At 73.6% G+C, this 50,255-nt stretch carries 46 protein-coding genes, 1 tRNA gene and 1 riboswitch; of the genes, 31 read left to right on the top strand and 16 right to left on the bottom strand.

All coding sequences use genetic code 11. The annotated features are described in order from the left end of the window. The 6 genes from ACZDWJ_RS16645 to ACZDWJ_RS16670 form a co-directional block, all read left to right on the top strand. Positions 1-1,287 (top strand): ABC transporter substrate-binding protein (locus tag ACZDWJ_RS16645; protein ID WP_463522722.1); only part of this gene is annotated, 1,287 nt, incomplete at its 5' end. Between the two features lies 1 nt (position 1,288). After that, positions 1,289-3,325, top strand: a complete 2,037-nt coding sequence (locus tag ACZDWJ_RS16650) for a branched-chain amino acid ABC transporter permease (protein WP_463522724.1) — start codon at positions 1,289-1,291, stop codon at positions 3,323-3,325. After that, complete coding sequence (locus ACZDWJ_RS16655; RefSeq protein WP_463522726.1) at positions 3,306-4,184, top strand: ABC transporter ATP-binding protein; 879 nt, start codon at positions 3,306-3,308, stop codon at positions 4,182-4,184. The genes ACZDWJ_RS16650 and ACZDWJ_RS16655 overlap by 20 nt, the downstream gene beginning before the upstream one ends. Further along, the gene (locus ACZDWJ_RS16660) at positions 4,181-4,888 is read left to right on the top strand and encodes an ABC transporter ATP-binding protein (RefSeq protein ID WP_463522728.1); all 708 of its coding nucleotides are present in this window, start codon (positions 4,181-4,183) and stop codon (positions 4,886-4,888) included. The genes ACZDWJ_RS16655 and ACZDWJ_RS16660 overlap by 4 nt, the downstream gene beginning before the upstream one ends. Next, the gene (locus tag ACZDWJ_RS16665; protein ID WP_463522730.1) at positions 4,885-6,618 is read left to right on the top strand and encodes a hypothetical protein; all 1,734 of its coding nucleotides are present in this window, start codon (positions 4,885-4,887) and stop codon (positions 6,616-6,618) included. Before ACZDWJ_RS16660 ends, ACZDWJ_RS16665 begins: the two co-directional genes overlap by 4 nt. Positions 6,619-6,661: 43 nt before the next feature. Next, positions 6,662-7,231: a hypothetical protein gene (locus tag ACZDWJ_RS16670; protein ID WP_463522732.1), complete on the top strand. Its 570-nt coding sequence runs from the start codon at positions 6,662-6,664 to the stop codon at positions 7,229-7,231. A 34-nt stretch (positions 7,232-7,265) separates the two neighbouring features. On the opposite strand, the gene ACZDWJ_RS16675 is transcribed toward ACZDWJ_RS16670, so the two are convergent. From ACZDWJ_RS16675 to ACZDWJ_RS16685, 3 genes are all read right to left on the bottom strand, one after another. Further along, positions 7,266-8,513 (bottom strand): DUF4032 domain-containing protein, encoded by a 1,248-nt coding sequence (locus tag ACZDWJ_RS16675; RefSeq protein ID WP_463522734.1) that lies wholly within the window; start codon positions 8,511-8,513, stop codon positions 7,266-7,268. 31 nt (positions 8,514-8,544) lie between these two features. Then, positions 8,545-9,990, bottom strand: a complete 1,446-nt coding sequence (locus tag ACZDWJ_RS16680; protein WP_463522736.1) for an FAD-binding oxidoreductase — start codon at positions 9,988-9,990, stop codon at positions 8,545-8,547. Between the two features lie 130 nt (positions 9,991-10,120). Continuing rightward, positions 10,121-11,971 carry a glycoside hydrolase family 13 protein gene (locus ACZDWJ_RS16685; RefSeq protein WP_463522738.1) on the bottom strand — a complete coding sequence of 617 codons (1,851 nt, stop codon included), beginning with the start codon at positions 11,969-11,971 and terminating at the stop codon, positions 10,121-10,123. A gap of 75 nt (positions 11,972-12,046) precedes the next feature. Between ACZDWJ_RS16685 and ACZDWJ_RS16690 the strand changes: the two genes are divergently transcribed. Both ACZDWJ_RS16690 and ACZDWJ_RS16695 read left to right on the top strand, forming a co-directional pair. Then, positions 12,047-12,754, top strand: coding sequence for an SDR family NAD(P)-dependent oxidoreductase (locus ACZDWJ_RS16690; RefSeq protein WP_463522740.1), 708 nt, complete (start codon positions 12,047-12,049; stop codon positions 12,752-12,754). A 160-nt stretch (positions 12,755-12,914) separates the two neighbouring features. Continuing rightward, positions 12,915-14,327: a dicarboxylate/amino acid:cation symporter gene (locus ACZDWJ_RS16695; RefSeq protein WP_463522742.1), complete on the top strand. Its 1,413-nt coding sequence runs from the start codon at positions 12,915-12,917 to the stop codon at positions 14,325-14,327. 37 nt (positions 14,328-14,364) lie between these two features. On the opposite strand, the gene ACZDWJ_RS16700 is transcribed toward ACZDWJ_RS16695, so the two are convergent. The 3 genes from ACZDWJ_RS16700 to ACZDWJ_RS16710 are packed head-to-tail and all read right to left on the bottom strand — an operon-like array spanning position 14,365 to position 16,857. After that, positions 14,365-15,147: a MerR family transcriptional regulator gene (locus ACZDWJ_RS16700; protein ID WP_463522744.1), complete on the bottom strand. Its 783-nt coding sequence runs from the start codon at positions 15,145-15,147 to the stop codon at positions 14,365-14,367. 49 nt (positions 15,148-15,196) lie between these two features. Further along, entirely contained in the window at positions 15,197-16,030 is an 834-nt protein-coding gene (locus ACZDWJ_RS16705) for an ABC transporter permease (RefSeq protein ID WP_463522746.1), read from the bottom strand. Continuing rightward, positions 16,030-16,857: an ABC transporter ATP-binding protein gene (locus ACZDWJ_RS16710; RefSeq protein WP_463522748.1), complete on the bottom strand. Its 828-nt coding sequence runs from the start codon at positions 16,855-16,857 to the stop codon at positions 16,030-16,032. The genes ACZDWJ_RS16705 and ACZDWJ_RS16710 overlap by 1 nt, the downstream gene beginning before the upstream one ends. Positions 16,858-16,969: 112 nt before the next feature. Between ACZDWJ_RS16710 and ACZDWJ_RS16715 the strand changes: the two genes are divergently transcribed. After that, positions 16,970-17,042, top strand: a tRNA-Thr gene (locus tag ACZDWJ_RS16715). A gap of 466 nt (positions 17,043-17,508) precedes the next feature. Here ACZDWJ_RS16715 and ACZDWJ_RS16720 read toward each other — a convergent pair. Then, on the bottom strand, positions 17,509-17,718 hold the full coding sequence (locus ACZDWJ_RS16720; protein ID WP_463522750.1) for a hypothetical protein: 210 nt from the start codon (positions 17,716-17,718) through the stop codon (positions 17,509-17,511). Beyond that, complete coding sequence (gene pdxY, locus ACZDWJ_RS16725; RefSeq protein ID WP_463522752.1) at positions 17,718-18,593, bottom strand: pyridoxal kinase PdxY; 876 nt, start codon at positions 18,591-18,593, stop codon at positions 17,718-17,720. Before pdxY ends, ACZDWJ_RS16720 begins: the two co-directional genes overlap by 1 nt. A 178-nt stretch (positions 18,594-18,771) precedes the next feature. Between pdxY and ACZDWJ_RS16730 the strand changes: the two genes are divergently transcribed. Further along, positions 18,772-20,400 carry a GMC family oxidoreductase gene (locus ACZDWJ_RS16730; protein WP_463522754.1) on the top strand — a complete coding sequence of 543 codons (1,629 nt, stop codon included), beginning with the start codon at positions 18,772-18,774 and terminating at the stop codon, positions 20,398-20,400. Beyond that, the gene (locus ACZDWJ_RS16735; protein WP_463522756.1) at positions 20,397-21,974 is read left to right on the top strand and encodes a succinic semialdehyde dehydrogenase; all 1,578 of its coding nucleotides are present in this window, start codon (positions 20,397-20,399) and stop codon (positions 21,972-21,974) included. The genes ACZDWJ_RS16730 and ACZDWJ_RS16735 overlap by 4 nt, the downstream gene beginning before the upstream one ends. A 133-nt stretch (positions 21,975-22,107) precedes the next feature. On the opposite strand, the gene ACZDWJ_RS16740 is transcribed toward ACZDWJ_RS16735, so the two are convergent. From ACZDWJ_RS16740 to ACZDWJ_RS16760, 5 genes are read right to left on the bottom strand one after another with little or no spacing between them, the layout of a single operon-like run. Beyond that, a complete protein-coding gene (locus ACZDWJ_RS16740; protein ID WP_463522758.1) occupies positions 22,108-22,893 on the bottom strand; it encodes a dioxygenase family protein in 786 nt (261 codons plus the stop codon). Positions 22,894-22,922: 29 nt separating this feature from the next. After that, entirely contained in the window at positions 22,923-23,615 is a 693-nt protein-coding gene (locus ACZDWJ_RS16745) for a uracil-DNA glycosylase (RefSeq protein WP_463522760.1), read from the bottom strand. Beyond that, positions 23,612-25,120: an SDR family NAD(P)-dependent oxidoreductase gene (locus ACZDWJ_RS16750; protein WP_463522762.1), complete on the bottom strand. Its 1,509-nt coding sequence runs from the start codon at positions 25,118-25,120 to the stop codon at positions 23,612-23,614. Before ACZDWJ_RS16750 ends, ACZDWJ_RS16745 begins: the two co-directional genes overlap by 4 nt. A gap of 22 nt (positions 25,121-25,142) precedes the next feature. Beyond that, positions 25,143-26,210, bottom strand: coding sequence for an SMP-30/gluconolactonase/LRE family protein (locus ACZDWJ_RS16755; protein WP_463522764.1), 1,068 nt, complete (start codon positions 26,208-26,210; stop codon positions 25,143-25,145). Continuing rightward, positions 26,207-27,769: a flavin monoamine oxidase family protein gene (locus ACZDWJ_RS16760; protein WP_463522766.1), complete on the bottom strand. Its 1,563-nt coding sequence runs from the start codon at positions 27,767-27,769 to the stop codon at positions 26,207-26,209. Before ACZDWJ_RS16760 ends, ACZDWJ_RS16755 begins: the two co-directional genes overlap by 4 nt. A gap of 80 nt (positions 27,770-27,849) precedes the next feature. Here ACZDWJ_RS16760 and ACZDWJ_RS16765 point away from each other — a divergent pair, with 80 nt between their 5' ends. The 4 genes from ACZDWJ_RS16765 to ACZDWJ_RS16780 are packed head-to-tail and all read left to right on the top strand — an operon-like array spanning position 27,850 to position 31,391. Continuing rightward, positions 27,850-28,560 (top strand): TetR/AcrR family transcriptional regulator, encoded by a 711-nt coding sequence (locus ACZDWJ_RS16765; RefSeq protein ID WP_463522768.1) that lies wholly within the window; start codon positions 27,850-27,852, stop codon positions 28,558-28,560. After that, positions 28,557-29,279: a class II aldolase/adducin family protein gene (locus ACZDWJ_RS16770; RefSeq protein WP_463522770.1), complete on the top strand. Its 723-nt coding sequence runs from the start codon at positions 28,557-28,559 to the stop codon at positions 29,277-29,279. Before ACZDWJ_RS16765 ends, ACZDWJ_RS16770 begins: the two co-directional genes overlap by 4 nt. Continuing rightward, positions 29,276-30,199 (top strand): carbohydrate kinase family protein, encoded by a 924-nt coding sequence (locus ACZDWJ_RS16775; protein ID WP_463522772.1) that lies wholly within the window; start codon positions 29,276-29,278, stop codon positions 30,197-30,199. Before ACZDWJ_RS16770 ends, ACZDWJ_RS16775 begins: the two co-directional genes overlap by 4 nt. Positions 30,200-30,224: 25 nt before the next feature. Beyond that, a complete protein-coding gene (locus ACZDWJ_RS16780; protein ID WP_463522774.1) occupies positions 30,225-31,391 on the top strand; it encodes a zinc-binding dehydrogenase in 1,167 nt (388 codons plus the stop codon). A gap of 287 nt (positions 31,392-31,678) precedes the next feature. Here ACZDWJ_RS16780 and ACZDWJ_RS16785 read toward each other — a convergent pair whose 3' ends face one another. From ACZDWJ_RS16785 to ACZDWJ_RS16795, 3 genes are all read right to left on the bottom strand, one after another. After that, positions 31,679-32,875, bottom strand: coding sequence for an alpha/beta fold hydrolase (locus tag ACZDWJ_RS16785; RefSeq protein WP_463522776.1), 1,197 nt, complete (start codon positions 32,873-32,875; stop codon positions 31,679-31,681). Positions 32,876-32,978: 103 nt separating this feature from the next. Further along, entirely contained in the window at positions 32,979-34,412 is a 1,434-nt protein-coding gene (locus ACZDWJ_RS16790) for an alpha,alpha-trehalose-phosphate synthase (UDP-forming) (protein WP_463522778.1), read from the bottom strand. An 81-nt stretch (positions 34,413-34,493) separates the two neighbouring features. Further along, complete coding sequence (locus tag ACZDWJ_RS16795; RefSeq protein WP_463522780.1) at positions 34,494-35,588, bottom strand: Gfo/Idh/MocA family protein; 1,095 nt, start codon at positions 35,586-35,588, stop codon at positions 34,494-34,496. A gap of 104 nt (positions 35,589-35,692) precedes the next feature. On the opposite strand from ACZDWJ_RS16795, the gene ACZDWJ_RS16800 reads away from it, so the two are divergent. The 16 genes from ACZDWJ_RS16800 to ACZDWJ_RS16875 all read left to right on the top strand — a co-directional run bounded on the left by ACZDWJ_RS16800 (position 35,693) and on the right by ACZDWJ_RS16875 (position 50,072). After that, on the top strand, positions 35,693-35,980 hold the full coding sequence (locus ACZDWJ_RS16800) for a DUF3263 domain-containing protein (protein WP_463522782.1): 288 nt from the start codon (positions 35,693-35,695) through the stop codon (positions 35,978-35,980). Positions 35,981-35,982: 2 nt separating this feature from the next. Then, a complete protein-coding gene (locus tag ACZDWJ_RS16805) occupies positions 35,983-36,498 on the top strand; it encodes a LytR C-terminal domain-containing protein (RefSeq protein WP_463522784.1) in 516 nt (171 codons plus the stop codon). A 107-nt stretch (positions 36,499-36,605) separates the two neighbouring features. Then, the gene (gene otsB / locus ACZDWJ_RS16810; RefSeq protein ID WP_463522786.1) at positions 36,606-37,469 is read left to right on the top strand and encodes a trehalose-phosphatase; all 864 of its coding nucleotides are present in this window, start codon (positions 36,606-36,608) and stop codon (positions 37,467-37,469) included. 73 nt (positions 37,470-37,542) lie between these two features. Continuing rightward, positions 37,543-37,690: riboswitch (SAM riboswitch) on the top strand. Between the two features lie 9 nt (positions 37,691-37,699). Then, positions 37,700-38,980, top strand: a complete 1,281-nt coding sequence (thrC, locus tag ACZDWJ_RS16815) for a threonine synthase (RefSeq protein ID WP_463522788.1) — start codon at positions 37,700-37,702, stop codon at positions 38,978-38,980. Positions 38,981-39,057: 77 nt separating this feature from the next. Then, positions 39,058-39,894, top strand: coding sequence for an SGNH/GDSL hydrolase family protein (locus ACZDWJ_RS16820; RefSeq protein ID WP_463522790.1), 837 nt, complete (start codon positions 39,058-39,060; stop codon positions 39,892-39,894). Positions 39,895-39,961: 67 nt separating this feature from the next. Next, complete coding sequence (locus ACZDWJ_RS16825; protein ID WP_463522792.1) at positions 39,962-41,500, top strand: APC family permease; 1,539 nt, start codon at positions 39,962-39,964, stop codon at positions 41,498-41,500. After that, positions 41,497-42,366 (top strand): ATP-grasp domain-containing protein, encoded by an 870-nt coding sequence (locus ACZDWJ_RS16830; protein WP_463522794.1) that lies wholly within the window; start codon positions 41,497-41,499, stop codon positions 42,364-42,366. The genes ACZDWJ_RS16825 and ACZDWJ_RS16830 overlap by 4 nt, the downstream gene beginning before the upstream one ends. A 218-nt stretch (positions 42,367-42,584) precedes the next feature. Next, positions 42,585-44,210, top strand: coding sequence for a chaperonin GroEL (gene groL / locus ACZDWJ_RS16835; RefSeq protein WP_463522796.1), 1,626 nt, complete (start codon positions 42,585-42,587; stop codon positions 44,208-44,210). Positions 44,211-44,322: 112 nt separating this feature from the next. Further along, complete coding sequence (locus tag ACZDWJ_RS16840; RefSeq protein WP_463522798.1) at positions 44,323-44,880, top strand: RNA polymerase sigma factor; 558 nt, start codon at positions 44,323-44,325, stop codon at positions 44,878-44,880. After that, the gene (locus ACZDWJ_RS16845) at positions 44,873-45,541 is read left to right on the top strand and encodes a hypothetical protein (RefSeq protein ID WP_463522800.1); all 669 of its coding nucleotides are present in this window, start codon (positions 44,873-44,875) and stop codon (positions 45,539-45,541) included. The genes ACZDWJ_RS16840 and ACZDWJ_RS16845 overlap by 8 nt, the downstream gene beginning before the upstream one ends. A gap of 4 nt (positions 45,542-45,545) precedes the next feature. Further along, positions 45,546-46,091 (top strand): nucleotidyltransferase family protein, encoded by a 546-nt coding sequence (locus ACZDWJ_RS16850; RefSeq protein ID WP_463522802.1) that lies wholly within the window; start codon positions 45,546-45,548, stop codon positions 46,089-46,091. Next, positions 46,088-47,056 (top strand): aminoglycoside phosphotransferase family protein, encoded by a 969-nt coding sequence (locus ACZDWJ_RS16855; RefSeq protein ID WP_463522804.1) that lies wholly within the window; start codon positions 46,088-46,090, stop codon positions 47,054-47,056. The genes ACZDWJ_RS16850 and ACZDWJ_RS16855 overlap by 4 nt, the downstream gene beginning before the upstream one ends. Before the next feature lie 40 nt (positions 47,057-47,096). Continuing rightward, positions 47,097-47,474, top strand: coding sequence for a lycopene cyclase domain-containing protein (locus ACZDWJ_RS16860; protein ID WP_463522806.1), 378 nt, complete (start codon positions 47,097-47,099; stop codon positions 47,472-47,474). Beyond that, positions 47,474-47,788: a lycopene cyclase domain-containing protein gene (locus ACZDWJ_RS16865; protein WP_463522808.1), complete on the top strand. Its 315-nt coding sequence runs from the start codon at positions 47,474-47,476 to the stop codon at positions 47,786-47,788. The genes ACZDWJ_RS16860 and ACZDWJ_RS16865 overlap by 1 nt, the downstream gene beginning before the upstream one ends. Next, positions 47,785-48,537 (top strand): class I SAM-dependent methyltransferase, encoded by a 753-nt coding sequence (locus ACZDWJ_RS16870; protein WP_463522810.1) that lies wholly within the window; start codon positions 47,785-47,787, stop codon positions 48,535-48,537. The genes ACZDWJ_RS16865 and ACZDWJ_RS16870 overlap by 4 nt, the downstream gene beginning before the upstream one ends. Further along, complete coding sequence (locus tag ACZDWJ_RS16875; protein ID WP_463522812.1) at positions 48,534-50,072, top strand: FAD-dependent oxidoreductase; 1,539 nt, start codon at positions 48,534-48,536, stop codon at positions 50,070-50,072. The genes ACZDWJ_RS16870 and ACZDWJ_RS16875 overlap by 4 nt, the downstream gene beginning before the upstream one ends. The last annotated feature ends 183 nt before the right edge of the window (positions 50,073-50,255 follow it).

Consider the following 50,255-nt stretch of genomic DNA (forward strand, 5'->3'; position numbering starts at 1 on the left):
CGGCTCCAGGCCGACGACCGCCTGCGCAAGGTGAGCTTCACCGGCTCCACCGGCAGCGCCGCGGGCTCCGGCAGCGGATCGGGCAACGGCGCAGCGGCGGGCGGCACCGCCGCCAACGGCGCCACCGGCGGCAAGGCGGCCGGCGACTGCACGGGCTTCAAGAACGGCCCCGGCATCACCGACTCGACGATCACCATCGGCAACTCCAGTGACATCTCCGGTCCCGTGCCCGGTCTCTTCGAGGCATCTCAGGATGCGGTCAAGGCCTACGTCGCCTACTTCAATGCCACCAACCCCAAGGGCATCTGCGGGCGCAAGCTCGCGCTGAAGGCCTACGACACCCGCACCGACGCCGGCGCCGACCAGGCCAACTACGCCGACGGCTGCACGAACGTCTTCGCGATGGTCGGCTCGCAGTCGGCCTTCGACTCCGGTGGCGCGGCCACCTCCGACAAGTGCGGCCTGCCCGACATCCGCACGGGATCGGTGACGGCCGCACGTGTCAACAGCAAGACGGCGTACGGAGCGCAGTCGACGGTGCCGAACCAGTTCGAGAACGCCGTGCCCGACTACGTGAAGAAGAACTTCCCCCAGGCCGCGAAGAAGGCCGCGATGCTCTACGTCAACGCAGGGGCGGCCGCCGAGAACGGCAAGATCCAGGCCAAGGCGATGAACGCGCGCGGCATGAACTTCGTCTACGTGCAGGGCATCGAGGTCTCGGAGTTCAACTACTCGCCGTTCGTCCAGCAGCTGAAGGACAAGGGCGTGCAGTACGTGCAGATGATCGCCGCCACGCCGCAGTTCGTGCGGCTGGCCCAGGCGATGAAGCAGCAGAACTACAAGCCGCAGGTGCTGATGTTCGACCCCACGGCCTACACGCCCGACTTCATCTCCAGTGGCGGTGCGGCCGTCGAGGGCGCCACGGTGTTCCTCAACTTCACCCCCTTCGAGGAGGCGAGCAAGAACGCGGAGCTGGCCACGTACCTCAAGTGGCTCAACCAGGTGAAGCCCGGCGCGAAGCCCACCTTCTTCGGCGTCTTCGCCTGGTCCGCGGCGCGGCTGTTCGTCGAGCAGTCGATCGCGCTGGGCGGCAAGCTCAACCGGGCCAGCCTGCTGGCGTCGGTCGGCAAGGTCACCAACTGGACCGCCAACAACCTGCACTCCAAGCAGTACGTCGGCCCGCGGCGCACCGGCGACGGCTGGCGCTTCATCCAGGTCAAGGGCGGCAAGTGGGTGCCGGTGGGCGGCACCGCCTACAACTACGCCGGCGTCACCACGGTGCGCTGAGATGACCAGCTTCATCGCGTTCACGATCTTCGGGCTCTTCAGCGGCGCGGCCTACGCCATCGTCGCCTCCGGCCTGACGCTGACCTACACGACCACACGGGTGTTCAACATCGCCCACGGCGCGCTCGGCATGCTCATGTCGTTCGTGTTCTGGGACGTCTCGGTGCGCCAGGGGCTGCCGGCGTTCCCCGCGCTGCTGGTGGTGGTGCTCGTGATCGCGCCGGCGCTGGGCTGGTTCATCCAGCGCTTCATCGCCCGCGGCCTGGGAGACGCCCCGGTGTCGGTGTCGCTCGTGGTCACCGTCGCGCTGCTGGTGGCCTGCATCGGCTTCGCGCAGCAGTTCTGGCCGGCCGAGGACCCCCGCACCGTCGCGCCCTTCCTGCCGGAGGTCTCCATCACGGTGGCCGGCACGATCATCTCCGCGCACCAGATCATCACGGTGCTGCTCTCCGTCGCCGTCGCGGGCGGCCTCTTCGTGCTCCTGACGCGCACCCGCGTCGGCACCGCCATGCGGGCGTCGGTGGACAACCCCGAGCTCCTCAAGCTCTTCGGCGGCAATCCCGAGACCGTCGCCGCGCTGTCGTGGGCGATCGGCACCTCGCTGGCGGCGCTCGGCGGCATCCTGCTGGCCTCCCAGGTCGGCCTCGACTACTACCAGCTGACCCTGCTGGTCATCAGCGCGTTCGCCGCGGCCGTCTTCGGCCGGCTGAAGTCGCTGCCGCTGACCTTCGCCGGCGGCATGGCGCTGGGCCTGGCCGAGGCGTACGCCAAGGGCTACCTGCCCACCGACGGCCTGATCAGCAAGGTCGGCGGCGTCATCGCCCCGCTGTTCCTCTTCGCCGTCGTCATCGCGATGCCCCAGACCCAGCTGCGCATCGGCCAGGTCAAGGGCATCGTCACCGTGCCGGTGCCCTCCCTGGGTCGCTCCGCCGCCTGGGCGGGGGCCCTGCTGCTCGTCGTCGCGCTGTTCACCGCCGGGATGAGCGAGTCGAATCTGCTGCTGGTCGGCTACGCCGCCACCTACGCGATCGTGATGCTCTCGCTCGTGCTGCTCACCGGCTACGGCGGTCACGTGTCGCTGGGCCAGTTCACCTTCGCCGGGGTCGGGGCCCTCACCTACGCCAAGATCGACGAGCCCAACCTGGGCGGTCTCCTGATCTCCGCCCTGGTCGCCGGAGCCGTCGGAGCGCTGGTGGCGCTGCCGGTCATCCGGCTCACCGGCCTGTACCTGGCGCTGGCGACCCTGGCCTTCGCGGTGCTGATGGACAAGCTGGTCTTCCAGGCCGACTTCGCCTTCGGCTTCGGCGGGGCGCTGACCGCTGAGCGCCTCTCGCTGCTGGGCACGCAGGTGGAGTCGACGCAGGCCTACGTGCTGGTGATGGTGGTCTTCTTCGCCCTCACCGCCATCGCGCTGCTCGCGCTGCGCCGCGGCGTCCTCGGCCGGCTGCTCATCGCGCTGCGCGACAGCCCGGCCGCCTGCGGCACCCTGGGCCTGGACGCCCGCTGGTTCCGCGTCGGCCTCTTCGCGCTCTCGGCGACCATCGCCGGGCTGGCCGGCGGCCTGTTCGCCGGGTTGCGCGGCACCATCGGCGCCAACGACTTCCAGTTCTTCTCCAGCCTGACGCTGCTGCTCTTCGCCGTGGTCTTCGGCGTCACGTCGGTCACCGGCGCCCTGCTCGGCGGCATCGGGCTGATGGAGCTGCCGGTGCAGCAGTCGGAGAACCCCGGCATCGCCGGCCTGCTGTTCATGGCGATCGCGATCGCCGCGATCCTGCTGGCCCGCAACCCCAACGGCATCGCCTCGTTCCTCTTCCGGCTCGGACACCTGCTCGAGCAGCGCTACGGCACCCGGGTGCGCGCCCGCATCCCGATTCTGCCCACCCTCAACCAGCAGAGCCGGATCGACGGCGAGCCAGGCGAAAGCACCACGGAGATGAGTGACCTGCTTCATAGTGGACCGCTGGAGGGTCACCTGCACGACCAGGCCGACGATCGCGACGGAGAGGGGAGAGGAACCCATGTCCCTGCTCGAGGTTGACCACGTGGTCGTCCAGTTCGGCGGCGTCACGGCCGTCAACGAGGCGTGCTTCAGCGCCGACGCTGGACGCGTCACGGGCCTGATCGGCCCCAACGGCGCCGGCAAGACGACCTGCTTCAACGTGATCTCCGGGCTGCAGAAGCCCACGCGCGGGAAGGTCTGGTACGACGGGAGGAACGTGTCGCGGCTGCCGGTGCACCGCCGCTCCAAGCGGGGCGTGGGGCGCACCTTCCAGCGGCTCGAGGCGTTCGGCTCGCTGACGGTGCGCGAGAACGTGCGCGTCGCCTACGACATCGCCACCGGCGCCAGGGGCCTGGCGCGCCGCTCGACCGCCGACGTCGACTTCCTGCTCGAGCGGGTCGGCATCGCCGCCTACGCCGAGGAGCGCGCCGACTCCATCCCCACCGGCACCGCGCGGCTCCTGGAACTGGCGCGCTGCCTGGCGGGCTCGCCCCGGCTGCTGCTGCTCGACGAGCCGTCCTCGGGGCTGGATGAGACCGAGACCGACGCGTTCGGCGAGCTGCTGCGCGACCTCGCCGCCGACGGCGTCGGGATTCTCATGGTCGAGCACGACATGGATCTGGTGATGGGCGTGTGCGACGAGATCCACGTCTTGGACTTCGGGTCGGTGATCGCGTCGGGCGAGCCGGCGGCGATCCGCACCGATCCGCTGGTGCAGAGGGCCTACCTCGGCTACTCCGACGTCGACGACCCCGCCTTCGACTCCGGCCTCGACCCGGCCGTCGCGCACGCGGGGGAGACCACCCTCACCGACATCCCGGCCTACGGCATGGACGACGACACCACCGTCATCTCCGCCGTCGGCGAGCCCTGGACCCCGCGCGGAGGTGCGCTGTGAGCGTCCCGATCCTGGAGGTCGTCGACCTCCACGCCGCCTACGGCCGCATCGAGGTGTTGCGCGGAGTGGACCTCGCGGTGCCGCGCGGTGCGGTCATGGCGCTGCTGGGCCCCAACGGCGCCGGCAAGTCGACGCTGGTCAAGGTGATCTCGGGGCAGAAGAAGCAGACCTCGGGCGACATCCACCTCGCCGGCGTCCACGTGCGCGGCGCGGCCACCGAGGACCTCGCGCGGCTCGGGCTGTGCACGGTGCCGGAGGGCCGCTCGGTGTTCCCGAACCTCACGGTGCAGGAGAACCTGACGCTGATGTCGTACGCGGGGGTCTCGGCGGAGGCCGTCCTGGAGACCGCGTTCGCCTACTTCCCGCGGCTGCTGGAGCGGCGCGGTCAGCTGGCCGGGACGATGTCGGGTGGTGAGCAGCAGATGCTGGCGATGTCGCGGGCGCTGGCCTCCGACCCCGCGCTGCTGCTGCTCGACGAGCTCTCGATGGGCCTGGCGCCGCTGATCGTGGAGGAGCTCTACGAGACGGTCGGGCGGATCGCCGCCTCGGGCGTCTCGATCCTGTGCATCGAGCAGTTCGCGCGCACCGCGCTCAAGGTGGCCGACTACGCCGCCGTCATGTCGGGCGGGCGCGTGGTCGCCACGGGAGAGCCCGGCGAGATCCTCGAGACCATGTCCGACGTCATCCTGGGAGGGGCGGCATGACGCACATCCACCACGGGGGCGCTCGGCGCCTGCGACGCGGGGCCGCCGCGCTCGGCGCCTGCGCGCTGCTCGGCGCCACCCTGCCGCTGGGCGGGGCCGCGAGCGCGGCCGCCCGCTCCGCCGACGGCGACACCCCCGCCGGGCCGGGCTTCTCCGGGTTCTCCTCCTCCACGGTCGCCGCGCCGATCAAGGTCGAGATCTTCGAGCCGACCATCCCGATCCCGGCCAGCCCGCAGGCGGAGTTCAGCCTCGGGTACTCCAAGGTGCTCGCGGACTCCTCGGGCTCGAAGGGACGCGCGAGCTTCCTGTGGCCCGGCGACGCCGTGGGCGAGGGCCTCAAGACGATCCTCGAGCAGCTCGGCCTCCCGCAGGCGCTGATCGGCCCGATCGCCGCTCAGGGCTACCCCGTGCAGGTCAACTCGGGCTTCCCCTCCGGCGACGCCGAGCAGACCAACGAGCGGCTGCCCGGCTCGGTGATGCGCACCAAGGCCACGCAGTACACCACCTTCGCCAAGACCGGCTTCTCCACCGACTGCGACGTGCAGGACCCCACCGGCTCCGCGGGCGACGACACCGCGAAGGGCTCAGGCGGCTCGGGCGGCTCGGGCGGCTCCGGCAGCCCGCTCGACGGCCTCACCTCGCTCGTCGGCGGGCTCTTCGGTCCGACGACCCCGGCCCCCGCGAGCGGCGACGGCAAGGACGACGCCGGCAAGGACACCACCGCCTGCCAGCTGCCCGCGCAGCTGGCGGCGATCGTCGACCTCGGCGGATACGTCGCCTCGTCCCAGACCACCAGCTCCACCGGCGTCGGCGCCCAGGTGAAGGCGATCTCGCGGGCCTCGCTCGGCGACATCAGCGTCCTGGGCGGCCTCGTGACGCTCTCCGGCCTGACCTCCACCGCGGTCGCCACCGGCGACGGCGGCAAGCCGGTGGCCGGTGGCCACGCCAGCTACGGGATCCTGACGATCGCCGGCCTCCGGTTCCGCATCGGCCCCGACGGCCTCGAGGCCGCCGGCCAGCAGCAGAAGGTGCCCGGGCTGCCGTCGGCGCCGACGGCGTTGCTGAAGGCCTTGGGCATCACCCTCGAGACCCCCGGTCGCGTCGAGACGCGCGACGGCGGAAAGCTCACGGTGACGTCCGAGGCGCTGCGGCTGACCCTCGACACCGCGCCGCTCCTGAAGGTCCTGAAGCTCCTGCCGCTCTCGACGATCCTCAACCCGATCGCCAACAGCCTGCCCACGCAGGCCGGCCCGCTGAAGTCGCTGCTGCTCTCCATCCCCGAGCTCGCGCCGAAGATCGTGCTCCACCTCGGCTACGCCACCTCGACCCTGGAGACCGTGCAGGGCGTCGACATCCCCGGCGTCGACCCGGGCGCGGGCGGCGGCACCGGCACCTCGAGCGGCGGCGTCACCGGCGGCACCGGCACCGGCACCACCGACGGCCCGACGGCCGGCGGCGGCACCGGCTCCACCGACGTCCCGGCCACCACCGACCCCGGCTCCACCTCCGCCGGTGGCGGCGGCGACGTCCCCGGCGAGCTGCCGCCCACCGTCGAGGCGGCCGGCCTCCCGAAGCTGTTCTCGATCCCGGGCCTGCTGATGGCCGGCGCGCTCCTCGGCGCCTTCGTCATCGGCAGCGTCGTGCGGCGCATGGGCCTGGCCGTCCTCGGCGGCGGTGGCGCCTGCGCCCACGGCCTCGAGAGCGGCGTCCCCGACCTCCGCAGGGCCTGAGCCCCCGACCCCGACGACCACCCCCCTCACCGAAGGGCCCGCCATGACCGCGATCCAGAACCCCGTCCCCGCCAGCGGCTCCCGCCTGGGCGCCGGCGCCGGCGCCCCGCTGCCCCGCGCGGGCGAGCGTGCCGGCAACGGCGTCGCGCCGCTGCGCAACAACAACGTCCAGCTGCTGCAGGTCGTGCTGTTCTGGGCCGGGGCGATCCTGCTGCCCCTCGGCCTGGTGGTCATCGTGCTCGGCTGGTACGGCGCGGCCAACACGCCCTACCAGTACGACCAGCTCTCCTACCTGGTCTCCGGCGGCCTGCTCGGGCTCGGCCTGACCTTCGCCGGCGGGTTCCTCTACTTCGGCGCCTGGCTGGCCCGGATCGCCGACGACAACCGGGAGTCCTCCAAGCGGCTGGCCGACACCCTCCTGGTGCTCGCCGACATCACCTCGCGCAACGCCTCGCTCAACGACGCCGGGGTCGACGTCGGCGCCCTGCCGGTCGTGGCCGGCGACAACACCACCGTGCACCGCCGCGACTGCGCGCTCATCGCGCACCGCGAGGACCTCCACCCCGCCGGCGACGCCCCCGGCCTGGTGGCCTGCCGCGTCTGCCGTCCCTGACGCCTGCCGGTCAGCCGGTCAGCCGGTCAGCCGATCAGTCGGGGGTGCCGGTCTCGGGCGCGGCGAGCACCTCGACCGGGCGGTCGGCGAGGTGCCGGGCCACGTAGTCGCGGGCGGTCTCGAACAGGTCGACCTCGCGTCCGGCCCGCTCGGAGAGGTACCACCGGTGCACCAGCACCTCGTGGAAGAGCTCGGCCGGCTCGAGGCGTCCCTGCGCCTGCGGGGGCACGAGCGCGGCGAGGCGGTCGTAGACCTCCCGACGCCACCGCTCGGCGACGACGCGCCGGTCGAGGCCGCCGAGGTCGAAGGTGGCGGTGAAGGCGGCGATGTCGTTGAGCAGCCGCCGCGCCTGGCCGTCCTCGACCATCAGGCCGGTGAGGGCCTGCAGCTCGCGGGCGTGGTGGCCCAGCTCGACGACGCGGGGACGGATGCGCACGGCGTCGCCGTCGAGGTCGGTGACGATGTCGAGCTCCTCGACGTCGAAGCCGAGGTCGTTGAGCCGCTCGATGCGCTGCTCGATGCGCCACATCTCGTCGGTGGAGAACTCCTCGGCGTCGGTGAGCTCGGCCCACAGCTCGCGATAGCGACGCTGCAGCAGCTCGACCAGCTCCGTGCCGTCGACGTCCTCGCCCACGGCGCCGCTGGCCTGGAGGTCCATCAGCTCGGCGAAGACGTTCTCGCAGCCGAGGTCGACGTCGTAGGCGCGCAGCGGATCGGAGAGCGCCTCCTTCAGCTCGCTGGTCTCGGCGTCGACGAGGTAGGCGGCGAAGGCGCCGGCGTCGCGCCGGAAGAGCACGTTCGAGAGCGAGACGTCGCCCCAGAAGAGGTCGGCCAGGTGCACCCGCACCAGCAGCACCACCAGGGCGTCGACGAGCAGGGGCAGCTGGGCGGCGGTGCCGCCGTGGGTGAAGACGGTGCGGTAGGGCAGCGAGTAGCGCAGGTGCTCGGTGACCAGCGCCGCGGGGAGCGGCTCGCCCTCGCGCGTCGTGCGTCCGGTGACGACGGCCTGCGGCAGCACCGCCGGCAGGCCGAGGCGGTGGACGTCGCGCAGCACGCGGTACTCCCGCTCGGCGTTGATCGCGGTGGTCTCCTTGACCGCGTAGACGGCCTCGCCGAGTCGCACGATGCGCACGACGTGGCGCGAGAGGCCGCGCGGCAGGGGCACGACGACGCGCTCGTCCCACTCCTCCAGCGGCACGTGCCAGGGCAGCGTCAGCAGGCGCGGGTCGGGCCGGTGGGCCTGCACCCGCAGTCCGGTGCGCTCCTCGCCGCCGCTGGTCATGTGCGGAGCGTAGGGCTCCGCGGGGCCGGTGTCAGGGGTGGTCCTGTCCGGGCCGGCCCGGGGGCTGGCTCGGGGGCCGGCTCGGGGGAGCGGGCAGCGACGAGCCGGGGTTCATGATCCCGAGCGGGTCGAAGGCCTCGCGCACCCGCTGCATCATCCGCAGCGCGACCGGATCGAGCTCGCGGTGCAGGTAGGGCAGCTTGAGGCGGCCGATGCCGTGCTCGCCCGACAGCGTGCCGCCCAGCGCGAGGGTCTCCTCGACGACGGCGTCGAACGCCGCCTGCGCCGCGGCGCGGGCGGCCTCGGCGTCCTCGCGCACCAGCACCACCGGATGCAGGTTGCCGTCGCCGGCGTGGCCGAAGGTGCCGATGGTGACGTCGTGGCGCCGGGCGACGTCGGCGATGGCCGCGATCAGGGCTGGCAGCCGCGAGACGTCGACCGCGACGTCCTCGAGCAGCGGCAGGCCCTGACGCTCGAAGGCCTCGTAGGCCAGGCGGCGAGCCTGCAGCAGCGCGGTGCCCTCGGCGGGGTCGGTGGTGGCGAAGCAGGCGCTGGCGCCCGCGGCCGTGCAGACGCCCTCGACCGCCGCCGCGTCGGCCTCCAGGGCGCCGTCGTCGGGCACCTGGACGAGCACGAGCGCGGCGGCGTCGAGGTCCAGGCCCATCGGCGCGAGCGCCTCGACCGCGCGCAGGGTGGCGGCGTCCATGATCTCCAGCAGGGTGGGCGGCGCGGGCCGGTCGCGCAGGGCGACGACGGCCTCGCCGGCCGCCGCGAGGTCGTCGAAGTAGGCGACGACCGTGGCCACGCGCGTCGGCGCGCTGGTGAGCGCGAGGGTGGCGCGGGTGACGACCCCGAGGACGCCCTCGGAGCCCACGATCAGCCGCGTGAGGTCGAGGCCGGCGACGCTCTTGGGCGCGCTGTGGCCGGTGCGCATCACCTCGCCGCCGGGCAGCACGACCTCGAGCTCGCGCACCCAGTCGCGGGTGACGCCGTAGCGGATGCAGCACAGGCCGCCGGCGTTGGTGGCGATGTTGCCGCCGATGCTGCAGAACGCCGAGCTGGCGGGGTCGGGCGGGTAGAGCAGCCCGGCGTCGGCCGCCTGCTGCTTCACCTCGCCGTTGAGGATGCCGGCGCCGACCCGCATCAGCCGGTCGGCCCGCTCCAGCACCGGCTCGGGACGCAGCCGGTGCGTCGAGAGCACCAGCGCCCCGTCGACGGCGTTCGCCGCGCCCGTCAGCCCCGACCCCGCGCCCCTCGGCACCACCGGCGTCCGGTGCTCGGCCGCGAGCTCGAGCACGTGCCGCACCCCGTCGACGTGATCGGGCGCCACCATCGCCAGCGGCGTCCCGTGCGGCACCCACGGCGCGCGGTCGTGGCTGTAGGCCGCCAGCACGTCGGCGTCGGTGACCAGCGGGATGTCCTCGCCCAGGCGTCCGCGCAGGGCCGTCACGAGCGGGTGGGTCGTCGTGGTGGTCATGAGGTCGATCATGGCGCGGGGGTGGGGGCGGCCGGGGTGAAGGTTTCAGCGGCTGACCGCCGAACCTTCCGGTTGGCGTTCGAACCTTCGAACGCCAACCGTGCGTTTCAGCGGTTGGCCGCCGAATCCTTCACGCCTCGCCCGCCGACCCCAGCCGCCAGATCTCGACGCCGACGCCCCCGGCGGGCAGCGTGAGGACGCCGTCGCGGGCCACGAGGTCGGCGGGGGAGTGCTCGGTGCCGAGGACGGCGGTGGCCCCGCCGGCCCCGAGGAGCCCGGCGGGCAGGTCGACGGCGTCGCCGGGAGCCCGGCGAGCGAGGACGAGCAGCGTGCCGGTGGGGTGCTCGCGCAGGAACGCGACGGCGTCGTCGTCGGCGAGCACCCAGCGCAGCCCGCCCCAGACGAGCGCGGGGTGCTCGCGGCGGGCGGCGGTGAGGGCGGCGTAGGCCGCGAGGGTGTCGGTCTCCCAGGTCTCGGGCCGGTCCCAGGGCATGGGACGTCGGGAGTCCTCGCCGAGCACCCCCTGCAGGCCGATCTCGTCGCCGGCGAAGACCATCGGGACGCCGGGGAGGGTGAACTGCAGGCCCGCGGCGACGCGCTGGCGCTCGGGGCTGCCGGCCAGCGTGCGGATGCGGGCGGAGTCGTGGGAGCCGAGGATGTTCCACGACTGCGCGGCGGCGCGGAAGCCGTAGCGGGCGGCCCACTCGCGCAGGGTCCGCACCACCAGTCCGCCCGGGCGCACGGCCACCGGCAGCGGGCGTCCGAAGGCGCGGGCGGGGGAGTCGGGGTCGCGCAGCCACGACCACACCGGCCAGGAGAAGCCGGAGTAGTTCATGGTGCCGTGCCAGCCGTCGCCGTCGATGTCGCCGGAGGCGTCGTGGTTGTGCTCGCCGATCACCCAGGCGTCGGGACGCTCGGCCGTGGCGGTGGCGCGGACGGCGCGGGCGGTGTCGTGGTTGACGTCGAGGGCGCCGAGGCGGCCGGTCATGTTGGCGACGTCGATGCGCCAGCCGTCGACCTCGAAGGGCGGGCGCAGCCAGCGCGCCACCACCGACTCATGGCCCTCGACCATCGCCGCGCGCAGCCCGGGGTCGGCGAGGTTGAGCTTGGGCAAGGTGTGGTGGCCCATCCAGGTCTCGTAGCCGCCGTCCTCGCGCAGGTGGTACCAGGTGCGCGTCGGGCCGCCCTCGCGCGCGGTGCGGAACCACTCGTGGGTGTCGCCGGTGTGGTTGGTGGTGAGGTCGCCCAGCAGCCGCCAGCCGCGCGCGTGGACGGCGTGGGCGAGCCGGGCGTAGGCCTCGTCGCCGCCGAGCAGCGGGTCGACGCCGTCGAAGGTCGAGGCGTTGTAGCGGTGGTTGGACTCCCCGGGGAAGACCGGCGTCGTGTAGAGCACCGAGACGCCCACGCGGGCGAGATGGTCGAGGTGCGCGACGACGCCGTCGAGGTCGCCGCCGAAGTACTGCAGCGGCGTGCGCGGGTCGGAGCCCTCGAAGACCACCTCGTCGTCCCAGGCCGCGGGCACCGCCCAGGCCGGGGTCGGCCGCGCGTCGGCCGCCGCGGACCGAGCGAAGCGGTCGGGGAAGATCTGGTAGACGACCGCCTCGCGTCCCCAGGTCGGAGCCGGGGCGTGGGTGGTGACGACGAAGTCGTGCGCGTCGGGCACGTCGTGCTCGGCGACGCCGGCCGCGGTGAGCCAGCGCTGCTCGGCGCCGTGGGCGAGCAGGAAGCGGTAGTGCGTGACGGGGTTGTGCACCGGGAGCGTGGCCTCCCACCAGACGACGTGGGCGTCGCGCGAGGCCACGCGGGCCTCGTGGAAGACCGGCTCGGCGTCGTAGGCGGTGCGCAGCCACACGGCGTCCGGCTCGGCCAGGGCCGAGGTGCGCACCCGCACGGTGACGACGTCGTCGAGCGCGGGCGCGTCGTCGGAGAGGTAGAGGGGCGAGCCGTCGTGATGCGGATCGTGGAGCAGGTGCGCGGGCATGGCGTCACTGTGCCCGATGCAGGTCTCGCTCCGGTTTCGTTGTGCCGGAGTTAGAACGTGTTCTACATTCGCGCGGTGACCCGCATCGTCGTCGTCACCGGTGCCGCCTCCGGCATCGGTCACGCCACCGCAGCCCTGTTCCGCGACCTCGGCGAGACCGTCTTCGGCCTCGACATCGCCCCCACCGTCCCCGAGGGCGTGACCTACGTGGAGTGCAACGTCGGCTCCCGGGCCTCCGTCGACGCCGCCATCGCCCGGTGCGCCGAGGGCGGACGCATCGACGTGCTCGCCAACGTCGCCGGCATCGTGCAGTTCGGCCACTTCGCCGAGATCACCGACGAGGAGTGGGACCGCGTCCACGCCGTCGACCTCAAGGGCCCGTTCATGCTCATCCAGGCCGCGCTGCCCCACCTGCGCGCGGCCGGCGGCAACGTCGTCAACGTCTCCAGCGTCGCCGGCAACAAGCCCCAGCCCTACGCCGCCGCCTACTCCGCGGCCAAGGGCGGCCTGACGATGCTCACCCGCTCGCTGGCCCTCGAGCTCTCCCCGCTGGGCATCCGCGTCAACGCCGTGTGCCCGGGCACCGTCGACACCCCGATCGTCTCCCAGGTGGCCGAGATCTTCCCGCCCGACCTCGACCACCGCGTCGCGGACCGGCTGATGATGATGCTGCCCGGTCCCGCGATCAGCCCCGCCGAGATCGGCTCCTCGATCGTCTACCTCGCCTCCGAGGAGGCCCGGATGATCACCGGCACGGTGCTCGCCTTCGACGGCGGCATGTGACCGGCTGCTGATCAGCTGCTGATCGGCGCCGCCGATCGCGGTCGATCGGCGGTCCCGCGCACGGGTGCCCCGCATCACGGAATCCCGACGGGCCGGGGCCGGTTGTCGCCAGGTGGCCCTGACTAGACCAGTCGGGGCGCCTGATCGAGGAGGATCCCGCGTGAGCTCACCCCACTCCGCATCCGACGCGGCACCGGACGCAGCACCCGACGCCGCGACCACCGAGGCGACCCGCCACGGACGCCGCCGCCTGCCCCGCGTCCCGTTCTGGGCGCAGATCCTCGGCGGCCTGGTGATCGGCGTCGTGCTCGGCGCCGTCGTCCGCGCCTACGACGTCGGCTGGCTGGGGGAGACCCTCTCGACCGTCGGCGACACCTTCGTCTCGCTGCTGCGCACCGTCGTCGTCCCGCTGGTGTTCTTCGCGATCGTGGTGAGCATCGCCCGCCTGCGCGAGGTCTCCAACGCCGCCCGCCTGGCCGCGCAGACCCTGCTGTGGTTCGCCATCACCGCCGCCATCGCGGTGACGATCGGCATCGTCCTGGGCCTGCTCACCGACCCCGGCCTGCACACCAGCGTGTCCCGCGACGCCGCGGCGGCCCCGAGCGGCTCCGGCTCCTGGACCGACTTCCTGAACGGCCTGGTTCCCGACAACTTCCTCGGCCTCTCCGCCAGCCCCGACGGCGCCGGCGGCGTCTCGGTCGACTTCAACGTCCTGCAGATCGTCGTCGTCGCGCTCCTCATCGGCGCCGCGATCCTCAAGACCGGCGCGAAGGCCGAGCCGTTCCTGGCGATCTCGGAGTCCTTCCTCGCCGTCATCCAGACCGTGCTGTGGTGGATCATCCGCCTCTCGCCGCTGGGCACCCTCGGCCTGATCGGCAACGCCGTGGCCACCTACGGCTTCGACGCCATCGGCCCGCTGGCGGTCTTCACCGTCGACGTCTACGTCGGCTGCGCGATCGTCCTGCTCGTGGTCTACCCGGTGCTGCTGCGCGCCCACGGCCTCAACCCGCTGCGCTTCTTCGCCGGCGCCTGGCCCGCGCTGCAGCTGGCCTTCGTCTCGCGCTCCTCGGTGGGCACGATGCCGGTCACCCAGTACGTCACCACCCGCAACCTCGGCGTCCCGCGCGAGTACGCCTCCTTCGCCGTGCCGCTCGGCTCGACCACCAAGATGGACGGCTGCGCGGCGATCTACCCGGCGCTCGCGGCGATCTTCGTGGCGCAGTTCTTCGGCGTCGACCTCGGCTTCTCCGACTACCTGCTCATCGCGTTCGTCTCGGTCGTCGGCTCCGCGGCCACCGCGGGCCTCACCGGCGCCGTCGTCATGCTGACGCTGACGCTCACCACCCTGGGCCTGCCGCTGGCGGGCGTCGGCCTCCTGCTGGCCGTCGATCCGATCCTCGACATGATGCGCACGATGACGAACGTCGCCGGCCAGGCGCTCGTCCCGACGATCGTGGCGGCCCGCGAGGGCATCCTCGACCGCGAGGTCTACGACAGCCAGCAGGTGGGCGACCCCGTGGCCGACGCCGCCCACGGCGCCGACGACCGCGAGCTCGCCCCCGCCGGGGCCTGAGCCCGGCCGACCGACCCCGAGGCCCCCTGACCCACGGTCAGGGGGCCTCGGCGCGCTCGATCATCGTCCAGCCCCGCCAGCCGCGCTCCTCGAGCAGCTCGATCAGCCGCCGGGCCGAGGGCATCGACTCCAGGAAGACGGTGTCGAGCAGCCGGACGAGTGCGGGGTCGAGCTCCGCGAGCTCGGGGTCGGCGGTGTCGGCCTCGAGGTAGGCAGCCTCGATGCCGGCGGAGATCCGGTCGGCGACGGTCGTCAGGCGGGGGTCGTCGGGCTCGGCGTCGATGATCTCGTCGAAGTCGAGGTAGAGCCCGCGCAGCACCCCGTCGTCGAACTGCTGGTGCTTGGTGCGCATCATCGCGTCGACCAGCCGCGGCTCGATCTGCGCGGCGATCATGATCCAGGAGTCCCGCTCGACCTCGACGAGCCGTTCGCTGAAGCCCTCCTGCCGCAGCCGCTCCAGGTAGGAGATGACGCTCTCGGGCAGCGCCAGGCTCTCCCCGGCCGCGAGCCGGGCGATGCGCCGGCGGTGCTGCTGCAGCGTGCGCACCTCGCGGCGCAGGCGGCGGTCGATCTCCTCGACCGCCGCCGCGAACTCCTCGGGGGAGGCCCGCAGCAGCTCCTCGACGCGCGCCAGCGGGACGCCGGCCTCGGCGAGGGTGCGGATGCGGATCAGGTCGGCCACGGCCACCGCGTCGTAGCGGCGGTAGCCGGAGTGGTCGCGCTCGGGCTCTGGCAGCAGGCCCGTCGCGTGGTAGTGCCGTACCGCGCGGACGGTGACCCCCGCGTGCCGGGCGAGCTGGCTGATGGTCAGCGCGGGCATGGGCCCACGCTAGACCTCGCCGAGCCTCCCGCCCGGCCGCTCGGGCCGCTCACGCGAGCCGTCGCCGGTAGACGCGCAGGGCCAGCGCGACGGCCACCACCAGCAGGCCGGCGCACCAGGCGAGGGCGACCCAGGCCTGGTCGCCCACCGGCGTCCCGGCGAGCAGCGCGCGGATCGCGTCGGCCAGCGACGTCACCGGCTGGTGCTCGGCGAACGCGGCCACCGGCCCGGGCATGGAGTCGGTGGGCACGAACGCCGAGCTGAGGAAGGGCAGCAGCAGGAGCGGGTAGGCGAAGCCGCTGGCGCCGTCGGGCGTGGAGGCGGTGAGGCCGGGGATGACGGCGAGCCAGGTCAGCGCGAGCGTGAAGAGCGCCAGCAGGCCGACGACGGCCAGCCACGCGAGCACGCCCGCGCCGGAGCGGAAGCCCATGAGCAGGGCGACGCCCACCACCAGCACCAGCGAGATCGCGTTGGCCACCAGCGAGGTCAGCACGTGGGCCCACAGGATCGCCGAGCGCGGCACCGGGAAGGTCCAGGTGCGCTCGACGACGCCGCGCTGCACGTCGAGGAAGAGCCGGAACGCGGTGTAGGAGATGCCCGAGACCACGGTGATCAGCAGGATCCCCGGCAGCAGGTAGTCGACGTACTCGCCGGTGTCGGCACCGGCCTGGATGGCGCTGCCGAAGACGTAGACGAACAGCAGCAGCATCGCCACCGGCATCAGCGCGGTGGTGATGATCGTGTCGGGGCTGCGGGTGACGTGGCGCAGGGATCGGCCGAGCAGCACCCGGACGCCGTGCACGGACTCGGCAAGGCTGATCCGGTCGAGGTCGGCGTCGCGGTCGGCGTCGGGGCGGTTCTCGGTGTGAGCAGTGGTGGTCATCAGGACTCCTGCGTGGTGAGCGAGGTCGTGAGCGAGGCGGTGAGGGAGGTGCGGCCGCCCACGACGGCCAGGAAGACGTCCTCGAGGGAGGGCTGACGCTCGACGCGCTCGACCTGCGCCGGGGGCAGCAGGGCGCGCAGGTCGGCGAGGGTGCCCTCGACGATGATCCGGCCGCCGTGGAGGATCGAGATCCGGTCGGCCAGGCGCTCGGCCTCCTCGAGGTACTGGGTGGTGAGCAGCACCGTCGTGCCGCCGGCGGCCAGGCGCTCGACGGTGCGCCACACCTCCTGCCGCGCCTCGGGGTCCAGCCCGGTGGTGGGCTCGTCGAGGAAGAGCACCGCCGGCTCGCCGATGAGGCTCATCGCGATGTCGAGGCGGCGCCGCATGCCGCCGGAGTAGGTGGACGCCGCCCGGTCGGCGGCGTCGACGAGGTCGAACCGCTCGAGCAGCGCGGTGGCGACGCCGCGGGCGTCCGGCTCGCGCCGCAGCCGGGCGACGAGCTGGAGGTTCTCCCGGCCGGTGAGGATCTCGTCGACCGCGGCGAACTGGCCGGTGAGGCTGATCGTGCGCCGCACGGCGACGGGGCGCTGCACGACGTCGAGGCCCTCGACGAGCGCGGTGCCGGCGTCGGGGCGCAGGAGGGTGGCGAGGATGCGCACGAGCGTGGTCTTGCCGGCGCCGTTGGAGCCGAGCAGGGCGTGGACGCTGCCGCGTCGGACGGTGAGGTCGACGCCGTCGAGCACGCGGTTCTCCCCGAAGGATCGGGTGAGGCCGCGCACCTCGAGGGCGGGCCCGGTGTGGGATGTGGTGTCGGGGGTGGTGGTCATGTCGACCAGCGTCGAGGGCTGACGCTGCGTCAAGGTCAAGCCGGATCCGGCGCCGGTGCGTCGCGGCGGTGCTTCTACGATGAGCGCGCCCGGCGCGCAGGCGCGGGGCGTCGCCGCGTTAGCTCAGTTGGCAGAGCATCCGCCTTGTAAGCGGAATGTCGGGAGTTCGATCCTCCCACGCGGCTCCGTGTCGTCGGCCCGCCGGGATGTCGGCGGCGTGCGAGATGGTCGTGGCATGGCGATCTGCGAGGCCTGTGGTGCTGAGCTGCGACGACGGCATCAGGTGCGTTGCTGCAGCAACGCCTGCCAGGCGCGAGCTCGGCAGGCGCATCTGGTCCGAGCCTGGCTCGAGACTGGCGAGGCCTGGGTCGACAGCAAGGCGGGCCACGACGTCCGGCGGCACATCGCAGACGAGCAGGCTGGCCTCTGTGCGATCTGCGGTCGCGACATGTCCTGGGAGGGCAAGCCTCTGGTCTTCATCCTCGACCATGTGAGTGGAGACGCAGAGGACAACCGTCGGGCGAACCTTCGTCTGATCTGTCCGAACTGCGACTCGCAGCTGCCTAGCTACAAGGCCCGCAATCGCGGACGAGGGCGGGCTTCTCGCCGCGCACGCGCGGCGAGTGAGGCGACGGCTGGCCAAGCCTGGTCTCAGCCCCGGTGGCGACGTGCCCCGCCGTCGTAGGTCCACCCGACGTCGTAGGGCGCGTAGACCAGGGCGGGGAAGTCGCGCGGCACGTGCGCGTCGACGAAGGCGCGGGCCTCGTCCTCGCTGCCGAGCACCGCGACGACCGGCTCGGGGGCGTCCTCGGCGTCGTCGAGGACGAGCCACACCTGCGTCGAGCGGCTGCGGGCGCGCATCAGCGCACCTGGCGCGGCTCGACGGTGCGCGGCGGGTCGGCGAGGGCGTCCTGGGCCTCGATGAGGCGGATCTCGCGGGTGCCGGCGGCGATGGTGGCCTCGAGCACGGCGAAGACCGACGCCGTCGTGCGGGCCAGGGCCTCGGCCGGCGAGCCGGTGCTGCGCAGGTGCGCGAGGTAGAGCGCGGCGGTGACGTCGCCGCAGCCGTTGGGGGCGATCGGCAGCAGCGGCGTCGTGACCGCCCAGGCGCCGGCGTCGGAGACCGCGAGCACCTCGAGGTGGCCCTCGGGCACCTCGTCGTGCAGGACGGAGGTGACCAGCACGTCGCGCGGACCCCGCGCCCGCACGGCGTCGACGGCCTCGAGCACCTCCGCGCGGGTGCGGCTGCCGCCCTCGCCGTCGGGTCCGCGGTGGCGTCCGGCGAGGAAGTCGAGCTCGAAGTGGTTCGGGGTGACGACGTCGGCCTGCGGCACCACGACGTCGCGCAGGAACTCCGGGATGCCGGGCCGCACGAACATGCCTCGGCCGACGTCGCCCATGACGGGGTCGCAGCAGTAGACGGCGTCGGGGTTGAGCGCCTTGACCCGCGCCACGGCGTCGACGACGACCTGTCCCACCGCGGGGTCGCCCTGGTAGCCCGACAGCACGGCGTCCGCGGTGCCGAGCACGCCGCGGTCCTCGATGCCGGCGATCACCTCGCGCACGTCGGCCGGGTCGAGCACCGGCCCGCGCCAGGCTCCGTACCCGGTGTGGTTGGAGAAGTGCACCGTCAGCACCGGCCACACCTCGTGGCCCAGCCGCTGCAGCGGGAAGACCGCCGCCGAGTTGCCGACGTGGCCGTAGGCCACCGAGGACTGGATCGAGAGGATGCGCACCAGGTCATTCTCGGGGCTGTGGGTGGTTCGTGGCGCGGGGGTGGGGGCGGCGGGCCGCGCAGTTTCATCGGTCAGCCGATGAAACTTCCCGAGCCCCTCCGCTCGAAAACTAGAACCTGTTCCACCAATGCCCTACTGTGGTCCCCGACACATTCCGCGGGTATGCAAGAGGTTCGCCATGGCCACCACCCAGTCCAGCGAGGCCGACTACGTCGTCGTCGGCTCCGGCAGCTCCGGCGCGACGATCGCAGGCCGGCTCGCCGAGTCCGGCGCCAGCGTGATCGTGCTGGAGGCCGGCAAGAGCGACGAGCAGTTCCTCGTCAAGAAGCCCGGCATGATCGGCCCGATGCACGCGGTGCCGCAGCTCAAGCGCACCGTCGACTGGGGCTACTACTCGGTGCCCCAGAAGCACATCCTCGACCGCAAGATGCCCGTGCCGCGCGGCAAGGTGCTCGGCGGCTCGAGCTCGATCAACGGCATGGTCTACGTCCGCGGCAACCGCGCGAACTTCGACTCCTGGGCCGCGGAGGGCAACGAGGGCTGGGACGCCGACTCCGTCAACGCCGCCTACCGGCGCCTGGAGGACTACGAGGGCGGCGCTGATGAGTACCGCGGCGAGGGCGGCCCCATCCGCGTCACGATCAACCAGACGCCGCAGGAGGGCTCGCTGCAGTTCCTGCAGGCCACCTCCGAGGTCACCGGCTGCCGGATCCTCGACGACTACAACGGCGCCTCCCAGGAGGGCGTGGGCCGGATGCAGCAGAACGCCGCCGGGGGCCTGCGCTACTCCGCCTCGCGCGGGTTCATCCACCACCTCGCGCCGCCGACGCTGGAGGTGCAGACCGAGGTCCAGGCGCTCAAGGTCGTCATCGAGGGCGGCCGCGCGGTCGGCGTCCTGGTGCGCGACAAGAAGGGCGGGACGCGCGTCGTGCGTGCGGGCAAGGAGGTCGTCCTGTCGGCCGGCTTCGTCGGCTCCGCACAGCTGCTGATGCTCTCGGGCATCGGCCACGCCCAGCACCTCAAGGACCACGGCATCGACGTCGTCGCCGACCTGCCGGTGGGCGACAACCTCCACGACCACCTCTTCCACGCGCTGACGTTCCACACCACCGCCTCGAAGAACAAGGGCACCGCGCCCTACTTCGCCAAGGGCGTGGCCAAGGAGGTGCTGCGGCCGGGCTCGACGTTCCTGGCCAACTCCGTCTTCGAGGTGCTGGCCTTCCTGCAGACCTCCCAGGCGCAGGCCGGCGTCCCCGACCTGCAGCTGCACCTGCTGCCGTGGGCCTACCCGGCGGGCAACCAGGACGAGCCGATCCGCCACGAGGTCGACAAGGTCCCCTCGCTGACGGTGCTCACCACGCTCATCTACCCGCGCAGTCGGGGGACGCTGCGGCTGGCCTCGGCGGATCCGCTGCAGGCGCCGCTCATCGACCCGCAGTACCTCGCGGAGCCCGAGGACCTCCAGCTGCTGGAGGAGGGCACCGGCCTGGTGCGCGAGATCTTCGCCAGCCCGGCGTTCAAGGGCTCGATCCTACGCGAGGCCCACCCCGGGCCGGCCGTCACCGGCGACGCCCTGCGTCAGACCATCCTGAACCGCGCGACGTCGGTCTACCACGGCGTCGGCACCTGCCGGATGGGCGTCGACGAGCTCGCCGTCGTCGACCCGCAGCTGCGGGTGCGTGGCGTCGAGGGACTGCGCGTGTGCGACGCCTCGATCATGCCGTCGATCACCGGCGGCAACACCAACGCGCCCGCGTACATGATCGGCGAGCGCGGCGCCGACCTCGTCCTGGGGAGGACCCGATGACCCTCGCCCCGCAGCGCCTCAACCGGCCCGCCAGCGTCACCCCCGAGCTGCTCGAGCGGCTCGTCGCCAAGGTGGCCTCCGACGGCTCGCGCACGCCCTGGCCGCTGACGGAGGTCTACAGCGGCGAGGTGCTCGTCGAGCTGCCGCAGTCGACGCCGGCCGACATCGAGCGCGCCTTCGCCGAGGCCCGGGCGGCCCAGCGCCTGTGGGCCGCGACCCCGGTCAAGGACCGGCTCGCGGTCTTCAAGCGCGCCCACACCCTGCTCATCGACCACGCCCACCAGACCGCCGACCTCATCCAGGTCGAGAGCGGCAAGAACCGGCGGATGGCGATCGAGGAGACCTGCGACCCGCCGATGGTGATGAGCCACTACCTCAAGCGGGCCGAGAGGCTGCTCGCGCCGGTCAAGCGCGGCGGCCCCGTCCCGCTGGTGAGCTCCTCCACCGAGATCCGCGTGCCCAAGGGCGTCGTCGGCATCATCGCGCCCTGGAACTTCCCCTTCGCCACGGGTCTCTCCGACGCGATCCCCGCCCTCATGGCCGGCAACGCCGTCGTCGTGAAGCCCGACAACAAGACCGCGCTCTCCCCGCTGTTCGGCATCTCCCTGCTCGAGCAGGCCGGGCTGCCGCGTGGGCTGTTCCAGGTGGTCTGCGGCGAGGGCCCCGACGTCGGCCCGACGCTCATCGACGAGGCCGACTACGTCATGTTCACCGGCTCCAGCGCCACCGGCCGCGTCATCGGCGAGCGCGCCGGGCGCAACCTGATCGGCTGCTGCCTCGAGCTCGGCGGCAAGAACCCGATGATCGTGCTCGACGACGTCGACGCCGAGGAGTGGGTGCGCGGCGCGCTGTTCGGCGTCTTCGGCAACACCGGCCAGATCTGCATGCACATCGAGCGGATCTACCTGCCCGACTCCCGCTACGACGAGCTCAAGGCCGCCTTCGTCGCGGCCACCGAGGCCCTCGACATCCGCGCCTCCTACGACTTCGGCCCCGATCTCGGCTCTCTGGTCTCGCCCGACCACATGGCGCGCGTGGCCTCCCACGTCGAGGACGCCGTCGCGAAGGGGGCCACCGTCGTCACCGGCGGACGTCCGCGCCCCGACCTCGGGCCGGCGTTCTTCGAGCCGACCATCCTCGAGGGCGTCACCACCGAGATGCAGTGCGGCGTCGTCGAGACCTTCGGCCCCGTCGTCGCCCTGCACCGCTACCGCACGGTCGACGAGGCCGTCGCCCTGGCCAACGACACCGAGTACGGCCTCAACGCCTCGGTGTGGGGCCGCGACGTCGACCGCGCCGTGGCCGTCGCCGGCCGCATCGAGGCCGGCAACGTCAACGTCAACGACTCCCTCGCCACGGCCTTCGCCTCCAAGGGCACGCCCTCGGGCGGGGTGAAGACCTCCGGCGTCGGCGCCCGCCACGGCGACCAGGGCCTGCTGAAGTACACCGACGTGCAGAACCTCGCGGTGCTGAAGAAGCAGGTCATGGGCGCCCGCCCCGGGCAGGACTACGAGGACTACGTGAGGTCGATGCTCTCGGGGCTGAAGATGATGCGGCGGCTCGGGATCCGCTGAGGCGGCCGTGAGCCAGAAGTTCCCCGGCTGACCGGGGAACTTCTGCGAGATGCGTGCATCTGACACTGCTTTCCACAGAAGTTCCCCTGACCAATCGGCCCGTCGTCCCCAGGGACGACGGGCCGCGTCGGGCTCAGGCCACCTGCAGGGACCGCTTCGAGAGCCCCATCCAGAAGCCGTCGATGCGCTGCTCGCCGGGCTCGTCGGGGGCGGTGGCCGCGCCGAGGGTGACGAACAGCGGCGTGTAGTGCTCGACGGTGGGGTGCGCGTAGGGCAGGCCCGGCGCGAGCTCGCGGTAGTTGGCCAGGGCGTCGACGTCGCCGGCCGCCAGGGCCTCGGCGGCCCAGGCGTCGAAGTCGCTCGACCAGCCGGGCGCGGGGGCGTCGATGCGGAACTCGCGCAGGAACGGCAGACCGTGGGTGAGGAAGCCCGAGCCGATGATGAGCACGCCCTCGTCGCGCAGCGGACGCAGGCGCGCGCCGAGCTGCAGCAGGCGGCCGGGGTCGTGGGTGGGCAGCGACATCTGCAGGACGGGGATGTCGGCGTCGGGGTACATGATCCGCAGGGGCACCCACGCGCCGTGGTCCAGGCCGCGCGAGGCGTGCTGGTGCACCGGCTCGCCCGCGGGCATCATCGCGGCGATCCGCTGCGCGAGCGCGGTGGCGTCGGGCGTCTCGTAGGTCATCCGGTAGTACTTCGCGTCGAAGCCGCCGAAGTCGTAGACCAGCGGGGCGCCGCTGGCGGTCAGGCTCACGGGCGCGGACTCCCAGTGCGCGCTGACGATGAGGATCGCCGTCGGGCGGGGGAGGTCCTGCGCCCAGGCCGCGAGCTGGCCCGACCACAGCGGGTCGTCGAGCAGCGGCGGCGCGCCGTGGCCGATGTAGAGGGCGGGCATCCGGCCCGTGACGTCCTGGGTCATGATCACTCCAACTGGTTGAAGGTTGAAGTTTATTCCAGGGGGAGGTCCCATGTCAGCGGTTCGGCGCCCTGCTCGACCAGGAGGGCGTTGACGCGGCTGAAGGGCCGCGATCCCAGGAAGCCGCGGTGCGCCGAGAGCGGCGAGGGATGGGCCGAGGCGACGTGCGGCACCGCGCCCAGCATCGGCGCCAGCGACTGCGCGTCGCGGCCCCACAGGATGGCCGCCAGCGGCCCGCCGCGCTCGACCAGCGCCTGGATCGCGCACGCGGTGACGTCCTCCCAGCCCCTCCCGCGATGCGAGGCCGGCTCGCCGGGGCGCACCGTCAGCACCCGGTTGAGCAGCATGACGCCGGCGTCGGCCCAGGCGGTGAGGTCGCCGTGCGGCGGGGGAGTGACGCCGAGGTCGTCGCGCAGCTCGGCGTAGACGTTGGCCAGGCTGCGCGGGATCGGACGCACCGAGCGCTCCACGGCGAAGCTCAGGCCGATCGGGTGCCCCGGCGTCGGGTAGGGGTCCTGCCCGACGATCAGCACCCGGACGTCGGCGAGCGGACGCTGGAAGGCGCGCAGGATCCGATCGCCGGCCGGCAGGTAGGAGCGCCCGGCGGCGATCTCCTCGCGCAGGAAGCGCCCCATCTCGCCGATCCGGTCGTCGACGGGAGCCAGGGCCTCGGCCCAGTCCGGGGCGACCAGGCCCTGCTCGACGAGGCCGGCGAGCGCGCTCACCATGGCGAGACGACGTAGTCCTTGAGGAAGCAGCCGAGCAGGTCCTCGCCGGCCTCTCCGCGGACGATCGGGTCGTAGACGCGGGCCGCGCCGTCGACGAGGTCCAGCGGGGCGTGCCAGCCGTCGCCGGCGTGACGCAGCTTGTCCTGGTGCGGACGCTCGTCGGTGATCCAGCCGGTGTCGACGGCGGTCATGAGGATCCGGTCGGTCTCGAACATCTCGCCCGCCGAGGTGCGGGTGAGCATGTTGAGCGCCGCCTTGCTCATGTTCGTGTGCGGGTGGCCGGGGCCCTTGTAGCGCCGGGAGAACTGGCCCTCCATCGCCGAGACGTTGACGACGTAGGCGCGCCGCGCGCCGGCCTGCACCGCCGCCCGCATCGCCGGCCGCAGCCGCGAGACGAGCAGGAACGGCGCGGTCTGGTTGCACAGCTGCACCTCGAGCAGCTCCAGCGGGTCGACCTGGTCGACGACCTGCGTCCAGGAGTTCGTGGTCTGCAGGTCCGGCAGCAGGCCCCCGGCGTCGACGGCCGTGCCGTCGAGGTGCGCGGCGAGCGAGGCGTGGCCGGCCTTGAGCGCCAGGGCGGTGATCGTCGCGGCGTTGTGGTGGGCCAGCGCGGCCTCGGGCGACTCCCCGTCGTGGTGGGCGACGGCCTCGGTGGTCAGCGCGCCGGCGATGGCGGCGGGGTGGGCCTCGGAGATCCGGTCGAAGGTGATCATCTCCGGCAGGCGGACGCCCTCGGGCAGCGGCGCGCCCTCGGCCTCGACCAGGCGCGAGTACGCACCGGGTGTGCGGCGGACGGTCTGGCAGGCGTTGTTGATGAGGATGTCGAGCGGACCGTCGGCGGCGACCTCGTCGGCCAGCGAGATCACCTGCGTGGGGTCGCGCAGGTCGATGCCGACGACCTTGAGCCGGTCGATCCAGTCCGCGGCGTCGGGCAGGCCCGCGAAGCGACGCATGGCGTCGTGCGGGAAGCGCGTCGTGATCGTGGTGTGCGCGCCGTCGCGCAGCAGCCGCAGCGCGATGTGCATGCCGATCTTGGCGCGACCGCCGGTGAGCAGCGCGCGCCGCCCGGTGAGGTCGGTGCGCTGGTCGCGCTTGGCGTGCGACATCGCCGCGCACGAGGGGCACAGCCAGTGGTAGAAGGCGTCGACCAGGGTGTAGTCGGCCTTGCAGATGTAGCAGCCGCGGGGGTTGAGCAGCTCGCCCGCGAACGCGCCGGGAGCCGTCGAGACCAGCGGCAGCCCGGCGGTCTCGTCGTCGATGCGCAGCGCCGAGCCGGTGGCCGTCGCCTCGGTGATCGCGCGGTCGTGGGCCAGCTCCTCGGCGCGCTTGGTGAGCTTGCGCTCCTTCTTGATCGCCTTGTACATGTGCGCGGCCGCCCGCTTGACCGTGACGTGGTCGGGGTGGTCGTCGGGCAGGTGGTGCACGACGGCGAGCACCCGCAGGGTCGCCTCGAGGTCGGCGGGGTCGAGGCCGGGGCCCGGTGCGGAGGGGGTGCTGCTCACCGGCGCATCGTAGGCCGCGGCCTCACCCGAGGCGGAACCGCGCGTCCGTCGGCACCCAGGGCGCGAGACCCCGCTCACCCACCTCGACGTCGAGCACCGCCATGTGGGTGGCGTCCCCGGCCACGGCCGACTGGTTGGCCACCAGCACGCGGGTGCCGAGGAACGTGGCGCTGCACGGGGTGTCGAACGGGATCGACGAGCCGTTGTCGCCGGTGAGCGGCAGCCGCGGGAACGAGCCCACCTCCCGGCCGTCGGCGTCGAGCTCGACGAGCCGGTTCGTCGGCCCGGCCATCGCGATGTAGACGTGACCCGAGCGGCCGATCCCGAAGCCGTCGGGCAGGTCGGCGGGCAGCGAGGTCCACAGCACGCGCGGCGTGCCCGGCGCGCCGCGAGCGCCCATCGCGATGCGCAGCAGCCCGCCGTTCGTGGGGAGCGTGGCCCCGGCGCTGCCGGGCGCGAGGGTCTGCTGGGTCACCAGGAACGCCCGCTGCGCGGGCACCCAGCGCAGACCGGTCGTCCCGAACCCGGCGACGCCGGCGAGGAGGGGCGAGCGCAGCCAGGGCGTGACGCGGCCGTCGGTGCGCACCCGCCAGATCACGCCGGCGGCGTAGTCGGTGACGTAGAGCCCGCCCGGCGCCCAGGCGGCGTAGTTCGGCACCGACCCGGCGGGCAGGCGCGCCACCCGACGCCAGGCGCCGGTGGCGGGGTCGAGGGTGAGCACCGAGGACGTCGAGGTCTCGAGGACGACGAGGCGGCCGTCGCGGGTGTCGGCGGCCACCTGGACGCCGTGCTCGACGTCGCGTCGCTGCAGGCGGGCGGGCACGCTCCACGAGCGCAGGGCGACGCCGTCGGCGCCCCACTCCTGCACGCGGGAGGGCTGCGTGGAGTCCGGGACGGTGTAGGTGCCGGCGTAGACCCGTCCCGAGCGGGACACGTGGACGTAGGCGGGGTGCCCGCCGGGCATCCGGGCGAAGACGCGGGTGTCCCATCGGGCGCGCTCGGCGGCCTGCGCCGGGGCCGCGGCGATCCCGGCGGGGGCGAGGGCGCACGAGAGCGCCGCGACCAGCGCGGCGGCGAGCAGGCGCCTCATCGGCGGCCGAGCACCTCGAGGGCGGCCCGCTCGCCGGAGCGGACGGCGCCGTCCATGTAGCCCGACCAGTAGGTGGCGGTCTCGGTGCCGGCCCAGTGCACGCGCCCGAACCGCTGCCGGATGGCCGGGCCGAACTCCACCATCGTGCCGGGGGAGTGGATCGCGGTGGGCCCGCCGCCGCTCCAGCGCTCGCGCGTCCAGTCGTGCTCGACGTAGTCGATGGGCTTGAGGGCCTGGGGGCCGAACATCGCCGCGAAGCCCTCGAGCACGGCCGCACGTCGCGCGCTGCGGCCCATGACGCCGTACGTCCGCCAGGTCGAGCCGCCGACGAAGGCCAGCAGGACGCCGGGGGCGCCGGCTCCGGGCGGGGTGTTGTCGAAGACCGCGCGGGCGGCGCCGGCGTCGTTGATGCCGAATCCGTTGAGGCCGGCCTCGCGCCAGAAGGGCTTGTCGTAGATGGCGTCGCACTTCATCAGCTGGCCCATGTCGAGGTGGCGCAGCAGCTGCGCGCGGCGGGCCGGCAGGCGCGGGAACCACTCGATGCCGAGCACCATCGGCGGCGGCGCCGCGACGACGACCCGGCGCGCCTTCACGGTGCCGCGGCGGGTGCGGACGAGGACCGCGTCGTCGCGCTGCTCGATGCGGCTGACCGCGGCGTCGAGGGCCACGACGTCGCCCAGCCGCTGGGCCAGGCGCAGCGGCACGAGCTGGGAGCCGCCGACGAAGCGCCGCTCCTGGGCGCCGTTCACGGTGTCGGAGTTGCGGGAGAACGTGCCGACGGTGCTCTCGTTGCCCGAGCAGGCGATGTACCAGAGCACGAACAGCAGCGAGAGCTCGTCGGGGTCGGCGCCGAAGCCGGGCTGGGTCCAGCACTCGATGAGGTTGCCGATGCCGGTGGCGTTGACGGCGTTGCGACGGATGAACTCGCCCAGCGAGATGGCGTCCCAGGCCGCGGCGTCGGCGTGCGCCCACGGGGCGGCGACGTCGATCTCGGCGGCCATGGAGTCCAGGCGCTGGAGGAGCAGGGCGGCGTCGAGCAGGATCGTGGGGTCCGGCGGCACCGTGCCGGTGTAGGTGGAGCGCCCCAGGAGGCTGGAGACGTAGACGCTCTTGCCCTCGACGTTCTCCTGGAACGTGCGCACGCCGAGCTCGGCGGCCAGGGCGGCGATGCGGTCCTGGGTGGGGCCGATGAACGCACCCCCGGACTCGATGGTGTGGGCGCTGAGCGGCCGGCCGCCGAGGTGGTGGTTGAGCACCCGGCCGCCGACGCGGTCGCGGGCCTCGACGACGAGCACCGAGCGGCCCTTCCTGGCCAGGTTCCGGGCGGCCACGAGGCCTGCGATGCCGGCGCCGACCACCACGACGTCGACGCTGCGCGGGAGGCGACCCTGGAGGCCGGCGGCCTCCGCGGGCGCGCCGAGGCCGGCGCCGAGCAGGGCACCGGCGCCGAGGCCGGCGCCCAGGGTCAGGGCCTCGCGACGGGGGAGCGCGAGGCGGGGGGCGGGGCTGGTGTCGGGGCTGGTGTCGGGGCTGGTGTCGGGGCGGGTTGACGGCGACATGCGGGCTCCTCGGAGAGCGAGTCGGAGCGACAAGACATGAACATGTGTCAGGTTCGGGTTCGTACCCTACACTGCCGACCGTGCCTGCCTCCACGAAAGCGTCCGACTCCGTCGGTGCCCGCCGTCACGGCGTCGAGCCCCGCCCCCGTGCGGTGCCCACGGCCACCCGGCGCGTCCCGTCCCAGGAGCGCTCGCGGCGCCGGGTCTCGGAGATCCTCGACGCCGCCGAGCGGCTCGTCGTCGAGCACGGCCTCGAGGCGCTGACCACCCGCGACATCGCCCAGGCCGCCGGCGTCCCCGTCGCCTCGCTCTACCAGTACTTCGGCGACAAGGAGGAGGTGCTGCTCGCCCTCGCCGAGCGCGACATGGTCGAGATGGACGAGCAGGTGGCCCTCGACGTCGCCGCGCTCGACCACCTCAGCCTGGCCTCGCTCGTCGAGGCCTCGATGCGCGCCTTCGTCGACGTCTACGCCCGCCGCCCCGCGTTCGTCGAGATCTACCTGCGCGGGCGCACCAACCAGGCCGTCGCCCGCTTCGGCCGGCTCCACAACGCCCGCACCGCGGCCACCCTGCGCGAGCTCGCGCTCGCCGAGGGGCTCTGCGACGACGGCCTCACCCAGGCCGTCGCCGAGCTCGCCGTCGAGGTCGGCGACCGCTGCTTCCAGCTGGCCTACGAGGAGCGCATCGACGGCGACCCCGCCCTCGTCGACGAGGCCATCGCGCTGCTCGTCTCCTACCTCGAGCGGCACGCGACGCCGCGCGGGCTGCAGCGCCCGCCGGACGCGCGATGAGCCCGCGCAGCAGCGTGGAGGTCGTCGCCGAGCAGGTCGCCGCGGCGGCCCGACGCCTGGCCGAGGCCGGCCTGCTCGTCGGCACCGCCGGGAACCTCAGCGCCCGGGTGCCCGGGCCTTTAGAGGAGGCCGGCGAGGCAGCGCAGGTCGTCGTCACCGCCTCGGGGGTCGAGCTGGCCCGCTGCGGCCCCGACGACGTCGTGCTCGTCGACGCCGCGGGCCGGGTGCTCGCCGGCGGACGTCCCACCTCCGAGCTCGAGCTGCACCTCGGGGTGCTCGCCGACCGGCCCGAGGCCGGCGCCGTCGTCCACACCCACGCCCCGTTCGGCACGGCCGTGGCCTGCGTGCTCGACGAGCTGCCCGTCCTGCACTACCAGCAGCTGCTGCTGGGCGGCGAGGTGCGCGTGGCGCCGTACGCCACCTTCGGCTCGCCCGCGCTGGCCACCGGCGTGCGGGCCGCGCTGGCCGGACGCCAGGCCGCGCTGCTGGCCAACCACGGCACCGTCGCGGTCGGCGCGAGCCTCGACCAGGCCGTCGAGCACGCCCTCCTCCTGGAGTGGCTCGCCACGCTGCACCACCGCGCCAGCGCGCTGGGCACCCCGCGTCCGCTCACCCCCGAGCAGCAGGCCGACGTCGTCCACGCGGCGATCGCCCGCGGCTATCCCGCCGCGCCCGTCCTCCCCACCCCCACCGCCTCGTCCGCTCAGGAGACCTCATGAGGATCGCCGCCGTCGGCGTGCACGTGCTCGACACCCACGTCATCGGGGTGGAGTCGATCCCCGCCGGCTCCGAGGGCCAGCTCGTCGAGACCATCCGGCTCTCCCCGGCCGGCACCGCGGGCGGCACCGCCGTGGTGCTCGCCCGTCTCGGAGCCGACGTGCGCAGCCACGGCGCGATCGGCGTCGACGCGGCCGGCGACACCCTGCTCGCGCTGCTGCAGCGCGAGGGCGTCGACGTCGCCGGCCTGGTGCGGCTGCCCGAGCACCAGACCTCCGCGTCGGTGATCCCGGTGCGCCCCGACGGCCAGCGTCCGGCCTGGCACTGCATCGGGGCCAACGGCGCGTTCACCCTCGAGCATCTCGCCGCCGACGCGCTCGATGGCCTCGACCACCTCCACCTCGGCGGCCCGGAGTTCCTCGGCGGTCCGGCCGCCGGCGAGCTGCTGGCCCGGGCGCGTGCGGCCGGCGTCGTCACCAGCGTCGACCTCCTCGCCCCCGGCGACCCCGACCTGCTCGCCTGGATCGCCGACGCGCTCCCGCACGTCGACCACCTGCTGCCCAACGACGAGCAGGTGCGCGGCCTCACCGGCGAGGACGACCTCGTCGCCGGGGCCCGCGCGCTGGTGGCCGCGGGCGCCCGCTGCGTCGCCCTCACCCAGGGCGCGCGGGGCGCGCTGGTCGTCACCGCCGACGTCGTCCACGAGCTGCCGGCGATCTCGATCCCCGAGGGCGAGCTCGTCGACACCACCGGCTGCGGCGACGCCTTCTCCGCCGGGTACCTCCGCGGCCTGGCCCTCGGCCTCGACGTCGCCGACGCCGCCCGGCTCGGCAACGCCACGGCCAGCCAGGTGGCCCGCGGGCTCGGCACCGACGCCGGCCGCTACGACCTGCCCGGCGTGCGGTCGCTGGCCGGCGTGTGAGCCGCGCGACGCTAGCGTCGGCGTCATGAAGGCGGTCGTGCTGCACCAGGGCTCCCTGACCACGGCGGAGGTCCCCGACCCCGTCCCCGGCCCGGGGCAGGTGCTCCTCGAGGTCAGCCACTGCGGCATCTGCGGCTCCGACCTCCACGCCCGCCTGCACGGCGACGCCACCGCCGACCTCGCGCGGCAGGTCGGCTACGACCACTTCCTGCGCAGCGAGCACCACGTCGTCCTCGGCCACGAGATCTCCGGCCGCGTGCTCGAGCACGGGCCGCGCACCCGCCGCAGCGTCAAGGTCGGCGGCGCCGTCACGGCCCTGCCGATCGTGCGGCACGGCGACGCCGCCCACCTCACCGGCCTCGCCGAGATCGCCCCCGGCGGGTACGCCGAGCGGGTGCTGGTGCAGGAGGCCTTCATGCTGCCGGTGCCCGACGCCGTCCCGCTCGACCTCGCCGCCCTCACCGAGCCGATGGCCGTCGCCCTCCACGCGGTGCGCCGCGGCTCGGTCGGCCGGCGCGACACCGCGATCGTCATCGGCTGCGGCCCCATCGGCCTGGCCGTCATCGCCATGCTCAAGGCCAGCGGCTCGCGCACCGTCGTCGCCAGCGACTACTCCCCGCGACGCCGCGCGCTCGCCGAGGCGATGGGCGCCGACGTGGTCGTCGACCCCGCCGTCGAGTCGCCCTGGGACGTCCCCGCCGCCGCCCGCAGCATCTCCCTGCCGCAGCTGCTGAACCTCGGCATCGACACCACCGACAGGCTGCGCCGCGTCCCGTTCCTGCCCTGGTGGGAGGTCTTCCGCACCGCCAACCGCCTCGGCGCCTCGCCCCGCGGCCCCGTCGTCTTCGAGTGCGTCGGCGTCCCCGGCATCCTCGACCAGATCGTCATGAGCGCCCCCGCCCGCACCCGCGTGGTCGTCGTCGGCGTGTGCATGGAGCCCGACCGCTTCCAGCCGGCCATGGCGATCAACAAGGAGCTCGACCTGCGCTTCGCCTTCGGCTACGACCCCGGCGAGTTCGCCGAGACCCTCCGCCTCATCGCCGACGGCTCCGTCGACCCCGCCCCCCTCGTCACCGGCACCGTCGGCCTCGACGGCGTCGCCGGCGCCTTCGAGGAGCTCGCCGACCCCGAGGGCCACGCCAAGATCCTCGTCGACCCGACGGTGGTGGGTGCGGGGGTCCTGCGGCGGTGACGCCGGCGACCCCGATTACCCGGCTGACCGGGTAATCGTGCCCTTGGCACGGGACATGTCCCGTGCCAAGCGCACGGTTCGCGTGCCAAGTCCGCGGTGAGGGGCCGCGTGCGCCGGTGGTGTGGTGATGCGGGCAGGGGCATGCCGGTTTCCCCGGATATCCGGGGAAACCGCCCCCGTGTGACGTGTCCGGCAGGTTCTCCGGCGCGAGAACCTGCGAGACACGCCCGACGGGGGACAGTTACCCGGTCAGCCGGGTAATTGGGGCCCGGGCGGCGCCGACGACGTCAGCGCGAGAGCGCGCGGGAGCCCTTCGAGCCGTAGCGACGGTTCGGGTTGGCGCCGATGGCGGTGGACGAGCCGCTGCGGGCGGCGGCGTCGGGCGCGGGGGCGTCAGCGGCCTCGGGAGCGCCGGCATCGGAGGCGTGCTGGTCGATCCACTCGTCCATCACCTCCCACGTGGTGTGCCGCGCGGCGCGACCGGTGAGCATGCCGAGGTGGCCGCCGGGGACGATCTCGAAGCGCACCTCCTCGGCGTTGCCGAGCAGCGGCACCATCGCCTTGACGGCCGGCACGGGGGCGATGCCGTCGGTGGAGCCGGCGAAGACGAGCGTCGGGGTGGTGATGTCGGCCAGGGAGATGGTGCGGTCGTCCATCTCGAAGGTGCCGTCGACCAGCGCGTTGGCCTTGAGCATGCGGTGGTAGAGCTGCCCGAAGGTGCGGCCGGGGTAGGCGATCATGTTGGCGGTGAAGTGGTCGACCGCCTCGATCTGGGCCAGGAAGTCGGCGTCGTCGAGGTGGGTGGCCAGCGCCAGCGGCTTGGTGACGAGCTTCTGGAACGAGGAGAGCTGGAAGGCCCACTTCACCAGCGGCTTCGGGGCGCCGCCGATGATCTGGTAGCCCTTGGTGATCGGGCCCTTGCCGTTGAAGAAGTTCAGCAGCGGACGGAAGGGCGCCACCAGCGGCACCAGCGAGACGTCGAAGGGCGAGCCCACGATCGTGAGCGAGGCGATCGGCAGGTCGGCGGCGTCGGCCGCGGCGAGCAGGGTGAAGATGCCGCCGAGGCTCCAGCCGATGACGTGGACGGGGCGTCCGCCGGCGTGGGCGGAGACGGTGCGCACCGCCTCGGGCACGACCTCCTCGATCCAGTGCTCCATGCCGAGGTTGCGGTCCTTGAACGACACCTCGCCGTACTCCACGAGGTACGTCGGACGCCCGGTGGTGACGAAGTGCTCCACCAGCGAGCAGCCGCGGCGCAGGTCGTAGCACGACGACGGCGCGGCCAGCGGCGTCACCAGCAGGACGGGGTCGCCGCTCTGGTGGGCGGTCGCGGAGGGCCGGTAGTGGTAGACCTCGCGCAGCGTGCCCTCGTCGATGAGGGTGCGCGGCATGGGGCGCAGGTCGGCGAGCCCGCCGTAGAGCATCTTGTGCGCGACGTTGCCGGCCGCCGACACCACCTGGTCGGGCTTGGGGAGGAGGTCCACGGGTGGAAGGTACCCCGACGGGCGAGCCACGTCAGGAGGGTTCGCCACGTGGGTCCCAGCACACAGCCCAGCGCACGGGGCGCCACTAGGCGCGGCGCGCGGCTCAGGAGCGACGGGCGGGACGCACGGCCTTCTCGTGGGTGCCGACGTCGGCGAGCTCGGTCATGAAGCTGGCCGCCCACGCCTTGACGTCGTGCCGGGTGACGGTGCGCCGCATCGCCCGCATGCGGCGGGTCAGCTCGCGCTCGTCGGCGCCGTAGGCCTCCAGCAGCGCGGACTTCATGCCGTTGAGGTCGTAGGGGTTGACCAGCCAGGCCTGACGCAGCTCCTCGGCGGCGCCGGCGAACTCCGAGAGCACCAGCGCTCCGTCGTCGTCGAAGCGCGTCGCGACGTACTCCTTGGCCACCAGGTTCATGCCATCGCGGTAGGGCGTGACGACCATGATGTCGGCGGCGCGGTAGAGCGCGGCCATCTCCTCGCGCGGGAAGGAGGAGTGCAGGTAGGAGATCGCCGGACGGCCGATGCGGCCGTGGTCGCCGTTGATGCGGCCGACGAGGCGGTCGATCTCGTCGCGCAGCAGGCGGTACTGCTCGACCTGCTCGCGGCTGGGCACGGCGACCTGCACGAACACCGCGTCCTCGACGTCGAAGTGACCGTCGGCGATGAGCTCGGAGAAGGCGCGCAGGCGGGCGTAGATGCCCTTGGTGTAGTCGAGCCGGTCGACGCCGAGGAAGACCCGGCGCGGGTTGCCGAGCATCTCGCGGATCTCCGCGGCGCGGGCGGTGACGGCCTCGGAGCGGGCCATCTCCTCGAAGCCGGCGGCGTCGATGGAGATGGGGAAGGGCGCGGCGCGCACGGTGCGGCCGTCGGGCAGGTAGACGAGGTCGCGGTGGGTCTTGTGGCCGACGCGCTGGCGCACGAGGCGGATGAAGTTCTGCGCCGCGCCGCCGAGCTGGAAGCCGACGAGGTCGGCGCCGAGGAGGCCCTCGAGGATCTGACGCCGCCAGGGCAGCTGCTGGAAGAGCTCGCCCGGCGGGAAGGGGATGTGGAGGTAGAAGCCGATGCGCAGGTCCGGGCGCAGGGTGCGCAGCAGCTGCGGCACGAGCTGGAGCTGGTAGTCGTGCACCCACACCGTGGCGCCCTCGTTGGCCTGCTCGGCGGCGGCCTCGGCGAAGCGCTGGTTGACCGCGACGTAGGAGTCCCACCACTCGCGGTGGAACTCCGGCTTGGCGACGAGGTCGTGGTAGAGCGGCCAGAGGGTGCCGTTGGAGAAGCCCTCGTAGAACCCCTCGACGTCCTCGCGGCTCATCCGCAGCGGGACGAGGTCCATGCCGTCGTGGTTGAACGGCTCGAGGTCGAGGTCGAGCCCGCCGGGCCAGCCGATCCACACGCCGTCGCCGTGCCGCATGACCGGCTCGATGGCGGTGACCAGGCCGCCGGGCGAGGTGCGCCAGGTGGTGCTCCCGTCGGGCTGCTCGACGCGGTCGACCGGCAGGCGGTTGGCGACGATGACCAGATCGTGGGGCACGTCACCCACCCTAGGCGAGCGGCCGAGGACGCCGGGGTCCTCCGGGTGGGTGGCGCGTCGCCCCGGATGCCGGGCTTCAGGTGCCGGACCTCAGGTGCCGGGGTGGTGGACGCCGACCTGCTCGCGCACGGCGTCGAGCTGGCGCATGAGGGAGAGCGTCTGCGCGTGCGGCACCCACGGGCTCTCGCGCAGGCCGGCGCGGATGCAGCGGGCGGCCTCGGCGAGCTCGTTGCCGTAGCCGACGCCGATCACCGGCTCGGCGCCGTCGATGCGCAGCGGCCGCGCCTGCTCGCTGTCGTCGTTGCTGGAGCCGGCGGCGACGGGCACGAACTCGGCGTGGGTGGGGTGGTGGAACTGCCCGTGCAGCACGATCCGGCCGCGGTCGGTGGCGATGACGCCCGAGCGGTCGGAGAAGGAGGTCATCGAGGAGGTCATGGAGGCCAGGGCGTCACCGGGGTAGCGGCCGGCGACGACGACGTCGAGGTCGATGCCGCCGGCCGAGAGCGCCGCGACGGCCCGCAGCTCCACGGGCTCGCCGAGGACGAGGTGGGCCAGGGTCAGCGGGTAGATGCCCATGTCGAGCAGGGCGGAGGCGCCGAGGGCGGGGTCGAGCAGCCGCGCCGGGTGCTGGTCGCCGACGACGAACCCGAGCTCGGCGCGCACCTGCCGCGGCGTCCCGAGCTCGCCGGTCGCCAGGCGGTCGAGCACCTCGCGGACGACGGGGTGCGTGGCCGTCCACATCGCCTCCATGAGGAAGCGGTCGTGGGTGCGCGCGAGGTCGACCATCTCCTCGGCCTGGGCGGTGGTCATCGCGAGGGGCTTCTCGCACACCACGTGCTTGCCGGCCTCGAAGGCCAGGCGCGCGTGCTCGAGGTGCAGCGCGTGCGGGCTGGCGACGTAGACGACGTCGACGTCGGGGTCGGCGACGAGCTCCTCGTAGGAGCCGTGGGCGCGCGGCGCGGTGCCGCCGCCGGCCGCGGCGTGCTCGGCGGCGAAGGCCTCCGCGGACTCCAGGCGTCGCGATCCGACGGCCGCCAGCACGCTGCCGGGCACCAGGGCGAGGTCGCGGGCGACGGCGTGGGCGATCTTGCCGGTGGCCAGGAACCCCCAGCGGACGGGCTCGAGCTCGAGGGAGCGGCCGGTGGTGGGGTCGGTGGTGAGGTCGGGGGACGCGGGCGACGACATGGCCACGAACCTACGGGGGCGCGCCGGGCGCGCCCGAATGACATCGCTGTGATTCCTCGCCTACAGTGGCCCCGACCACCCCTGCGACCACCTTGGGAGATGCCATGGACGCCGCGCGCGCCGCCGGCCAGGAGTCCGCCTCCCCGCTGAGCGAGCGGGATCGCGAGATCCTCGAGTTCGAGCGTCAGTGGTGGAAGTTCGCCGGGGCCAAGGAGTCGGCGGTCCGGGAGAAGTTCGACATGAGCTCCACCCGCTACTACCAGGTGCTCAACGCGCTCATCGACAAGCCCGAGGCGCTCGCCGAGGACCCCCTCCTCGTGCGCCGGCTGCGTCGCCTGCGCGCCGCCCGCCAGCGTCAGCGCTCGGCCCGCCGTCTCGGCTTCGAGGTGTGAGCGTGCGCGCCTCCCTCCGCCGCGACAGCCGCGGCGCCGTGTTCCCCTCGCCGGTGGTCATCCTCAGCATCGTCGCGGTCGCGATGGCCGCCTTCGCCTTCGTCGCCACCCGCGACTCCGGCGCTCCCGAGCGCGAGATCACCCCGGCCGCCCGCAGCACCGCCGCGCCGTCGCCGTCGGCGACCCCGTCGGCCAGCCCGTCGGCCACGCGCACCCCGAAGCCGAAGCCGGCGGTGCAGCGCTCCTCGATCAACGTCGAGGTCTACAACAACTCCGCCATCAAGGGGCTGGCCGCCAGCGCCTCCTCGCGGGTCTCCGACGCCGGCTGGAAGGCCGTCGGCGCCGACAACTGGTACGGCACCATCCCCACCACCACCGTCTACTACCCGCCGCGGCTCGCGCGGGCCGCGAAGCTGCTCGCCACCGACCTCGGCGTGCGGCGCACCGCCCCGGCCGTCGACCCCATGCGGATGGACCGGCTCACCCTGATCCTCACCGCGCCGCTGCCCCAGCGCTGACCCAGCGCCGACCCAGCGCCGACCCGGGCCGGGCTCACCCCACCCGAGGGGAGACGTTCGTCCCACGGACCCGCCGCGGCCCGCCGCGGTCTGGTTGGCTGGAGGCCATGAGCGCCCGGTTCCGCAGCCCCGAGGCCGAGCAGCGCTACCGCGCGCTGACCCGCGTCGCCGCGGAGAGCGTCGTCGCCCTCGACTTCGACGGCACCCTCTCGCCCATCGTCGACGACCCCGAGCGGGCCCACATCCACCCCGCGGCCGCCGACGTCCTCATCGAGCTGGCCGGCGAGGTGAAGGCCCTGGCGATCGTCACCGGCCGCCCCGCCCGTCAGGCGCTCGCCCTGGGCGGGCTCGAGGAGGTCGGCACCGCGGTGGGCGACGCCGGCTCCGAGCTCTACCTCTTCGGCCAGTACGGCCACGAGCGCTGGAGCTCCACCGCGCGCCGCATCGTCAGCCCGCGTCCGCCCGCGGGCCTGGCCACCTTCGAGCGCGACCTGCCCCGCCTGCTGCGCGAGCACGACGCCGCCGACGCCTGGGTGGAGGAGAAGGGCCTGGCCGTCGCCGTCCACACCCGCCGGATGAGCGACCCCGACGCCGCCTTCGCCCGGCTCCTCGAGCCCGTGCGCGGGCTCGCCGAGCGGCATCGCCTCGGCGTCGAGCCCGGGCGCCACGTCATCGAGGTGCGCTCCTCGCAGATGCACAAGGGCCTCGTCGTGCGCCGCCTCGTCGAGGAGCTCGGCGCCGGCGGCGTGCTCTTCGGCGGCGACGACCTCGGCGACCTCGAGGCCTTCGACGCCGTCGCCTCCCTCGCCCGCTCGGGCCTCCCCGGCCTGCGGGTGCTCTCGGCGTCCGCGGAGAACCCCGACCTCGAGGAGCAGGTCGACGTCGTCGTCCCCGGCCCCGAGGGCGTCCTGGAGCTCCTGACCCGCCTGGCCCGCGACGCCCGCGAGACCCGGCGGATGTCGCGCCGCTGACGCAGCCCTGACACGGCGTCCCGCATGTCGGGACCGATGTGCAGCATCTGAGACGCCTCCGTACAGTGGGGACTGCTCATCGAGAGGGACTGAGGGAACGGCCCGTCGACGTCCCGGCAACCGCCGCGGTCCACCCGGCATCACGCACCTGCGTGATCCGGTCGCGGAAGTGGTGCCAATTCCGGCTCAGTCGCGACACGCGCGTCTGGGGAAGATGAGGAGGTGGACTCATGAGCGCACACGTGACCGAGCGTCCGACGACCGCTGAGACCGTCCGCGAGGGTGCGTTCGGCAACGCCCGCTCGCTGGCCTGTCGGGAGTGCGGGAACGAGGTCGAGCTGGGCCCGTCCTACGCGTGTCCGGAGTGCTTCGGACCCCTCGAGGTCGCCTACGACTTCCCGGCCGTCTCCCGCGAGGAGATCGAGGCCGGCCCCCGCAACATCTGGCGCTACAAGGCGCTGCTGCCGGTGCCGAGCGACATCGAGCAGAGCCCGAACACCGAGCCCGGCTTCACCCGGCTGCTCGAGGCGAACAACCTCGCCGCCGAGCTGGGCCTGAGCCGCCTGTGGGTCAAGGACGACAGCACCAACCCCACCAACTCCTTCAAGGACCGCGTCGTCGCCTGCGCCCTGAGCGCGGCCCGCGAGCTCCACGCCAAGGTCTTCGCCTGCCCCTCGACGGGCAACCTCGCCAACGCCGTGGCCGCCGCCGGCGCCCGCGCCGGCATCAAGACGGTCGTGTTCATCCCGAGCAACCTCGAGAAGCCCAAGCAGGTCAACTCGGCGGTCTACACCGACTCCCTCGTGGCCGTCGACGGCAACTACGACGACGTCAACAAGCTCGCCCAGGAGATCGCCGCGGAGGAGGAGGGCTGGGCGTTCGTCAACGTCAACGTGCGCCCCTTCTACGCCGAGGGCTCGAAGACCCTGGGCTACGAGATCGCCGAGCAGCTCGGCTGGCGCCTGCCCGACCAGGTCGTCATCCCGGTGGCGTCGGGCTCCCAGCTCACCAAGGTGCACAAGGCCTTCCAGGAGCTCATCAAGCTCGGCCTGGTCGAGGAGAAGCCGTACAAGATCTTCGGCGCCCAGGCCACCGGCTGCTCCCCGGTCTCCACCGCCTACAAGGCCGGCGTCGACGCCATCCGCCCGGTCAAGCCCGACACCATCGCCAAGTCCCTGGCCATCGGCAACCCCGCCGACGGCATCTACGTGCTCGACATCTGCCGCGAGACCGGCGGCGCCGTCGAGGACGTCACCGACGACGAGGTCCGCGACGGCATCCTGCTGCTGGCCCGCACCGAGGGCATCTTCACCGAGACCGCCGGCGGCACCACGGTGGCCTGCCTGCGCAAGCTCGTCGAGACCGGCCAGCTCGACGTCGAGGCCGAGACCGTCGTCATCAACACCGGCATGGGCCTGAAGACCCTCGACGCCGTCGCCGACCGCGTCGGCCCGGCCGCCACGATCGCGCCGTCCTACGCCGCGTTCGCAGCGACGAACCTCGGCTCCTGACCCGCCGTCAGGCTCCCGTCGCCTGACGGGAGCCGCGGCGTCACCGGCCGTTCGCCGGGGTCTGGCTCACTGCGCGCGTGAGTCGTCGAGGCCAGCGCACCGTCACCGTCCTCGCCGTCGCCGGCACCGCGTTCCTGGGCGCCAGCGTGGTCGTGGGCGCCCGGGAGCTGCTGCGCCGCCAGGCGGCGGCCGCGCGCCGCGTCATCGGCAAGCCCCTGGGCGAGGAGGCGCCGCGCGCCGACCGCATCTGGAAGCGCGCCTACGGCGACCCGGTGGCCCTGCTCGTCCTGGGCGACTCCATCGCCGCGGGCCTGGGCGCCGAGCGCCGCAAGGACACCCTCGGCGGCCGCCTCTCCAAGGGCATCGCCAAGACGCTGCACCGCGCCGTCGACCTGCGGGTCGCGGCGATGGTCGGCTCGGAGTCCTCCGCGCTCGCCGGCCAGCTCGACGCCCTGCCGCTGCTCTACCGCGCCGACGTCGCGGTCATCGTGGTCGGCGGCAACGACGTGACCCACCGGGTGCCGGTGAGCGAGTCGGTGGCCCATCTGCGCTCGGCCGTCGAGCGGCTGCGTGCCACCGGCGCCGAGGTGGTCGTCGGCACCTGCCCCGACCTCGGCGCCCTCCAGGCCGTCCCGCAGCCCCTGCGCAGCCTGGGCTCGCGGGCCTCGCGCCAGCTGGCCGCCGCCCAGGCGGAGGCCGCGCTGGCCGCCGGCGCCTACGTCGTGTCGCTGGCCGACGTCGTCGGACCGTTCTTCATCACCAACCCCGACGAGATGTTCAGCCTCGACCGGTTCCACCCCAGCGCGCTGGGCTACCGCCGCACCGCGGAGGCGATCCTGCCCTCGGTGCTGGCCGCGCTCGGCCACCGCGAGGAGGTGCCGTTCGGGCACCTGCGGCCGGTCGCCGACGCGTGAGCCCACCCGCCGAGCAACCCCCCGGGGTGGGTCGGAGCACACCCGGGGGTGTCTAGGGTGGCTGGTCATGTCGACGAACAGCTCCGGCCAGTCGAGTCCCTCGGACGCCTCGGGCGGCTTCCTGCGCACGAAGGACGTCGAGACCGTCATCCATCAGAACGACGCCGACGGCGGCGACGGGCACAGCCCGGGCCTCAGCAAGCGGCTGACGGTCCGCGACCTCATCGGCTTCGGCGTCGGCATCGTCATCGGCACGGGCATCTTCACGCTCACCGGCGTCGAGGCCAAGGAGCACGCCGGGCCCGGCATCGTGATCTCCTTCGCGATCGCCGGCGTCGTGAGCATGCTGGCCGCGCTCTGCTACGCCGAGCTCGCCGCGGCCGTGCCGACGGCCGGCAGCTCCTACACCTACGCCTACACGACGATCGGCGAGGTCTTCGCCTGGATCATCGCCTGGGACCTCATCCTCGAGTTCGCGCTGGGCTCGGCGGTGGTCGCGCGCGGCTGGTCGGGCTACCTGCAGGACTCCCTGGGGCTGCCGACGACGTTCTTCGGCGAGGACTCCGTCGTCAACCTCGGCGCGGTGCTCATCGTCGCGATCCTCGGCGCGATCGCGGCCGTCGGGGTCCGGGAGTCGGCCTGGGTCACCAACGGCCTGGTCGTGGTCAAGGTCGCCGTCTGCATCTTCGTGATCGTGGCCGGCCTGTTCTTCATCAAGCACAGCAACCTCGTGCCGTTCATCCCCGCCGGCGAGCCCGATGACAAGGCCTCCTCCACCAGCGAGCTCAAGCAGCCGCTGTGGCAGTTCGTCTCCGGCATCGAGCCGACGACCTTCGGCGTCACCGGCATCATCGTCGCGGCGGCCGTGGTGTTCTTCGCCTACTCCGGCTTCGAGGCCGTGGCCAACCTGGCCGAGGAGAGCGAGAACCCCAGCCGCGACATGCCCCGCGGCCTCATCGGCACCCTGGCGCTGTGCACCGTGCTCTACCTCGGCGTCTGCTTCGTCATCACCGGCATGGTGGACTATCGCGAGCTCTCCAAGGGCGCGCCGATCTCGGACGCCTTCCACCAGGTGGGCCTGGGCTGGGCCGGCGTGCTCATCGGCCTGGCCGCGGTGGCCGGCCTCTCCTCGGTGATCCTGGTCGAGATCGTGGCGCTGAGCCGCATCGGGTTCGCCCTGTGCCGCGACGGCCTCCTGCCGCCGGCCATCGGCGCGATCCACCCGAAGTACCGCACGCCGTTCCGCTTCACGATCGGCATCTCGGTCGTCATCGCCATCTTCGCGGCGTTCATCCCGCTGGCGGACCTCGCGCAGATGGTCAGCATCGGCACGCTCTTCGCCTTCCTGGTCGTCGCGATCGCCGTCATGGTGCTGCGTCGCACGAAGCCCGACATGGAGCGTCCCTTCCGCACGCCGCTGGTGCCGCTGGTGCCGATCCTGGCCGGCGCGTCCTGCCTGGGCCTGATGTCCTACCTGGCCGTCGAGACCTGGCTCCGCTTCATCGTCTGGCTGGTCGCGGGCCTGCTGATCTACGTGTTCTACGGCCGCCGCCACTCGGTGCTCGGCCGTGAGGGCGTCACCTCGGCCTACGACGACGCTCGGTGAGCGCCGCCGAGGTCCTGCTCGCCACGTTCGAGATCTGCCCCGACGGGGAGTCCGAGGGCCACCTGCTGGTCGAGGCGCTGGCGGGCCGCGGCGTCACGGCGCGCTGGGCGGTCTGGGACGACGCGTCGGTCGACTGGGACGCCGCCGACCTGGTGGCCGTGCGCTCCACCTGGGACTACCACCGCCGGCTGCCGGAGTTCCTGGCCTGGGCCGAGGGGCTGCGCGCGCCGGTGCTCAACGGCGCCGACGCCTTCGCCTGGAACGCCCACAAGGGCTACCTCGCCACGATGGGCGAGCACGTGCCCACCGTCCCCACGCGCGTGCTCGAGCAGGACGACCTGATCGAGGGGCTGCGACGCGCGGTCGACGAGCACGGCACGGCCGTCATCAAGCCGGCCACCGGCGCCAGCGGCATCGGCGTCTGCGTGGTCGAGAGCTGGGACGACCACCGGCTCGAGCACCTCAGCGCCGCGCCCTGGGTGGTGCAGCCGCTCGTCGAGAGCGTGCGCACCCGCGGGGAGACCTCGGTCTACGTCTTCGACGACGTCGCGGTCTGCCAGGTCGACAAGCACCCGGCCGAGGGCGAGGTGCGCGTGCACGGCGCCTACGGCGGACGCTCCGAGGCCGTCGTCCTCGACCCCGTGCGCGCCGACCGCGCCATGGAGGCCGTCCGCGCCGCCGAGGACGTGCTCGGCCACCGGCTCGACTACGCCCGCGTCGACCTGCTGTGGTGGGGGGACCAGTGGTGCCTCTCCGAGCTCGAGCTGATCGAGCCGGGGCTCTACCTCGGGGTCGTGCCGGCCAACGCCGAGGCCTTCGCCGACCTCGTCGTCCGGTCGCTGGCCCAGGCCCGGACCCGGTCCTGAGCCGGTCCTGACCGCGACCCCCGCTGCTTGCACTCGCCATGGGCGAGTGCTAAACATGACGCTGGCACTCTCAGTCTGAGAGTGCCACCACCGGAGCGTCGCCAGCTGAGGCCCTCCGCGTCGGCGAGACAGGGTTCGCCGGGCCGCGGGGAGCCGTCCGTCGCGGGCAGCCCGTCGAGCCGGTCCCAGAACTCCAAGCGTGAGGAACCGCAGGAGCCATGCCGAAGCTGATTGCTTTCAACGAGGAGGCCCGGCGCGGTCTGGAGCGTGGCATGAACACGCTCGCCGACGCCGTCAAGGTCACCCTCGGCCCCAAGGGCCGCAACGTCGTCCTCGAGAAGAAGTGGGGCGCGCCCACCATCACCAACGATGGTGTGAGCATCGCCAAGGAGATCGAGCTCGAGGACCCCTACGAGAAGATCGGCGCCGAGCTCGTCAAGGAGGTCGCGAAGAAGACCGACGACGTCGCGGGCGACGGCACCACCACCGCCACCGTGCTCGCGCAGGCGCTGGTCCGCGAGGGCCTGCGCAACGTCGCCGCCGGCGCCAACCCGATGGGCCTCAAGCGCGGCATCGAGGCCGCCGTGGCCGCCGTCTCGGAGAACCTGGCCAACCAGGCCAAGGACGTCGAGACCAAGGAGCAGATCGCCTCCACCGCGTCCATCTCGGCCGCCGACACCACCGTCGGCGAGATCATCGCCGAGGCGATGGACAAGGTCGGCAAGGAGGGCGTCATCACGGTCGAGGAGTCGAACACCTTCGGCCTCGACCTCGAGCTCACCGAGGGCATGCGGTTCGACAAGGGCTACATCTCGGCCTACTTCGTCACCGACCCCGAGCGCATGGAGGCCGTCCTCGAGGACGCCTACATCCTCATCGCCAACCAGAAGGTCTCCAACGTCAAGGACCTGCTGCCGATCCTCGAGAAGGTCATGCAGTCGGGCAAGCCGCTGCTGATCCTCGCCGAGGACACCGACGGCGAGGCCCTCTCTACGCTGGTCGTCAACAAGATCCGCGGCACCTTCAAGTCCGTCGCCGTCAAGGCCCCCGGCTTCGGCGACCGCCGCAAGGCCATGCTGCAGGACATCGCGATCCTCACCGGCGGCCAGGTCATCTCCGAGGAGGTGGGCCTCAAGCTCGAGACCACCGGACTCGAGCTGCTCGGCCAGGCCCGCAAGGTCGTCATCACCAAGGACGAGACCACCATCGTCGAGGGCGCCGGCGACCAGGCCCAGATCGAGGGCCGGGTCAACCAGATCCGCGCCGAGATCGAGAAGTCGGACTCCGACTACGACCGCGAGAAGCTCCAGGAGCGCCTCGCCAAGCTGGCCGGCGGCGTGGCCGTCATCAAGGTCGGCGCGGCCACCGAGGTAGAGCTCAAGGAGCGCAAGCACCGCATCGAGGACGCCGTCCGCAACGCCAAGGCCGCGGTCGAGGAGGGCATCGTCGCCGGCGGCGGCGTGGCCCTGGTCCAGGCCGGCGCCACCGCGTTCGAGAAGCTCGAGCTCACCGGCGACGAGGCCACCGGCGCGAACATCGTCAAGGTCGCCATCGAGGCCCCGCTCAAGCAGATCGCCATCAACGCCGGCCTCGAGGGCGGCGTCGTGGCGGAGAAGGTGCGCTCGCTCCCGACGGGTCACGGCCTCAACGCCGCCACCGGCGAGTACGTCGACCTGATCGCCTCGGGCATCATCGACCCCGCCAAGGTCACCCGCAGCGCGCTGCAGAACGCCGCCTCCATCGCGGCGCTCTTCCTCACCACCGAGGCCGTCGTGGCCGACAAGCCCGAGAAGGCCGCCCCGATGCCCGGTGGCGACGGTGGCATGGGCGGCATGGACTTCTGAGTCCCGCCGCCGCACTCACACGGCACCCGCACCACCACTCGGCCCCGGCGCAGCAGCGCCGGGGCCGAGTGCCGTTCCGGGGCCGATCCCCGCGACGTGCGAGGGTGGGGTCGTGGACGAGCGGCAGCAGCGGTGCGAGGCCCTGGTGGGCCGGGTGCTCGAGCCCGTGCGCCGCTACCTGGCCCGACGCACCGACCCCGCCACCGCCGACGACGTGCTCGGCGAGGTGCTCCTCGTCTGCTGGCGGCGCCTGGACGCCGTGCCGCCCGAGCCCGACGACGTCCCCTGGGCCCTCGGCGTGGCCCGTAACGCCCTCGCCAACGCCGAGCGCGGGCGTCGCCGCCAGACCCGGGTGGCCGCCCGCGTCGCCACCCTCGACCCGCCGCGCGCCTCGGCGCCGGGCCCGGGCGAGGCCAACGTCGACGGCCAGGACGCCGCGCTGGCCACCGCCCTGGCCGCCCTGCCCGAGGCGCAGGCCGAGGTCGTGCGGCTGTGGGCGTGGGAGCGGCTGGAGCCGCGCGAGATCGCGCTCGTCCTCGACACCACGCCGAACGCCGTCAGCCTGCGGCTGACCCGCGCGCGGGCAGCCCTGCGCGACGCCCTCGCGAGCGGGCGACAGGATCGCGCCGCCGCCGGACATGAGGGGGCAGGAGGTGGGGGAGATGCCTGACCAGCACGACGACCGGCACGACGACGACCTGCGCGACGCGCTCGCGCGGCTCGACCCCGCCGCCGACCTGCCCCCGGCCGATCCCGCGCGGACGGCCCGACAGCTGGAGGACGTCATGACCACTCCCGACACCGGCCCCGTGCGCAGTCGACGCCTGCGCCTGCTCAGCGCCGTGGCCGCAGCCGTCGTCGTGCTCACCGCGAGCGGCATCGCCCTGACCCGGGGCGGCGACGACGGCAGCACCGACGGCAGCGTCCCGTCGGCGGGCGGCAGCCGCACGCCCGCGGCGAGCGAGGCCCCCGGTGCGAGCGTCACCCTCACCGCCGGCGGCGGTGCCGGCATCGCCCGCTGCGGCGTCCCGCGGCCCGCGCTGCTCGGCCAGGCCGCCGTGGCCGTCGACGGCACCGTCACCGCGATCGAGGACGGCGTGGCCACCGTGGCCGTCGAGAAGGTCTACGCCGGCGACCCGGAGCTGACGACCGTGAAGGTGCAGGTGCCCTCCGCGCGCCTGGCCGAGCTGCTCTCGGTCACCGACCTCGCCGTCGGCCAGCGCTACCTGCTGGCCGGGCAGGGCCCGACGCTGGGTCTGATGGTCTGCGGCTACAGCGGCCCGCGCACCACCGCGCTCACCGGCCTCTACGCCCAGGCCTTCGGAGGCTGAGCCGGTGGTCGTCGCGGGACTGCTGCTCGCCGCAGGGGCCGGGCGTCGCCTCGGCACCCCGAAGGCGCTCGTCGAGGACTGGCTGCCGCGGGCCGTCGCAGCCCTGCGCGAGGGCGGCTGCGCGCCGGTCGTCGTCGTGCTCGGCGCGGCCGCCGAGCAGGCGCGCGAGCGCGTGCCCGAGGGCGTCGAGGTGGTCGTGGCCTACGACTGGTCCGAGGGCATGGGGGCCTCGCTGCGGGCCGGCCTGACGGCGCTGGCCGCCGACGCGACGATCGAGGCCGTCGTCGTCACCCTCGTCGACACCCCGGACGTCGACGCCGCCGTCGTCGCCCGGCTGCATGCGCACGCCGACGGGCCGCAGGCGCTGGCCCGCGCCGTCTTCGAGGGTCGCCCGGGCCATCCGGTGGTGCTCGGCCGCGCGCACTGGGACGCCGTCGCCCACGGCGCCGTCGGCGACCGCGGCGCCCGCGCGCACCTGGAGTCCGCGGGTGCGCTCGCCGTCGAGTGCGGGGACCTGGCCACCGGCCGCGACGTCGACGTCCTGCCGTGAGCCGCTCGTCCACGCCCGACCCGACCCTGCGCCTGCAGCCCCTGGTGCGGCTCACCCTGGCCCGGCTGGGCGAGCGGGGCGCTGCCTGGGAGGCCGGCCTCGCCGAGCGCCTCGCCGGTCTGGAGCGGCGGCTCGACGTCGTCGTCCGGCGGGGGCTGCCCGGCGGCAGCACCTCCCACGTCGTGCTCGCCGAGCGGCCCGACGGCACCACCTGCGTGCTGAAGGTGCCCGTGCCCGACGTCGACCTCGGTCCGGAGGCGCGGCTCCTCGCCGACGCCGACGGCTGCGGCTACGTGCGGCTCCTCGCGCGCGACGACCGCACGGGAGCCCTCGTGATCGAGCACGCCGGCGAGGCGCTCGAGCGCACCCCGGGCGACCCCGAGGTCCGGCTCGACGTCGTCGCCGACGTGCTGCGCACCGCCTGGCTGCCGGCTCCCGAGGGCGCTGACGGCGGTGCGCACCCGCGCAGGCGGGCGGCGTACCTCGCCGGGCTCGACGACCGGCTCGGCCGTCCGCTCCCGCCGGCGGTGCGCGAGGCCGCTCTGGCCGCCGCCGAACGGCTGGCGGCGCCGACGCACCTCGTGCGCGTCCACGGCGATCCTCATCCGGGCAACCTCCTGCGTGCCCTCGACGGCCGCGGCTGGGTGCTGGTCGACCCCGACGACGTGCTCGCCGAGCCCGCCTCCGACGCAGGCGTGCTGCTGCGCGGCGGCTCGGCCGGCCTCCTGGGCGCCGACGCCGCCGCGGTGCAGGCCGCCCGGGTGCGGCGGGTCAGCGCCCGGCTCGACCTCGACCCCGCCCGCGTGGCCGACTGGGCCTACCTCGAGCGCGTCGCCACCGGACTCCACGTGCTCGACCTCGGCGCCGAGCGGCTGGCCCGGCCGATGCTCGACTCCGCCGGGGCGCTGCTGAGCTCGCAGGTCTCGACTCGCAGGGGTGAACCGACCCGCCCAGGCCCCCCGTAGGCTCGCCGAGACCCGCCCACGTCGCCCAGGAGGACACCACGTGGACCAGGGCCAGTACCTCTGGCTGATGGCCGGCTGCCTGGCGATCACCCTGCCCCTCGAGCTGCTGCTCGGGGCCCGGGTGTGGCGGAGGCCCGGACGACTCCTGCGCACGCTCCTCCCGCTGGTGGTCCTCTACTCGCTCTGGGACGCCGCGATGATCGCGCGCGGCTCGTGGGACTACAGCGAGCGCTACACCACGGGCATCCTGCTGCCGCTGCGGATCCCGCTCGAGGAGGTCGTCTTCTTCATCGTCATCCCGATCTGCGGGCTGCTGACGCTGGAGGCGGTCGGCTCGGTGCTGCATGCACTCGGCCGGCTGCGGGCCGGCGAGCCGTGGCGTCGGGTGCTGCGCGAGCTCCCGCAGGGCGTGCGCTGATGGGCCTCTACACCGCCACCGCGCTCGCCTCGGTGGTGCTCGTGCTGGTCGCCGAGCTGCTGTGGTGGCGCACCGGCATCCTGCGCACCTGGCGCTACTGGCTGGCGATGGTGATCGTGCTCGGCTTCCAGATCCCCGTGGACGGCTGGCTCACCAAGCTCTCGGACCCGATCGTGCTCTACGCCGAGTCCGACATGACCGGGGTGCGCGCACCCTGGGACATCCCGATCGAGGACTTCGCCTTCGGCTTCGGGATGGTGACCCTCGCGATGGCGCTGTGGGTCCGCAACGGCAGGAACGAGGAGAACCCGTGACCAGCAGCCCCGCCCCCGCCCGACCCCGCGTGCGCGGCGCCGTCGTGCCGGAGGCCTTCGACGACGTCGCAGGCACCTACGACCTCATGGTGCGGCTCAGCCCCGGCTACCACGCCCAGCTGCGGGCCTCGGCCGCCGCGCTCGTCGAGGCGCTCCCCGACACCCCGGGCCGTCGTCCGGTGGTGCTCGACCTCGGGTGCGGCTCGGGCGCCTCCACCGCGGCGATCGTCCATGCCCTCAAGGCGGCCGGACGCGAGGCCGACGTCGTCGGCGTCGACGGCTCGGCGGGCATGCTCGCCGCCGCGCGCCGCAAGCGCTGGCCGGCCACCGTCTCGTTCCGCCAGGCCGACGCCGAGACCCTCGGCCGCGACGACCTCGCCGAGGCCGACGGCGTCTTCGCCGCCTACCTGCTGCGCAACGTCGCCGCCCGCGACCGGCTCCTCGAGCAGATCCACGGGGTGCTGCGGCGCGACGGCGTGCTCGTCGTCCACGACTACAGCGTCCGCGACAGCCTGATCGCCCGGCTGAGCTGGCATGCGGTCTGCTGGGGCGTGGTCATCCCGCTCGGACGCCTCACCGCGCCGCGCAGCCCCATCTACCGCTACCTGTGGCGCAGCGTGCTCGACTTCGACGGCGTGCAGCGCCTCGCCGACCGGATGGTCGTCGCGGGCTTCGAGGACGTCGAGTCGCGCTCGGCGTCGGGCTGGCAGCGCGGTCAGGTGCACACCTGGCGCGGTCGACGCCGGTGAGGAGCCCCTGGCGGCCCGGCCGCGACCCCCGCGCGGAGTGGCACCCGCCCGCTCCCGCCTCCCGGCGCTCCGACGAGGCCCGGCACCGGGTGGTCGTCGTCGGCGGCGGCATCGCCGGCCTCGCCGCGGCCACGGCGCTGGCCGAGCGCGGCGTCGGCGTCACCCTGCTGGAGTCGACCTCGCGGCTCGGCGGCCGCGTGGCGGCCTGGCCGGTGGAGGTCGACGGCGAGGAGCAGGTGATGAGCCGCGGCTTCCACGCCTTCTTCCGCCAGTACTACAACCTGCGCGGGCTGCTGCGCCGCACCGATCCCGACCTCTCGCGGCTGCGGCCGGTCGAGGACTACCCGCTGCGCCTCAAGGGCGGCCCGGTCGACTCCTTCACGAACATCCCGCGCACGCCGCCGTGGAGCATCATCGGCTTCGTCGCCCGCTCGCCCTCCTTCCGCTGGCGCGACCTCGCCGGCGTCGACGTCGAGCGGGCCCTCGCGCTGCTCGACGTCGACTTCCCGCGCACCTTCACCGAGCACGACGGGGTCTCGGCCGCCGACGTCCTCGACCGGCTCGGCTTCCCCGACCAGGCGCGCCACCTCGCCCTGGAGGTCTTCGCCCGCAGCTTCTTCGCCGACCCCCGGGACTTCTCCGGCGGCGAGCTCGTCGCGATGTTCCACACCTACTTCCTCGGCTCCGCCGAGGGGCTGCTCTTCGACGTGCCGGTCGACGACTTCGACACCGCGCTGTGGCAGCCGCTCGCCGCCCATCTGCGCGGCCTCGGCGTCGAGCTGCGCCTCGACGAGCCGGTCACCGCGCTGCGCGAGCACGGCGACGGCGTCGTCGTGGAGTCGGCCGGCGGCGCCTACGAGGCCGACGCCGTCGTCCTCGCCACCGACCGCCGCCCCCTGCAGCACCTCGTCGGCGACGCCCCCTGGCTCGGGGACGCCGCCTGGCGCGAGCGGCTCTCCGGGCTGCAGGCCGCGCCGTCCTTCGCCGTGTGGCGCCGCTGGCTGGACCGTCGTCCGTCCTCGCAGGCCGCGCCGTTCCTCGGCACCAGCGGCTACGGCCCGCTCGACAACCTGTCCTTCTTCGAGCAGCTCGAGGACGGCGCCGCCGACTGGGCGCGCCGCACCGGCGGCAGCGTCGTCGAGATGCACGCCTACGCGGTGCCCGACGGCACCCCCGACGAGGTCCTCCGTGAGCAGCTGTGGGCCGAGACCCTCGCCCTGCACCCCGAGCTCGCCGATGCCCGCGTGCTGCACGAGGAGTGGCTGGTGCGCGAGGACTGCCCCCTCGCCGGCACCGACCCCTGGGCCACCCGCCCCGGCGTCGTCACCCCCGACGCGCGCGTCGTGCTCGCCGGCGACGGCGTCCGCTGCCACCTGCCCGTCGCCCTCATGGAGCGCGCCGCCACCACCGGCCTGCTCGCCGCCGACTCCCTCCTCGCCAGCTGGGACGTCGCGGGCCACGGGGTCTGGAGCGCCCCCACCAGCGCCCGGCACGCCGTCGTCCCGCCCCTGCGACGTCTGCTGACGCGAGGCTGACTCAGCGGCACCCTAGGCACCTCGAGCCCGGGACCGGGTCGCGGTCACGGGCGGGGTGTGGGTTCAGCGGGGCGTCAGGGTGCGGGGGTCTCGACAGGCTCGACCAACGAGTTGGGGATGGGGAGCATGACGGTGCCGGTGGGGCCGCGTCGGAAGTGGACGCCGGTGGGGCTGGTCCACAGA

It is taken from the genome of Nocardioides sp. B129/18 (assembly GCF_055282735.1).

Excerpts from the sequence above, each read along its gene's own strand:
- ACZDWJ_RS16650 (WP_463522724.1), top strand. The coding sequence starts at position 1,289 with ATGACCAGCTTCATCGCGTTCACGATCTTCGGGCTCTTCAGCGGCGCG.
- ACZDWJ_RS16655 (WP_463522726.1), top strand. The coding sequence starts at position 3,306 with ATGTCCCTGCTCGAGGTTGACCACGTGGTCGTCCAGTTCGGCGGCGTC.
- ACZDWJ_RS16665 (WP_463522730.1), top strand. The coding sequence starts at position 4,885 with ATGACGCACATCCACCACGGGGGCGCTCGGCGCCTGCGACGCGGGGCC.
- ACZDWJ_RS16670 (WP_463522732.1), top strand. The coding sequence starts at position 6,662 with ATGACCGCGATCCAGAACCCCGTCCCCGCCAGCGGCTCCCGCCTGGGC.
- ACZDWJ_RS16675 (WP_463522734.1), bottom strand. The coding sequence starts at position 8,513 with ATGACCAGCGGCGGCGAGGAGCGCACCGGACTGCGGGTGCAGGCCCAC.
- ACZDWJ_RS16680 (WP_463522736.1), bottom strand. The coding sequence starts at position 9,990 with ATGACCACCACGACGACCCACCCGCTCGTGACGGCCCTGCGCGGACGC.
- ACZDWJ_RS16685 (WP_463522738.1), bottom strand. The coding sequence starts at position 11,971 with ATGCCCGCGCACCTGCTCCACGATCCGCATCACGACGGCTCGCCCCTC.
- ACZDWJ_RS16700 (WP_463522744.1), bottom strand. The coding sequence starts at position 15,147 with ATGCCCGCGCTGACCATCAGCCAGCTCGCCCGGCACGCGGGGGTCACC.
- ACZDWJ_RS16705 (WP_463522746.1), bottom strand. The coding sequence starts at position 16,030 with ATGACCACCACTGCTCACACCGAGAACCGCCCCGACGCCGACCGCGAC.
- ACZDWJ_RS16710 (WP_463522748.1), bottom strand. The coding sequence starts at position 16,857 with ATGACCACCACCCCCGACACCACATCCCACACCGGGCCCGCCCTCGAG.
- ACZDWJ_RS16720 (WP_463522750.1), bottom strand. The coding sequence starts at position 17,718 with ATGCGCGCCCGCAGCCGCTCGACGCAGGTGTGGCTCGTCCTCGACGAC.
- ACZDWJ_RS16730 (WP_463522754.1), top strand. The coding sequence starts at position 18,772 with ATGGCCACCACCCAGTCCAGCGAGGCCGACTACGTCGTCGTCGGCTCC.
- ACZDWJ_RS16735 (WP_463522756.1), top strand. The coding sequence starts at position 20,397 with ATGACCCTCGCCCCGCAGCGCCTCAACCGGCCCGCCAGCGTCACCCCC.
- ACZDWJ_RS16740 (WP_463522758.1), bottom strand. The coding sequence starts at position 22,893 with ATGACCCAGGACGTCACGGGCCGGATGCCCGCCCTCTACATCGGCCAC.
- ACZDWJ_RS16755 (WP_463522764.1), bottom strand. The coding sequence starts at position 26,210 with ATGAGGCGCCTGCTCGCCGCCGCGCTGGTCGCGGCGCTCTCGTGCGCC.
- ACZDWJ_RS16760 (WP_463522766.1), bottom strand. The coding sequence starts at position 27,769 with ATGTCGCCGTCAACCCGCCCCGACACCAGCCCCGACACCAGCCCCGAC.
- ACZDWJ_RS16770 (WP_463522770.1), top strand. The coding sequence starts at position 28,557 with ATGAGCCCGCGCAGCAGCGTGGAGGTCGTCGCCGAGCAGGTCGCCGCG.
- ACZDWJ_RS16775 (WP_463522772.1), top strand. The coding sequence starts at position 29,276 with ATGAGGATCGCCGCCGTCGGCGTGCACGTGCTCGACACCCACGTCATC.
- ACZDWJ_RS16780 (WP_463522774.1), top strand. The coding sequence starts at position 30,225 with ATGAAGGCGGTCGTGCTGCACCAGGGCTCCCTGACCACGGCGGAGGTC.
- ACZDWJ_RS16795 (WP_463522780.1), bottom strand. The coding sequence starts at position 35,588 with ATGTCGTCGCCCGCGTCCCCCGACCTCACCACCGACCCCACCACCGGC.
- ACZDWJ_RS16800 (WP_463522782.1), top strand. The coding sequence starts at position 35,693 with ATGGACGCCGCGCGCGCCGCCGGCCAGGAGTCCGCCTCCCCGCTGAGC.
- otsB (WP_463522786.1), top strand. The coding sequence starts at position 36,606 with ATGAGCGCCCGGTTCCGCAGCCCCGAGGCCGAGCAGCGCTACCGCGCG.
- thrC (WP_463522788.1), top strand. The coding sequence starts at position 37,700 with ATGAGCGCACACGTGACCGAGCGTCCGACGACCGCTGAGACCGTCCGC.
- ACZDWJ_RS16825 (WP_463522792.1), top strand. The coding sequence starts at position 39,962 with ATGTCGACGAACAGCTCCGGCCAGTCGAGTCCCTCGGACGCCTCGGGC.
- groL (WP_463522796.1), top strand. The coding sequence starts at position 42,585 with ATGCCGAAGCTGATTGCTTTCAACGAGGAGGCCCGGCGCGGTCTGGAG.
- ACZDWJ_RS16845 (WP_463522800.1), top strand. The coding sequence starts at position 44,873 with ATGCCTGACCAGCACGACGACCGGCACGACGACGACCTGCGCGACGCG.
- ACZDWJ_RS16865 (WP_463522808.1), top strand. The coding sequence starts at position 47,474 with ATGGGCCTCTACACCGCCACCGCGCTCGCCTCGGTGGTGCTCGTGCTG.